At 62.4% G+C, this 54,722-nt stretch carries 58 protein-coding genes (2 of these 58 cut by a window edge); 30 read left to right on the plus strand and 28 right to left on the minus strand.

Going from position 1 to position 54,722, the window contains the following annotated elements:
* The 7 genes from AC1DYQ_RS17855 to AC1DYQ_RS17885 form a co-directional block, all read left to right on the plus strand.
* On the plus strand, positions 1 to 293 hold the 3' end of the coding sequence (locus tag AC1DYQ_RS17855; protein WP_477687897.1) for an ABC transporter permease. 625 nt of this gene lie to the left of the window's left edge; 293 of the gene's 918 nt are visible here — the last part of the coding sequence; its start codon lies beyond the left edge, outside the window; its stop codon occupies positions 291 to 293.
* A 116-nt stretch (positions 294 to 409) separates the two neighbouring features.
* On the plus strand, positions 410 to 1,387 hold the full coding sequence (locus AC1DYQ_RS17860; RefSeq protein WP_477687898.1) for an ABC transporter ATP-binding protein: 978 nt from the start codon (positions 410 to 412) through the stop codon (positions 1,385 to 1,387).
* Positions 1,384 to 2,484 (plus strand): ABC transporter ATP-binding protein, encoded by a 1,101-nt coding sequence (locus AC1DYQ_RS17865; protein WP_477687899.1) that lies wholly within the window; start codon positions 1,384 to 1,386, stop codon positions 2,482 to 2,484. The genes AC1DYQ_RS17860 and AC1DYQ_RS17865 overlap by 4 nt, the downstream gene beginning before the upstream one ends.
* 79 nt (positions 2,485 to 2,563) lie before the next feature.
* Entirely contained in the window at positions 2,564 to 3,778 is a 1,215-nt protein-coding gene (locus tag AC1DYQ_RS17870) for a M20 aminoacylase family protein (protein WP_477687900.1), read from the plus strand.
* Positions 3,779 to 3,794: 16 nt separating this feature from the next.
* The gene (locus AC1DYQ_RS17875) at positions 3,795 to 4,892 is read left to right on the plus strand and encodes a M14 family metallopeptidase (RefSeq protein WP_477687901.1); all 1,098 of its coding nucleotides are present in this window, start codon (positions 3,795 to 3,797) and stop codon (positions 4,890 to 4,892) included.
* Between the two features lie 74 nt (positions 4,893 to 4,966).
* Positions 4,967 to 6,730, plus strand: coding sequence for a sensor histidine kinase (locus AC1DYQ_RS17880; protein WP_477687902.1), 1,764 nt, complete (start codon positions 4,967 to 4,969; stop codon positions 6,728 to 6,730).
* Between the two features lie 165 nt (positions 6,731 to 6,895).
* Positions 6,896 to 7,261, plus strand: coding sequence for a response regulator transcription factor (locus AC1DYQ_RS17885; protein ID WP_477671428.1), 366 nt, complete (start codon positions 6,896 to 6,898; stop codon positions 7,259 to 7,261).
* 10 nt (positions 7,262 to 7,271) lie between these two features.
* On the opposite strand, the gene AC1DYQ_RS17890 is transcribed toward AC1DYQ_RS17885, so the two are convergent.
* Both AC1DYQ_RS17890 and ettA read right to left on the minus strand, forming a co-directional pair.
* Positions 7,272 to 7,808: a DUF1415 domain-containing protein gene (locus AC1DYQ_RS17890; RefSeq protein ID WP_477687903.1), complete on the minus strand. Its 537-nt coding sequence runs from the start codon at positions 7,806 to 7,808 to the stop codon at positions 7,272 to 7,274.
* A 142-nt stretch (positions 7,809 to 7,950) separates the two neighbouring features.
* Positions 7,951 to 9,612 carry an energy-dependent translational throttle protein EttA gene (ettA, locus tag AC1DYQ_RS17895; protein WP_457279253.1) on the minus strand — a complete coding sequence of 554 codons (1,662 nt, stop codon included), beginning with the start codon at positions 9,610 to 9,612 and terminating at the stop codon, positions 7,951 to 7,953.
* A gap of 381 nt (positions 9,613 to 9,993) precedes the next feature.
* Between ettA and AC1DYQ_RS17900 the strand changes: the two genes are divergently transcribed.
* Both AC1DYQ_RS17900 and AC1DYQ_RS17905 read left to right on the plus strand, forming a co-directional pair.
* A complete protein-coding gene (locus AC1DYQ_RS17900) occupies positions 9,994 to 11,739 on the plus strand; it encodes a DEAD/DEAH box helicase (RefSeq protein WP_477687904.1) in 1,746 nt (581 codons plus the stop codon).
* A complete protein-coding gene (locus AC1DYQ_RS17905) occupies positions 11,681 to 12,307 on the plus strand; it encodes a Rossmann-fold NAD(P)-binding domain-containing protein (protein ID WP_477687905.1) in 627 nt (208 codons plus the stop codon). The genes AC1DYQ_RS17900 and AC1DYQ_RS17905 overlap by 59 nt, the downstream gene beginning before the upstream one ends.
* Before the next feature lie 7 nt (positions 12,308 to 12,314).
* Here the strand turns inward: AC1DYQ_RS17905 and AC1DYQ_RS17910 are convergent, their stop codons facing one another.
* The 9 genes from AC1DYQ_RS17910 to AC1DYQ_RS17950 form a co-directional block, all read right to left on the minus strand.
* On the minus strand, positions 12,315 to 13,064 hold the full coding sequence (locus AC1DYQ_RS17910) for a FadR/GntR family transcriptional regulator (protein WP_457279256.1): 750 nt from the start codon (positions 13,062 to 13,064) through the stop codon (positions 12,315 to 12,317).
* Positions 13,065 to 13,073: 9 nt separating this feature from the next.
* Entirely contained in the window at positions 13,074 to 13,457 is a 384-nt protein-coding gene (locus tag AC1DYQ_RS17915) for a cupin domain-containing protein (RefSeq protein WP_457279257.1), read from the minus strand.
* 37 nt (positions 13,458 to 13,494) lie between these two features.
* Positions 13,495 to 14,541: an L-idonate 5-dehydrogenase gene (locus tag AC1DYQ_RS17920; protein WP_477687906.1), complete on the minus strand. Its 1,047-nt coding sequence runs from the start codon at positions 14,539 to 14,541 to the stop codon at positions 13,495 to 13,497.
* 36 nt (positions 14,542 to 14,577) lie between these two features.
* Positions 14,578 to 15,333 (minus strand): glucose 1-dehydrogenase, encoded by a 756-nt coding sequence (locus tag AC1DYQ_RS17925; protein ID WP_477687907.1) that lies wholly within the window; start codon positions 15,331 to 15,333, stop codon positions 14,578 to 14,580.
* An 18-nt stretch (positions 15,334 to 15,351) separates the two neighbouring features.
* The gene (locus tag AC1DYQ_RS17930) at positions 15,352 to 16,422 is read right to left on the minus strand and encodes an ABC transporter ATP-binding protein (protein WP_477687908.1); all 1,071 of its coding nucleotides are present in this window, start codon (positions 16,420 to 16,422) and stop codon (positions 15,352 to 15,354) included.
* 122 nt (positions 16,423 to 16,544) lie between these two features.
* A complete protein-coding gene (locus AC1DYQ_RS17935; protein ID WP_477687909.1) occupies positions 16,545 to 17,396 on the minus strand; it encodes a carbohydrate ABC transporter permease in 852 nt (283 codons plus the stop codon).
* On the minus strand, positions 17,393 to 18,265 hold the full coding sequence (locus AC1DYQ_RS17940) for a carbohydrate ABC transporter permease (protein ID WP_477687910.1): 873 nt from the start codon (positions 18,263 to 18,265) through the stop codon (positions 17,393 to 17,395). The genes AC1DYQ_RS17935 and AC1DYQ_RS17940 overlap by 4 nt, the downstream gene beginning before the upstream one ends.
* 72 nt (positions 18,266 to 18,337) lie before the next feature.
* Complete coding sequence (locus AC1DYQ_RS17945; RefSeq protein ID WP_477687911.1) at positions 18,338 to 19,714, minus strand: ABC transporter substrate-binding protein; 1,377 nt, start codon at positions 19,712 to 19,714, stop codon at positions 18,338 to 18,340.
* Between the two features lie 130 nt (positions 19,715 to 19,844).
* A complete protein-coding gene (locus AC1DYQ_RS17950) occupies positions 19,845 to 20,807 on the minus strand; it encodes a 2-hydroxyacid dehydrogenase (protein ID WP_477687912.1) in 963 nt (320 codons plus the stop codon).
* Positions 20,808 to 20,897: 90 nt separating this feature from the next.
* Between AC1DYQ_RS17950 and AC1DYQ_RS17955 the strand changes: the two genes are divergently transcribed.
* The 7 genes from AC1DYQ_RS17955 to AC1DYQ_RS17985 all read left to right on the plus strand — a co-directional run bounded on the left by AC1DYQ_RS17955 (position 20,898) and on the right by AC1DYQ_RS17985 (position 29,120).
* A complete protein-coding gene (locus AC1DYQ_RS17955) occupies positions 20,898 to 22,637 on the plus strand; it encodes an IlvD/Edd family dehydratase (RefSeq protein ID WP_477687913.1) in 1,740 nt (579 codons plus the stop codon).
* Positions 22,638 to 22,773: 136 nt separating this feature from the next.
* Complete coding sequence (locus tag AC1DYQ_RS17960) at positions 22,774 to 23,706, plus strand: sugar kinase (protein ID WP_477687914.1); 933 nt, start codon at positions 22,774 to 22,776, stop codon at positions 23,704 to 23,706.
* Positions 23,703 to 24,584 (plus strand): 2-dehydro-3-deoxygalactonokinase, encoded by an 882-nt coding sequence (locus AC1DYQ_RS17965; protein WP_477687915.1) that lies wholly within the window; start codon positions 23,703 to 23,705, stop codon positions 24,582 to 24,584. Before AC1DYQ_RS17960 ends, AC1DYQ_RS17965 begins: the two co-directional genes overlap by 4 nt.
* Before the next feature lie 35 nt (positions 24,585 to 24,619).
* A complete protein-coding gene (locus AC1DYQ_RS17970; RefSeq protein WP_477687916.1) occupies positions 24,620 to 25,261 on the plus strand; it encodes a 2-dehydro-3-deoxy-6-phosphogalactonate aldolase in 642 nt (213 codons plus the stop codon).
* On the plus strand, positions 25,258 to 26,052 hold the full coding sequence (locus AC1DYQ_RS17975) for an SDR family NAD(P)-dependent oxidoreductase (RefSeq protein WP_477687917.1): 795 nt from the start codon (positions 25,258 to 25,260) through the stop codon (positions 26,050 to 26,052). The genes AC1DYQ_RS17970 and AC1DYQ_RS17975 overlap by 4 nt, the downstream gene beginning before the upstream one ends.
* 206 nt (positions 26,053 to 26,258) lie before the next feature.
* A complete protein-coding gene (locus AC1DYQ_RS17980) occupies positions 26,259 to 28,628 on the plus strand; it encodes a heavy metal translocating P-type ATPase (RefSeq protein WP_477687918.1) in 2,370 nt (789 codons plus the stop codon).
* Between the two features lie 90 nt (positions 28,629 to 28,718).
* Positions 28,719 to 29,120: an SRPBCC family protein gene (locus AC1DYQ_RS17985; protein ID WP_477687919.1), complete on the plus strand. Its 402-nt coding sequence runs from the start codon at positions 28,719 to 28,721 to the stop codon at positions 29,118 to 29,120.
* 2 nt (positions 29,121 to 29,122) lie between these two features.
* Here the strand turns inward: AC1DYQ_RS17985 and AC1DYQ_RS17990 are convergent, their stop codons facing one another.
* On the minus strand, positions 29,123 to 29,749 hold the full coding sequence (locus AC1DYQ_RS17990) for a LysE family translocator (RefSeq protein ID WP_477687920.1): 627 nt from the start codon (positions 29,747 to 29,749) through the stop codon (positions 29,123 to 29,125).
* A gap of 119 nt (positions 29,750 to 29,868) precedes the next feature.
* On the opposite strand from AC1DYQ_RS17990, the gene AC1DYQ_RS17995 reads away from it, so the two are divergent.
* Positions 29,869 to 30,549: a DNA-3-methyladenine glycosylase I gene (locus AC1DYQ_RS17995; protein WP_477687921.1), complete on the plus strand. Its 681-nt coding sequence runs from the start codon at positions 29,869 to 29,871 to the stop codon at positions 30,547 to 30,549.
* Position 30,550: 1 nt separating this feature from the next.
* Here AC1DYQ_RS17995 and AC1DYQ_RS18000 read toward each other — a convergent pair whose 3' ends face one another.
* From AC1DYQ_RS18000 to AC1DYQ_RS18010, 3 genes are all read right to left on the minus strand, one after another.
* Complete coding sequence (locus tag AC1DYQ_RS18000; RefSeq protein ID WP_477687922.1) at positions 30,551 to 31,525, minus strand: magnesium and cobalt transport protein CorA; 975 nt, start codon at positions 31,523 to 31,525, stop codon at positions 30,551 to 30,553.
* An 84-nt stretch (positions 31,526 to 31,609) separates the two neighbouring features.
* Complete coding sequence (locus tag AC1DYQ_RS18005) at positions 31,610 to 32,890, minus strand: MFS transporter (protein WP_477687923.1); 1,281 nt, start codon at positions 32,888 to 32,890, stop codon at positions 31,610 to 31,612.
* Entirely contained in the window at positions 32,880 to 33,359 is a 480-nt protein-coding gene (locus AC1DYQ_RS18010; RefSeq protein WP_477687924.1) for a MarR family winged helix-turn-helix transcriptional regulator, read from the minus strand. The genes AC1DYQ_RS18005 and AC1DYQ_RS18010 overlap by 11 nt, the downstream gene beginning before the upstream one ends.
* A gap of 48 nt (positions 33,360 to 33,407) precedes the next feature.
* Here AC1DYQ_RS18010 and AC1DYQ_RS18015 point away from each other — a divergent pair, with 48 nt between their 5' ends.
* Positions 33,408 to 33,962: a PaaI family thioesterase gene (locus tag AC1DYQ_RS18015; protein ID WP_477687925.1), complete on the plus strand. Its 555-nt coding sequence runs from the start codon at positions 33,408 to 33,410 to the stop codon at positions 33,960 to 33,962.
* On the opposite strand, the gene AC1DYQ_RS18020 is transcribed toward AC1DYQ_RS18015, so the two are convergent.
* A complete protein-coding gene (locus AC1DYQ_RS18020) occupies positions 33,959 to 34,834 on the minus strand; it encodes an MBL fold metallo-hydrolase (protein WP_477687926.1) in 876 nt (291 codons plus the stop codon). The genes AC1DYQ_RS18015 and AC1DYQ_RS18020 overlap by 4 nt on opposite strands.
* A 78-nt stretch (positions 34,835 to 34,912) precedes the next feature.
* On the opposite strand from AC1DYQ_RS18020, the gene AC1DYQ_RS18025 reads away from it, so the two are divergent.
* The 7 genes from AC1DYQ_RS18025 to gloA all read left to right on the plus strand — a co-directional run bounded on the left by AC1DYQ_RS18025 (position 34,913) and on the right by gloA (position 39,460).
* The gene (locus AC1DYQ_RS18025; RefSeq protein WP_477687927.1) at positions 34,913 to 35,242 is read left to right on the plus strand and encodes an ArsR/SmtB family transcription factor; all 330 of its coding nucleotides are present in this window, start codon (positions 34,913 to 34,915) and stop codon (positions 35,240 to 35,242) included.
* Positions 35,239 to 35,673, plus strand: coding sequence for a YeeE/YedE family protein (locus AC1DYQ_RS18030; protein WP_477687928.1), 435 nt, complete (start codon positions 35,239 to 35,241; stop codon positions 35,671 to 35,673). Before AC1DYQ_RS18025 ends, AC1DYQ_RS18030 begins: the two co-directional genes overlap by 4 nt.
* Positions 35,674 to 35,683: 10 nt before the next feature.
* Entirely contained in the window at positions 35,684 to 36,100 is a 417-nt protein-coding gene (locus AC1DYQ_RS18035; protein ID WP_477687929.1) for a DUF6691 family protein, read from the plus strand.
* Positions 36,101 to 36,409: 309 nt separating this feature from the next.
* Positions 36,410 to 36,712: a hypothetical protein gene (locus tag AC1DYQ_RS18040; protein WP_477687930.1), complete on the plus strand. Its 303-nt coding sequence runs from the start codon at positions 36,410 to 36,412 to the stop codon at positions 36,710 to 36,712.
* A 23-nt stretch (positions 36,713 to 36,735) separates the two neighbouring features.
* Complete coding sequence (locus tag AC1DYQ_RS18045; RefSeq protein WP_477687931.1) at positions 36,736 to 37,083, plus strand: N-acetyltransferase; 348 nt, start codon at positions 36,736 to 36,738, stop codon at positions 37,081 to 37,083.
* 101 nt (positions 37,084 to 37,184) lie between these two features.
* A complete protein-coding gene (locus AC1DYQ_RS18050; RefSeq protein ID WP_477687932.1) occupies positions 37,185 to 38,900 on the plus strand; it encodes an ATP-binding response regulator in 1,716 nt (571 codons plus the stop codon).
* A gap of 149 nt (positions 38,901 to 39,049) precedes the next feature.
* A complete protein-coding gene (gloA, locus tag AC1DYQ_RS18055) occupies positions 39,050 to 39,460 on the plus strand; it encodes a lactoylglutathione lyase (protein ID WP_477687933.1) in 411 nt (136 codons plus the stop codon).
* A 100-nt stretch (positions 39,461 to 39,560) separates the two neighbouring features.
* Here gloA and eda read toward each other — a convergent pair whose 3' ends face one another.
* From eda to AC1DYQ_RS18070, 3 genes are all read right to left on the minus strand, one after another.
* On the minus strand, positions 39,561 to 40,223 hold the full coding sequence (gene eda / locus AC1DYQ_RS18060; protein ID WP_477687934.1) for a bifunctional 4-hydroxy-2-oxoglutarate aldolase/2-dehydro-3-deoxy-phosphogluconate aldolase: 663 nt from the start codon (positions 40,221 to 40,223) through the stop codon (positions 39,561 to 39,563).
* Complete coding sequence (gene edd, locus AC1DYQ_RS18065) at positions 40,214 to 42,031, minus strand: phosphogluconate dehydratase (protein WP_477687935.1); 1,818 nt, start codon at positions 42,029 to 42,031, stop codon at positions 40,214 to 40,216. Before edd ends, eda begins: the two co-directional genes overlap by 10 nt.
* A gap of 164 nt (positions 42,032 to 42,195) precedes the next feature.
* Complete coding sequence (locus tag AC1DYQ_RS18070) at positions 42,196 to 42,597, minus strand: OmpA family protein (protein WP_477687936.1); 402 nt, start codon at positions 42,595 to 42,597, stop codon at positions 42,196 to 42,198.
* Positions 42,598 to 42,897: 300 nt separating this feature from the next.
* On the opposite strand from AC1DYQ_RS18070, the gene AC1DYQ_RS18075 reads away from it, so the two are divergent.
* Together AC1DYQ_RS18075 and AC1DYQ_RS18080 are read left to right on the plus strand one after the other, a co-directional pair.
* Positions 42,898 to 43,443: a gamma-glutamylcyclotransferase gene (locus tag AC1DYQ_RS18075; RefSeq protein WP_477687973.1), complete on the plus strand. Its 546-nt coding sequence runs from the start codon at positions 42,898 to 42,900 to the stop codon at positions 43,441 to 43,443.
* An 87-nt stretch (positions 43,444 to 43,530) separates the two neighbouring features.
* Positions 43,531 to 44,055 carry a superoxide dismutase family protein gene (locus tag AC1DYQ_RS18080; RefSeq protein ID WP_477687937.1) on the plus strand — a complete coding sequence of 175 codons (525 nt, stop codon included), beginning with the start codon at positions 43,531 to 43,533 and terminating at the stop codon, positions 44,053 to 44,055.
* Between the two features lie 144 nt (positions 44,056 to 44,199).
* Here AC1DYQ_RS18080 and AC1DYQ_RS18085 read toward each other — a convergent pair whose 3' ends face one another.
* The 4 genes from AC1DYQ_RS18085 to AC1DYQ_RS18100 form a co-directional block, all read right to left on the minus strand.
* Positions 44,200 to 44,748 (minus strand): nucleotidyltransferase family protein, encoded by a 549-nt coding sequence (locus AC1DYQ_RS18085; RefSeq protein WP_477687938.1) that lies wholly within the window; start codon positions 44,746 to 44,748, stop codon positions 44,200 to 44,202.
* Positions 44,748 to 47,042, minus strand: coding sequence for a xanthine dehydrogenase family protein molybdopterin-binding subunit (locus tag AC1DYQ_RS18090; protein WP_477687939.1), 2,295 nt, complete (start codon positions 47,040 to 47,042; stop codon positions 44,748 to 44,750). Before AC1DYQ_RS18090 ends, AC1DYQ_RS18085 begins: the two co-directional genes overlap by 1 nt.
* Before the next feature lie 17 nt (positions 47,043 to 47,059).
* Entirely contained in the window at positions 47,060 to 47,527 is a 468-nt protein-coding gene (locus AC1DYQ_RS18095) for a (2Fe-2S)-binding protein (RefSeq protein ID WP_477687940.1), read from the minus strand.
* Between the two features lie 157 nt (positions 47,528 to 47,684).
* Positions 47,685 to 48,257 carry a TetR/AcrR family transcriptional regulator gene (locus AC1DYQ_RS18100; protein WP_477647368.1) on the minus strand — a complete coding sequence of 191 codons (573 nt, stop codon included), beginning with the start codon at positions 48,255 to 48,257 and terminating at the stop codon, positions 47,685 to 47,687.
* Between the two features lie 103 nt (positions 48,258 to 48,360).
* Here AC1DYQ_RS18100 and pdxH point away from each other — a divergent pair, with 103 nt between their 5' ends.
* Together pdxH and AC1DYQ_RS18110 are read left to right on the plus strand one after the other, a co-directional pair.
* Positions 48,361 to 49,011, plus strand: coding sequence for a pyridoxamine 5'-phosphate oxidase (pdxH, locus tag AC1DYQ_RS18105; protein WP_477687941.1), 651 nt, complete (start codon positions 48,361 to 48,363; stop codon positions 49,009 to 49,011).
* A gap of 7 nt (positions 49,012 to 49,018) precedes the next feature.
* The gene (locus AC1DYQ_RS18110) at positions 49,019 to 49,372 is read left to right on the plus strand and encodes a hypothetical protein (protein ID WP_477687942.1); all 354 of its coding nucleotides are present in this window, start codon (positions 49,019 to 49,021) and stop codon (positions 49,370 to 49,372) included.
* A 20-nt stretch (positions 49,373 to 49,392) separates the two neighbouring features.
* Here the strand turns inward: AC1DYQ_RS18110 and folK are convergent, their stop codons facing one another.
* Genes folK through AC1DYQ_RS18135 form a run of 5 tightly spaced genes read right to left on the minus strand, consistent with a single transcriptional unit; the run spans position 49,393 to position 54,025 of the window.
* Complete coding sequence (folK, locus tag AC1DYQ_RS18115) at positions 49,393 to 49,893, minus strand: 2-amino-4-hydroxy-6-hydroxymethyldihydropteridine diphosphokinase (RefSeq protein ID WP_477687943.1); 501 nt, start codon at positions 49,891 to 49,893, stop codon at positions 49,393 to 49,395.
* Between the two features lie 7 nt (positions 49,894 to 49,900).
* Positions 49,901 to 51,526 carry a polynucleotide adenylyltransferase PcnB gene (gene pcnB, locus AC1DYQ_RS18120; RefSeq protein ID WP_477687944.1) on the minus strand — a complete coding sequence of 542 codons (1,626 nt, stop codon included), beginning with the start codon at positions 51,524 to 51,526 and terminating at the stop codon, positions 49,901 to 49,903.
* A 6-nt stretch (positions 51,527 to 51,532) separates the two neighbouring features.
* On the minus strand, positions 51,533 to 52,210 hold the full coding sequence (locus AC1DYQ_RS18125; RefSeq protein ID WP_477687945.1) for an HAD family hydrolase: 678 nt from the start codon (positions 52,208 to 52,210) through the stop codon (positions 51,533 to 51,535).
* Positions 52,211 to 52,227: 17 nt separating this feature from the next.
* The gene (hda, locus tag AC1DYQ_RS18130; RefSeq protein ID WP_457279795.1) at positions 52,228 to 52,914 is read right to left on the minus strand and encodes a DnaA regulatory inactivator Hda; all 687 of its coding nucleotides are present in this window, start codon (positions 52,912 to 52,914) and stop codon (positions 52,228 to 52,230) included.
* Between the two features lie 34 nt (positions 52,915 to 52,948).
* Positions 52,949 to 54,025 (minus strand): AI-2E family transporter, encoded by a 1,077-nt coding sequence (locus AC1DYQ_RS18135; protein ID WP_477687946.1) that lies wholly within the window; start codon positions 54,023 to 54,025, stop codon positions 52,949 to 52,951.
* A 179-nt stretch (positions 54,026 to 54,204) separates the two neighbouring features.
* Between AC1DYQ_RS18135 and purM the strand changes: the two genes are divergently transcribed.
* Positions 54,205 to 54,722 carry the beginning of a phosphoribosylformylglycinamidine cyclo-ligase gene (gene purM, locus AC1DYQ_RS18140; protein ID WP_477671388.1) on the plus strand. Its footprint extends 523 nt past the window's final position, so 518 of the gene's 1,041 nt are visible here — the first part of the coding sequence; it begins with the start codon at positions 54,205 to 54,207; its stop codon lies off the right edge, out of view.

Genomic DNA, 54,722 nt, shown 5'->3' on the forward strand with positions numbered 1-54,722 from the left:
TGCGCATCATGCGGCGCCATGTGCTGCCCAATGTGATGGGGCCTGTACTGGTGCTTGCCACCATCCAGGTGGCGACTGCCATCATCACCGAAGCCACGCTGTCTTTCCTGGGCGTGGGCGCGCCGCCCACCTCACCCTCGCTGGGTACGTTGATCCGCGTCGGAAACGACTACCTGTTCTCGGGCGAGTGGTGGATCACCGTGTTCCCGGGCCTGATGCTGGTGTTGATTGCGCTGAGCGTGAACCTGCTCGGTGACTGGTTGCGTGATGCCCTCAATCCCCGTCTAAGGTAGGCCGAAAAATGAATGCCCCACGCTTGTCACTACGTGTACTACGGGAGCGCATTTTTCCTTGGGGCGGCCCGGCGGAAAAACCTTACTCATCGCTCACTTCGTGAGCTGAACCGTCAATGAGCCTTTTACAAATCAAGAATCTTGTGGTCGAGTTTCCCGGCCGGCGTGGCACGCTGCGTGCGCTGGACGACATCACATTTGACATCGCCCCCGGAGAAATCCTTGGCGTGGTCGGTGAATCGGGCGCGGGCAAGTCGCTGACCGGCGCAGCCATCATCGGCCTGCTGGAGCCGCCCGGGCGCGTAGCGGGCGGCCAGATCCTGCTCGAGGGCGAACGCATCGACAACCTGCCCCATGAGCGCATGCGCCACATCCGGGGGCGAAAGATAGGCGCGATCTTCCAGGATCCGCTGACCTCGCTGAATCCGCTCTACACCATAGGCCGGCAATTGGTGGAAACCATCCAGGCTCATTTGCCTGTCAGCACGCAGGAAGCCCGGGCGCGCGCCATCGAACTGCTGGATGACACCGGCATTCCCGCCGCCGCACAGCGCATAGACCACTACCCGCATCAGTTCTCGGGCGGTATGCGCCAGCGCGTGGTAATCGCCCTGGCGCTGGCGGCCGAGCCCAAGCTCATCGTGGCCGACGAACCGACCACCGCGCTTGACGTATCGATCCAGGCACAAATCATCACCCTGCTCAAAAACATCTGCCGGCAGCGCGGTGCCGCCGTCATGCTGATCACCCACGACATGGGCGTGATCGCCGAAACCTGCGACCGTGTGGCCGTGATGTATGCCGGGCGGATCGCCGAGATGGGCCCAGTGCACCAGGTGATCAACCACCCTTCGCATCCCTACACCGCGGGCCTGATGGCCGCGATCCCCGACATCACCGTGGAGCGTGAGCGCCTGTATCAGATCGACGGCGCCATGCCGCGCCTGAACGCCATCCCCCAGGGCTGTGCCTTCAACCCGCGCTGCCCCAAAGCATTCGACCGCTGCCGTCAGGAACGGCCCGACCTGATGCCGGCTGGTGCCACGCGGGCGGCCTGCTGGCTGCATGACACGCACGCAGGGGTGGCGGCATGAGCGACATTTTGAGCACGTCCCAAGTCAGCGGAGAATTTTCCGCCGGGCCGCCCCAAGGAAAATCGGCCCTCTCGGGGGGCAGCGAAGCACGCGAAGCGACAAGCGTGGGGGCGTTAGTCCAAGCCCACGACCTTGCGAAAACCTTCGATGTGTCGCCACCCTGGCTGAACCGGGTGCTCGAACGCAAACCCAGGCTGCTGCTAAAGGCCGTCGACGGCGTGAGCTTCGACATCGAGAGAGGCAAGACGCTGGCACTGGTCGGCGAATCGGGCTGCGGCAAAAGCACCGTCGCCCGCCTGCTGGTGGGTCTCTATGAGCCGACGCGCGGTGGATTGACCTTTGACGGCCAGGATGCGCATTCCGCTTTCAAGACACCCCAGGGCCGGCAATTGCGCAGGCGCATCCAGATGATTTTTCAGGACCCCTATGCCAGCCTGAACCCGCGCTGGACGGTGGAAGACATCATCGCCGAACCGTTGCACGAGCACGGCATCCTGAGTGACAGTGCAGCACTCAAGGAACGCGTGGACGAACTGCTGAGATCGGTGGGCCTGTCTGCGCTGGACAAGCCCAAGTATCCACATCAATTCTCGGGTGGGCAGCGCCAGCGCATATCGATCGCACGCGCGCTGGCCACGGAGCCCGAGTTCCTGGTCTGCGACGAACCGACCTCGGCGCTGGATGTGAGCGTGCAGGCACAGGTGCTCAACATCATGAAAGACCTGCAACGAAAGCGCGGCCTGACTTACCTCTTCATCTCGCACAACCTCGCGGTGGTGCGCCACGTCAGTGACCAGGTCGGCGTGATGTACCTGGGCCGCCTGGTCGAGATGGCCGACAAGCACAGCCTGTTCGACACACCGCGCCATCCCTACACACGCATGCTGCTGGATGCCATCCCCAAGATGCACGACACCGGCCGGGCCCGCACGCCAGTGTCGGGTGAAGTGCCCAACCCGCTGAACCCGCCCAGCGGCTGCACCTTCCACCCACGCTGCCCGCATGCCAACGAGCGTTGCCGCAGCGAAAGGCCGGAGTTCCTTCAGCTTGAAGGCGTTCGTGTGGCCTGCCACGCAGTTGAAGAGGGCCGGATTTAGGGAACAAATACCAGGACCCAGGCACGGTCATGCAAAGCGGAACCGGCTTGGTTACTATGTACTTTTAGGGGACATCGCCATGAAAATCATTGAATCCATCCTGGCCGGAGCGGCCGACATCGCCGCCGTGCGCCGCGACATCCACGCCCACCCTGAACTGTGTTTCCAGGAAGTACGCACTGCCGACGTTGTCGCGCAAAAGCTCGAATCCTGGGGCATCCCGATTCACCGCGGCATGGGCACCACCGGCGTGGTCGGTATCGTGCACGGGCGTGACGGCGGCGCCTGCGGCCGTGCAGTGGGCCTTCGCGCCGACATGGACGCGCTTCCAATGCAGGAATTCAACAAGTTTTCCCATGCCAGCAAACACGTCGGAAAAATGCACGCCTGCGGACATGACGGCCATACCGCAATGTTGCTGGCCGCTGCACATCACCTCGCCCAAAACCGGAACTTCGAAGGCACGGTCTACCTGATCTTCCAGCCGGCTGAAGAAGGCGGCGGCGGCGCACGCGAGATGATCAAGGACGGCCTCTTTGAAAAATTCCCCGTCGAAGCGGTCTTCGGCATGCACAACTGGCCGGGCGCGGCTGTCGGCACTTTCGCGGTCAGCGCGGGGCCAGTGATGGCATCAAGCAACGAGTTCAAGATCACCATACGCGGCAAGGGCAGCCACGCCGCGATGCCGCACTTCGGCATCGACCCTGTGCCTATCGCCTGCCAGATGGTGCAGGGCTTCCAGACCATCATCAGCCGCAACAAAAAACCGGTTGATGCGGGCGTCATCTCGGTGACCATGATTCACGCCGGAGAAGCGACCAACGTGGTGCCGGACTTCTGCGAGTTGCAGGGCACAGTGCGCACGTTCAGCATTGAAGTGCTGGACATGATTGAAAAGCGCATGAAGGAAGTGGCCGAACACACCTGTGCCGCGTTTGAAGCACGCTGCGAATTCGAGTTCACGCGCAACTACCCGCCCACGGTCAACAGCGCCGCCGAGGCCGACTTCGCACGCCGGGTGATGAGCGACATCGTGGGGCCGGCCAACGTGCTGCCGCAGGAGCCCACCATGGGCGCCGAAGACTTCGCCTACATGCTGCAAGCCAAACCCGGCGCCTACTGTTTCATTTCCAACGGTGACGGCGCGCACCGCGACATGGGCCACGGCGAAGGACCCTGCACGCTGCACAACCCGAGCTACGACTTCAACGACGACCTGATCCCCCTGGGCGGCACCTACTGGGTCCAGCTGGCTACGCGCTGGCTGGGCACGGTTCCTGAGGCGCGCCCCTGACAACGCCAACAACACCATGAACACACACGCGGCTTTTTCAGCCAGTTATGCGGCTGCGCGCGCCAAATTCCTCGAGGCGGCTCGCGCTGCCGGCATGGCGCTTCGCGCCTATGAACACCCGCTGAAGGGCCGCGAGGGCGAAACCCTGGCCATGGACGTCGCCCTGGACGGCTCACCTGACGCAAACAAGCTCTTCATCATCAGCAGCGCTTGTCATGGGGTGGAAGGCTACTGCGGCTCAGGCGTGCAGGTGTATGCCGCACACGATGCCGAGTGGCGCGCCAAGGCCCGCGCGGGCGGTGTGGCGGTGCTCTACATTCACGCGATCAATCCCCACGGCTTTTCCCATGCACGGCGCACCACGCACGAAAACGTGGACTTGAACCGCAACTTCCATGACTTCGGCCAGCCCTTGCCTGTCAATGAGGCTTACCGCGAGCTCCACGATTTGCTGCTACCCGCGCGGTGGCCCCCTACAAGCGAAAACCAGGCCGCCATTGCGGCCTACATTGACACCCGTGGTGTGGCACGCTACCAGGCGGCCGTGTCGCAAGGCCAGCATGAATACGCCGATGGCATGTTTTTCGGAGGGACGGAGCCCACGTGGAGCAATCGCACCTTGCGCGAAGTGCTGCAAACCTTCGGGCAACGGGCTAAACGCATCGCCTGGATGGACCTGCACACAGGGCTGGGCCCCAGCGGGATTGGTGAGCGCATTTTTGCCTGCGACAACGACCCCATAGCCCTGGCACGTGCGCGTGCCTGGTGGGACGGCGGCGGCGCCACCCCCGTCACCTCGTTCTACGACGGCTCCTCCAGCTCGGCGCACCTGACGGGTTTGATGTGGGCGTCGGTTCCCGACGAATGCCCGCAGGCCGAATACACCGGCATGGCCATGGAATACGGTACGGTGCCCATTCTGGACGTCATTGCCGCCCTGCGCGCCGACCACTGGCTGCACAATCATCCTGAGATGCCCGCGGAGCAACAGGCGACGATCAAGCGGCAGATGATGAACGCGTTTTATGTCGACACGGACGAATGGCGCTCACAAATCGTGGCTCAGGCGCGCCAGGCCATGTTCCAGACCGTGGGCGGACTGAACACCCCCTGAACCAGGGCCGCATAATGACTCGGGTGCAGCCATTGCAGCAGCCCTCTTTTCAACCCGAGCACGAAAGCCGCGCCATGCCGTCCGACGCCGACCTGCAACTTCAGCTCAAGCAGCTGCAACAGCAATACCAGGCGTTAGAGGCCGACTACCGGAATTTGCAGCTTGAAAAGCAGAAGCAGGAGACATCCGCCAACCTGTGGCTGGAACAGCGAACCCGCGAACTTCAGGTCGAAGCACTGGAGCAAAAAAAAGCCGAAGCCCTGCAACGGGTTTTTTACCGCATTGCCGAGCGTGCAGCAGCAGACCTCTCTTTCTACGATTTCCTGCAGTCGGTTCACGGCTTGCTGGGAGAGCTGCTGTATGCCAAAAATTGCTATGTGTGCCTGTACGACGCGCAGAAACACCGAAAGGATTTCCCCTATTACGTGGACGAGCGCGATGGCGATGCGCTGCAACTGAGCAATGTGCCGTACCGCAGGGGTCTGACCGAATTCGTCCTGAGTACCGGCAAGCCGCAAATTATTGACGCCATGCGCCTCAAGGTACTGGAAGCCGCCGGTGATGTGACGGAAGGCAGTGGCGACATGACTTTCAGTTCCTGGCTGGGCGTGCCCATGCACATACGCGGCACCATAGGCGGCGTGCTCGCGGTGCAGGGCTATGAACCGGGCGTGGCCTACAGCGACACCGATGCCGACATCCTGTCCTTTGTCGCCAACCACGTCAGCAGTGCGATTGAACGCTATCAGGCGCTGGATGAATTGCGTAAATCGGAAGAGCGCTACCGCACGGTGATTGAAAACGTCGGTGTCGGCGTGGTGGTGGTGCAGGACGGCCGCATGGTATTTGCCAACCCCAGCCTGGAGCGCATCGTGGGCCACCCGCGGGAGTACCTGCTGTCCCAACCCTACACTGCGACCGTCCACCCCGACGACCTGCCGCTCATGCGCGATCGCCACGAACGCCGGTTGCGCGGCGACGAGGTGGATTCGATGTACGGATTTCGCGTGATCACCCAGGCCGGCGAAGTACGCTCGCTGGAGCTCTCCGCCGTGCAGATCGAATGGGGCAAGCGCGAGGCGACCCTGATCTTCGTGGTAGATGCGACGGCCCGCTTGCAGGCCGAACTGACGCAGCGCCAGACCCTGCAGCGGCAAACCGAGCTCAATGACATGAAGTCGCGCTTCATCTCGGTGGCTTCCCACGAATTCCGCACGCCGCTGGCCTTTATCCTGTCGTCCGCCGAACTCCTCAAGCACTACGGCGACCGCCTGCCCGAACCCGAAAAAGCCGACGTCATCGCCACCATAGAAACCGGCGTACAACGCATGACCCAGATGCTGGACCGCGTGCTGCTGCTGGGCAAGGTGGAGGCCCAAATGCTGGCGTTCCAGCCGGCGGAGATCAATCTGCAACTGCTTTGCCAGAACCTTGTGGAGGATGCGCGCATCCAGCATTCAGAGGCGGGCTGCGAGCTGGCCCTGGAATTCGGGGCCCGGCCGGAGACCGGAATTTTTGATGAAAAGCTGCTGCGCCATATCTTCGGCAACCTGCTGTCTAACGCCATCAAGTATTCGCCGCAAGGCGGAAAAGTCTCTTTTCGCGTGTTTTCGTCGGAAGGACGTGTGGCCTTTGAGGTGGCGGACCAGGGCATAGGCATTCCGGCCGAAGAGCTTCCCCACCTCTTCGAATGGTTCCACCGGGCCAGCAATGTCGGCGAAATCCAGGGCACGGGCCTGGGCCTGGCCATCGTCAAAAATTCGGTCGACCTGCACGGCGGCCACATCAACGTAACCAGCGTCGTGGGCCAGGGCACGCGCTTTACCGTCACGATTTGAGTCGCGGAACCTGGTCGAACCAACCGGTGCACCAGGCAGATTGGGGAAACCGGGGTAAGGCTATAAGATGGACACCAGCCCGGCACGGCGGCAGAGCCCGCCGGGTGGTTCAGGGAAATCAGCCCCGTCGACGGTGAAACGCGGGGCCTTCAATGCGAAAGAAAAATGGCGCGCATTCTGGTGATTGAAGATGAATCCCATATCCGGGACAACCTGCTGCGCTTTGTCCGGCTGGAGGGCCACGAAGGCCTGGCAGCGGCAGACGGCCATGCCGGCCTGCAAGTGGCCAGGGAGCAGCAACCGGACCTGATTTTTTGCGATGTGATGATGCCGCTGATGAACGGCATGGAGGTTCTGGCCGCGCTGCAATCGGAACCTGCCCTCAAGCAGGTGCCCTTTGTGTTCCTGTCGGCCAGCGCGGAGTCAGAGCGGCTGGAGGAAGCCTTGCGCCTGGGTGCCAGCGGCTACGTGACCAAGCCCTTTAATTTCGCGCAGCTGCACGCGGTGCTCAAGCAGCACTTGCCCAAATAAGGCCTCAGCGTTACAGGCCCAGCGCCTTCCAGCCCGCGTGGCCCAGCTTTTCGAGCGTCTGGATGTTCTGCTCAAAGATAGCCTCAGCCTCGGGAAACGCCTCCACGGCCCGTTCCACGCTTTCCTCGCGCAGCAAATGCAGGATGGCAAAGGGTGCGCGGTTCGTGTAGTTGCCAATGTCGTCGGGCTCGGTGCCATCGAACTGGAACTGCGGATGAAAGCTGGCCAGCTGGATCACGCCTTCGAGGCCATGCTCATCCACCACGCCTTCGGCGATTTCCAGGAAATCGTTGAAGTCCAGGAAGTCGTCAAATAGCGTGGGATGAATCAGCAGCGTGGTGTCAACCTCTTCAGCCGGCGTCGCCGCCAGCAAATCCAGTTCGCGGTCCAGTTCTTCGAGCAGGCCGTCCGCGTGTTTCGCATGGCTCACCACCAGCCGCACCTGGTTCTTGACGTAGACGGCCTTGGCGAACGGGCACAGGTTAAGCCCGATCACGGCTTTTTCGAGCCAGTGACGGGTTCGGGTCAGGACTTCATCATCGGTCATAGCCGTCTCCAGGGAACTACACGCAATGAGCAACGCGAGGGCTCTTCATTTCAGCAGGGGCCGCGGAACCGGCTTTGCCGGGCCGCAGGCGCAGCGGCCCCTCGGGGGGCAGCGCATTACACGAAGTGAAAAGCGTGGGGGTCTAATGCAGTGCTTTGAAACGCACACGCTTCGGTTTGGCGCCCTCTTCACCCAAGCGCTTCTTCTTGTCGGCTTCGTACTCCTGGTAGTTGCCGTTGAAGAAGGTCCACTGGCTGTCGCCTTCGGCGGCCAGGATGTGGGTGGCGATGCGGTCCAGGAACCAGCGGTCATGGCTGATCACCAGCACGGAGCCGGCGAATTCCAGCAACGCGTCTTCGAGCGCGCGCAGGGTTTCCACGTCCAAATCGTTCGAGGGTTCATCAAGCATCAGCACGTTGCCGCCCGCGATCAGGGTCTTGGCCAGGTGCAGGCGCCCGCGCTCTCCGCCCGACAGCATGCCGACGCGTTTTTGCTGGTCGGCGCCGTTGAAGTTGAAGCGGCCGGCATAGGCGCGGCTGGGCATGGTGAACTTGCCGACGGTCAGCATGTCCAGGCCGCCCGAGATGTCTTCCCAGACGGTTTTTTCATTGGCCAAATCATCGCGGTGCTGGTCGACGAAAGCCATGCGCGCGGTCTTGCCGATGGCGACTTCGCCGCTGTCCGGCGTTTCCTTGCCGGCGATCAGCTTGAACAGCGTGGATTTACCCGCGCCGTTGGGGCCGATGATGCCGACGATGGCACCGGCCGGCACCTGGAAGCTCAGGTTGTCGATCAGCAGGCGGTCGCCGAAGGATTTGCTGACATTCTTGAATTCGATGACTTCATTGCCCAGGCGCTCGGCCACAGGGATGAAAATTTCCTGGGTTTCGTTGCGCTGCTGGTATTCGAAGTCGGAGAGTTCCTCGAAACGGGCCAGGCGCGACTTGCTCTTGGCCTGGCGTGCCTTGGGATTCTGGCGCGACCATTCGAGTTCTTTCTTCAGGGCCTTGGCGCGGGCTTCCTCGCCCTTTTGCTCCTGTGCCAGGCGCTCGCCCTTCTGGTCCAGCCAGCTGCTGTAGTTGCCCTTCCATGGGATTCCGTGGCCGCGGTCCAGCTCCAGGATCCACTCGGCGGCGTTGTCCAGGAAATAGCGGTCATGGGTGATGGCCACCACAGTGCCTGAAAAGCGCTGCAGGAACTGCTCCAGCCAGTCCACCGATTCGGCGTCCAGGTGATTGGTGGGTTCGTCAAGCAGCAGCATGTCGGGCCGGGACAGCAGCAGGCTGCACAGGGCCACGCGGCGTTTTTCGCCGCCCGAGAGCACGCCGATCTTGGCGTCCCAGGGCGGCAGGCGCAGCGCGTCGGCGGCGATTTCAAGCTGGTGCTCGGAATCGGTGCCGGCAGTGGCGATGATGGCTTCCAGGCGGGCCTGCTCGGCGGCCAGCGCATCGAAGTCGGCATCAGGCTCTCCGTAGGCGGTGTACACAGCTTCGAGCTGGGCCTTGGCGGCGAATACCGCGCCCATACCGGCTTCCACGCTTTCGCGCACCGTGTGCTCGGGGTCCAACTTGGGTTCCTGCGGCAGGTAGCCGATGTTCAGCCCCGGCATGGGAGTGGCTTCGCCCTCGATTTCCGTGTCCAGGCCGGCCATGATCTTGAGCAGCGTGGACTTGCCGGAACCGTTGGTGCCCAGCACGCCGATCTTGGCGCCCGGGAAGAAACTGAGCGACACCTCTTTAAGGATATGGCGCTTGGGCGGCACGATTTTGCCGACCTTGTTCATAGTAAATACGTACTGAGCCATCAGAATTAACTTTGGTAAAAATGAAAAACAATGCAGGAAAACGGGCTGCTTGCCGCCTGTACATGCTATTTCTACAGGCTATCAGCAGGCTTTCTTGCGGGCTGGAACGACACGCCGCGCCTGGGCGCAAACGCCTTTTGGCAAAGCGTGTTTTATGCGTGAATGCCTCCATTATCGTTGCTGTGCGACAATACAGGCGTTGCTGGCTCCAGTTGCCTTCAACATTTGGGCACATCCGGGTACCGCTTCAAGTGGCTGCTTACGATGTAAAACGTAATGTTTAGGGCCCACTTTCTGACCCCATCTGCCTTTGACTGGCGGGTTTGCCTTTCAACAAGGCGCCCAACAGGCCGATCTAAAGCGCCACACAGGCGCAACATCATGACATTTGAAGAATTGAATCTGGCTCCGGCCATTCTGAAGGCCGTGCTCGAGCAGGGCTACGACACCCCCACCCCCATCCAGGCCCAGGCGATCCCCGCCGTGCTCAAGGGCGTCGACCTGCTGGGCGGCGCCCAGACCGGCACCGGCAAGACCGCTGCCTTTACGCTGCCCTTGCTGCAGCGCCTGTCCACCGAAGCGCGCCTGACCAACCGCCGCGGCGTCAATGCCGTACGTGCCCTCATCATGACCCCGACCCGCGAACTCGCGGCCCAGGTCGAAGAAAGCGTACGCACCTACGGCAAATACACCGACCTCACCTCCATGGTGATGTTCGGCGGCGTTGGCATGGGCGCTCAGATTGAAAAACTGCGCCGCGGCGTCGACATCCTGGTCGCCACCCCCGGCCGCCTGCTGGACCACGCGAGCCAAGGCACGCTGGACCTGAGCCAAGTACAGATCCTGGTGCTGGACGAAGCCGACCGCATGCTGGACATGGGCTTCATCCACGACATCAAGAAGGTGCTGGCCCTGGTGCCCAAGCAAAAGCAGTCGCTGCTGTTCAGCGCGACCTTCAGCGATGAAATCCGCGAGCTGGCCAACGGCCTGCTGAAGAACCCCGAATCCATCCAGGTCACACCACGCAACACCACGGTGCAGCGCATCACGCAGACCATCCACCCCGTGGGCCGCAGCAAAAAGAAAGCGCTGCTGACCCACATCATCAACGAACACAACTGGAGCCAGGTGCTGGTGTTCACCCGGACCAAATTTGGCGCCAACAACGTGGCCGAGCACCTGACCAAAAACGGCATCCCTGCTATGGCGCTGCACGGCAACAAGAGCCAGACCGCCCGCACCCAGGCCTTGGCCGATTTCAAGAGCGGAACGATTCGCGCCCTGGTGGCCACCGACATCGCCGCCCGCGGCATCGACATCGACGAGCTGCCGCACGTGGTGAACTACGAAATCCCGAATGTCAGCGAAGACTACGTGCACCGCATCGGCCGCACCGGCCGCGCCGGGAACAGCGGCGAAGCCGTCAGCCTGGTCTGCCTCGATGAAGAAGGCTTCATGCAGGACATCGAGCGCTTCACCAAGCAGAATATCGAAAAAGTCATCGTCCCCGGCTTTGAAGCGGAACCCGGTGAACGCGCCGAGCCGCTGGCCATGGGTCGCCAGACCATCTGGGGTGGCCTGGGCAAGCCGCCTAGCCGCGACGTGATGCAGGCTGCCGCCAAAGCGGCCCGTACTGAAATGATGCAGCGCATCCGCGATACCAAGGGGGCACAGCCCGCGCGCGGCGCAGGCGGTGGCAACGGGGGCGGCAACGGCGGCGGCAACGGCGGCGCCCGTGGACGCGGCCCCGCCGGCGGTGGCAATGGTGGAGGAAATGGCGGCGGCCGCGGCCCGCGCACCCCCAACCCCGGCCAGCCGCGCCAGGCTTCCGGTTATTCGCAGAACGGTCAGCCGCCACGGCAGGCCCAGGCGCCGCGCCATCGCGACGACCAGCAGCCGCGCGCGCCCCGCAACGAGTCAAGGGAGCCACGCAATGACTTCGACAACCAGCAACCTGCCAGCCACGCCTCCTCCGGCTTCCCATCCTCCGGCCAGCCCACAGGCGGCAACCGCGGCAACTACCGGGGCGGCAACCGCTCCGGCGGTGGCGGCGGTTCGGGTGGCGCTGGTGGCCGGGGCAACGGGCCTCGTCGGCCAGGCGGTCCTGGCTCGTTTACTGGCCGATAAGCGCTATTCGGCGGTTCACTGTGTAGGCCGCCGTGCGCCTGTGCAGCACGACGCACGGCTGGCCGTGCACCTGACCGATTCATTCGCGGACTTCACGGCGCCGCCAGTCGATGATGTCTTCATTGCACTGGGCACCACGATCAAAACGGCCGGCAGCCAGGCAGCTTTCAGGGCCGTGGATTTCGACGCCGTGCTGGCCGTAGCCCGCGCTGGCCGCATTGCCGGCGCTACACGGCTGGGTGTGGTCAGTGCCATGGGCGCTGATTCGCACTCCGCCCTCTTCTACACGCGCGTTAAAGGCGAAGCGGAAGAAGCACTCGCACTACTGGGCTTTTCCACTCTGGTGGTGGTGCGGCCCTCATTCCTGGCGGGTGAGCGCGAGTCTTTGGGCCAGGCGCCGCGCGCCGGTGAAAAAATCGCACTCGGCCTGAGCCGGCTCCTAAGCAGGGTGATCCCTGCCAACTACCAGTCCGTTTCAGCGGAAAGCGTCGCACGTACGCTGGTTGAAGAAGTGGCCGTTCGCCGGGGCCAACACGTGGTGCTGTCGGGCGAGATGCAGCAACGCTAGGGTCTGTTCAGGCAGCTTTCAGTTGCTTGGCCGGGTCGCTCAGCTTGGGCAAACGGCGCCGCGAGCCGAGCACCAGTTCGATATCCTCGCGCGCACCGTCAATCAACACCAGAATCGCTTTTTCAGCTTTGGCCGGGTTGCGTGCAATCACGGCGTCCAGCACGGCACGATGCAGCGGGAGTGAAAGCTTGGGCCCGTCCTTGCGGCTCGTGGAAATCTCAAAGCTGGTACGCAGCAGCGCACTCAAGGCTTTGCTCATCTGGACGAGCATGCGGTTATGGGCGGCCCGCAATAGTCCCTGATGAAAGCGCAGATCATAGGTGACATAGTCGCCGCCGCCTTCAATGGCACGCTTCATGCCTGCATAGGCATCCTCGATTTCAGCGACTTCTGCGGCTGTTGCCCGCTCGGCTGCCATGCGTACGGCAGCAGGCTCCACCAGGCGCCGCAACTCAAGCAGGTCACGCAAAAATTCGGGTGTGATGCCGGCCTTGGCCTTCCAGGCGATGACGTCGGGATCGAACCAATTCCAGTGCTCCTCGGTCAGCACGCGGGTACCCACTTTGGGCCCAGTGGTGACAAGGCCCTTGGCGATCAGCGACTTGACCGCTTCGCGCACCACCGTGCGGCTCACGCCAAGCTCCTCACAAAGAATAGGCTCCGGTGGCATAGACATGCCTGCGGCATAACGCCCCGCGACAATGGCTTCCCCGATGTGGTCAACCGTGTTGCCGTGGACGTTTTTCATGGTGGCCATGGTGTTGCCTTAACCCCGCACAAACAGCGTGACCAGCGGGTCCGGCCCGACCTGGCGACTCCAGTGGCCGTGCAGGGCCGGGTCAAAGGTGGCGCCGGTCGGTAACACGTCGGCCGAGTAGAAATGCTGGCCCGGCTTGAAGATGCGGGAAACGCCGCCCTGCAGGCCGATTTCCATCTCGCCACCCAGGATGAACACCCACTGCGGGTTCGGCGTGCAATGGAACTGACTGCGAAACCCCGGCGGGCTGTGGCGCAACTGGTAACCGCCCGAAGCAAACAACGTGGACAGCATGGCCTGCGGCGAGCCTTCGCCAAGCGGGATCGTCTCATCCCGGAATTTGGCCCGACCGTCGGTATCGGTGTAGAGAATGACTTTGGGGAAAACGGTCACAAGGGACTCCGGTGAATGGATATGAAAAGCAGGCGCCTCATGAAGTTTCGCCGCCGAAGGCGATTTGCACTTTCATGGATTGGCGCTTGTCGCCGGCGAGTGTAAAGGCATGCGTGGCCTGATCGAAGGCGACGATGTCAGTGATGACGGGCCGCCCGTCGATGAGCCGCCGGTTCAGGAAGGCCACCGCCACAGCGAATTCAGGATGGAAGCGGAAGGTGCCGCGCAACTCCAGTTCCTTGGCGACCAGGGTGTTGAGCGGCAGGGAGATATTGCCACCCAGACCCACCGTCACGATGACGCCGCGCGGCGCCACCACATCCAGACCGGCGACCAGGGCTTTCTCATTGCCCGAGGCCTCGAACATCACATCGAACTGCCCCTTGCCGGCGGCAAAGGCCGCCAGGGCGTCGGGTTCCTGGGCCAGGTTGATGGTCTGGTCAGCGCCCATTTTTTTGGCGCAGGCAAGGGGAAGCTCGGCAATGTCGGCCGCGACGATGCGGGCCGCACCCGCGCGGCGCAGGCCGGCAATCAGCAAGGCGCCTATGGGTCCGCAACCGGTGACCAGCACCTGCTTGCCGAACACCGAGCCGGCCCTCGAAATGGCGTGCAAGCCTACCGACAGGGGCTCGGCCAGCGCGGCCTCGGACAAGGGAAGGTCATCAGCCACCGGATGCGCCTGGGCGGCCTCTATGACCAGGGTTTCGCGGAAAGCGCCCTGGATGTGCGGAAAGCGCATTGCGCTGCCGTAAAAGCGCATGTCCATGCAGTGGTTGTGCAGGCCTTGCTGGCAGAAACGGCAGACGCCGCAAGGCCGGGACGGTGAAATTGCGATGCGCTGGCCGGCGCGCAGGCCGTTAACCTCACTGCCCACGGCCTCGATCACGCCCGACACCTCGTGGCCCAGCACCATGGGCTCCTTGATGCGCACCGTGCCGAAACCGCCGTGCTGGAAGTAATGCAGGTCGGAGCCGCAGATTCCGCCGAAAGCCACCCGTACCCGCAACTGCTTCGGACCCAGGTGTTCGGTATCCAGCGCGTCAAGACGCAGGTCTAGGGGTGCATGACAGACAAGTCCACGCATGATGTTTCTCCCTGGTTGCGCGGGCTGGCGGCGGCTTCACAGCGTCGCCGTCACCCCGCCGTCGACATACAAAACATGGCCATTGACAAAGCTGGAGGCATCGCTGGCCAGGAACACGGCAGCGCCGGCCAGTTCTGCCACTTCTCCCCAGCGCCTGCTGGGCGTCCGCGCGGTAAGCCAGGCGCTGAACTGCTCGTCGGCCACGAGCTTTTCCGTCAATTCGGTCTTGAAGTAGCCGGGGCCTAAGCCATTGACCTGGATGCCATAGGGGCCCCAGTCAATCGCCATACCCTTGGTCAGCATCTTGACCGCACCCTTGCTAGCCATATAGGGCGCGATGTTGGGCCGCCCCAGCTCGCTCTGCACCGAACAGATATTGATGATCTTGCCGCTGCGGCGTTCAATCATTTTTCGGGCTACAGCCTGCCCGACAAAAAAGACACTGTCGACGTTGGTGCGCATCAACTCATGCCAATCTTCAGCCGGAAAATCCTGCAGGGCCATGCGTCGCTGCATGCCGGCGTTGTTCACCAGAATATGGACAGGGCCTATTGACGATTCAATGTCATCCACTGCGGCCTGCGCGGCCGATGCCTGGGTCACGTCAAATGCGCGCGTGTGAATAATCAACCCTTCGTTTCGCAGCGTGCTTGCAGCTCGCTCCAGCTTGAGGCTATCGCGGCCGTTAAGCACCACGGCAGCGCCGGCCTGAGCCAAACCACGTGCCAGCGCAAAACCAATGCCGCCGGAAGACCCTGTCACCAGCGCCAGTCGACCATCAAGACTGAACATGCCTGCAGCCATTGCGCCTCAATCCAGACGGGCACCGCTGGCGTCGTCAAAGACATGGCTCTTGCCGGTCGCGATTTCGAGATGAACGATATCGTCTGGCCGCACCGCTGTTCGGCCGTGCATCACCAGTATGACGTTGGCGCCACCGACATCGAGCAAAAGTTCAGTTTCAGCACCGGTGGGCTCCACCACAATCACCTTTGCAGGAATGCCCTGCCCGCTTGTCGATAGCGAGATGTCACCGGGCCGTACGCCATAGTGCACCGGCTGGCCGTCGCGCGCCTGCGAAATCGTGCCAATGGGCCACCGGTGTCCTTGCGCCTCTACCCAGGCTTGTCCACCCGATTGGCGCAAAACGCCCTTCAACACATTCATGGACGGGGAACCAATAAATTGCGCAACGAACAAATTACCGGGCCGGTCGAACAGCTCCAGCGGCGTACCTATCTGCTCGATGATGCCGTCGTGCATTACCACGATGCGGTCGGCCATGGTCATGGCCTCGATCTGGTCGTGGGTGACATAGACAGTCGTGGTCTTCAGGCGCTGGTGGAGCGCCTTGATCTCGGCACGCATGGCCACACGCAGCTTGGCATCCAGGTTGGAAAGCGGCTCGTCGAACAGGAAAACCTTGGGGTCGCGCACGATGGCCCGGCCCATGGCCACGCGCTGGCGCTGCCCGCCCGACAATTCGCGCGGGAAGCGATCCAGCAGCGGGTCCAGGTTAAGGATACGGGCGGCGTCGCCGACGCGCTTGTTGGTGAGCTCGGTATCAGCCTTGCGCAGCTTCAGACTGAAAGCCATGTTGTCGCGCACCGTCATGTGCGGGTACAGGGCGTAGCTCTGGAACACCATCGCGATGTCGCGGTCCTTGGAATCCAGCTCGTTGATGACTTTGCCGTCAATCGACATTTCACCGCCGCTGATTTCCTCGAGTCCGGCCAGCATGCGCAGCAGCGTGGACTTGCCGCAGCCCGACGGCCCCACCAGTACGACGAATTCGCCGTCGGAGATGTCGAAGCTGATGCCGTGAATGATCTTGACCTTGCCGAAGGCCTTCTCGATATTGCGAAACGATACAGATGCCATGAGATTCCCGTTATTTCCTGATAAAGACCGAGCCCCAACCGGCGCCGGGCCGCCCCAAGCCGGCTGCGGCGCCCTCGGAGGGCGGCGCAGTACACGAAGTGACAAGCATGGAGGCCATATTTTTAGCTTTTCACGGCGCCGGCCGTCAGGCCGGACACCATGTAGCGCTTGAATGTGTAATAGATAGCCGCCGGAGGCAGCGCGTAAATCAGGCCGGTGGCCATCAGCAGCTCCCAGGGTGAATCGTCGGCCGCCAGGAAATTACCCAACGCCACCGCCAGCGTCACGCTGGTGTCCCTGGACAGCAGCAGGAAGGCGTAGAGATACTCGTTCCAGGCCAGCAGCAGCGCATAGGTGCCAACCGCCACCAGCGACGGCACCATGAGCGGCAGGTAAACCAGCCGAAACAGCTGCATCGCGGTAGCGCCGTCCATCTTGGCCGCCTCGTCGAGTTCGTAAGGTAGTTTGTCGGAGGCCTGCTTGAGCACCCAGATGCAATACGGCGAGGCGATGGTCACCATGGCCAGAATCAGCGACCACTGGTGGTTGAGCATGCCGTAGTTACCCATGGTCTTGTACATGGGAACGGCCAGGAAGGCGGCCGGAATGAAGTAGGTGAAGAGCGCCATGTTCATCACCGTGCGGCCGCCGCGCACTTTGAGACGGCTGATGGCAAATGCCGCAGTGGTGGAAATCACCAGCGTCAGCACGCCCACAGACAGCGCGATCACCAGCGAGTTGCCCAGTTGCACCCAGAAGTGGTCGAGGTAGAAATGCTTTTGCCAGAACACCGTCTCGAAATTGCTCAATGTAGGATTTTTAGGCCAGAGCCGCCCCGTCGTGGCTTCGTTTCTTGGTGAAATTGCAAACAGCACCATGTGGTAAATCGGAATCAGCGTCCACAGCAGCACCGGAATGCCAATCAACAGCAATCTGGCCTCGCGGCTCACCTTGCGAAGTGTGATGCGGCTCATTTGGACAACCTTTTCATCATGAAATACACCAGCGGCAAGACGAGGGGAAGGGCCACGACAATGGACGCCAGCGACAGATCCACCTGGTCCAGGCGCAAATAGCGGATGCCGAGCGTAGCCAGCACATGGGTCAGATCGGCGGGCCCGCCGCCCGTGAGCAGGTAAACGCTGTTGAAGTCGCCCAGCGTCCAGATCATCGACAGGATGGTCGACGTCAGGTAGAGCGAGCGCATCGACGGCCAGGTGATGAACCGGAACTTCTGCCAGATGGTGGCACCGTCTACCGACGCCGCTTCATACTGTTCGGCCGGAATGGCCATGCGGCCGGCAAGCAAAATCAGCGTCCAGAACGGCAACGACTTCCAGATGTGGGCCAACATCGAAAAACACAGCGCCAGCGTCGGATCATTAAGCCAGTTGGGCCCGTCAACGCCGGTCATCTTGTAAATGAGCGTATTGATGACACCCCACTCAGGATTGAGCATGAAGCGCATGGACAGGATGGTCGGAATCGACGGCACCGCCCAAGGCAGGATAAATACGACCGACAGGCTCTTGACCCACCAGCGCGTGTTCAGGAAAAAACCCGACAGGAATAACGCGACCACCATCTTGACGTTGACCGCCACGACGATAAACACCACGGTATTGACCAGCGAGCGGAAGAATATCGGGTCGGCAAAAAGCCGGACATAGCTCTCGGGATGGCGTGCGAGCCACAAACCATACCCTACCGGGTAAATAACAAAAACCAGAAATATCAGCAGGTAAGGAATAACCAAAACCAGCCCCCACTTCTCCCATGAAGTCATGGCTCCGCGCTCTGCGCGCAAAGAGGGGCCGGCCTGGTCGATGATTGCAGTGCTCATGCTTTTGGTACGCGCGCCACCCGTCTGGGCGATCCAGTCCGGGCAGCGCGGCTTTCTTCAGTCAGCGAAAGGTCAGTTGGCCACGGTTTTGATGCGGGCAATCATTTCATCAACAGCCTTGTCCACCGGCACTTTTTCATTGATGACGCGGTTGGCCGCCTTGGCCCAGACGTTCTCATTGTTCAGGATGGTGAACTTGTAGTTCTTGGTGAACTCAAAATTGACCGTGCCGTTCATGAACTGGTTGTAGACCGACTGGCGGTGCGCGTCAGCCTTCCAGAACGGTCGCTGCTGCGCAGTCTTGGTCACAGGGAACCAGCGGCCCAGCGAGCCCTCCACGTAAGGCGTCAGGTTTTCCTCCTGCATCAGGAAAGAAACGAACTCTTTGGCGCGGGCCTTGTTCTTGGCCTGATTGAAGACTACACCGACTTTGACGGCGGCACGGTAAACCATCTTGCTGCCATCCGGCTTGTTAGGGAATCCTGCCGTGCGAATCCGCTCGGTGTAATTCTTTTTCGCAAGCTCACGCTCCTCCGGTTTCAGGGAAGCGTTGTTCATGTCGTCCAGCCATTTCGCGGCGATGGAGATCGTGGCGTTATGGGTCAGGATGGTGGTCTTGTTGTGGAAAGCGACATTGTTGTCCGGGTCTTTCCAGCTGGTGGACGACGGTGGCGTACAGCCCTTGGCATATGGCTGCGTGTAGTCGGTCAACGCACTGATCAGGCCGGCACGGACTTTCGGGTCATCAACCAGCAGCTTGCCGCTGTCGCTGACCAGGCTCACGTTATAGGCGTCCATAAAGGTCAGGAACGAATAAAAGGAATCGCTCGAATCCACGCCCAGCGGCTGGCCGATACCGAAGGTGCGATTGCCGCTCTTCTGACGATAAGCCGGCTGCACCTTGTCGCACCAGAATGACCAATAGTCCTTCCAGCCGGTAGGAATGTCGGACTCCTTGAAGCCGGCTTCGTTGAGCATGTCCACCCAGTACTCGATGTGCATGGTCTGCTGCTTCATCGGAAAGGCGTAATAGGCCCGATTCTTGGCGACGTCGTTATAGAGAAATGCGGTTTCAACCGTGTTGGGTGCAAAACGCGCACGCATAGGGTTGATCACGCTGCTGATGTCTTCGAGCTTGCCGTCAAAGGCCCACTTGCCTGCAACCTGGAAGTCATAGACGTCGGCATAAGCCACGTCGGGCGGACTGCCGGAATCGAGGGCCGCGACGGTTTTCGGGATCATGTCCTGCACCGGGTACTGCGACAGCTCGATCTTGACGCCTTTGTGCTTGTCTTCATACTTCTTGATGGCAGCAAACAGGGCGTCGTCTTCGGCCTTGTAAAAGCCTTTGACCCACCAGACGGTGAGCTTTTCCTGGGCGGCAGCCTGCCCCGCCGTGATGAGGCCAGCCGCGACCATCGCGGCGGCCAGAATTGTCTTGAGTCTCATTGGGTTTGTCTCCTCTGCGGGTGGGTTGTTGAACGGCAAAAAACTCAAAAGGGTTCGTTGACGCATTGTTATCATATGATGATTAAACCCCGATTCTTCTATGGAAAACCCGAAGCATCCCGCCCCTGATTCAATGCCATTCCGGCACAGGGGTAAAGAGGGCTTGCCCGGAAAAATGGGCATGCAGGTTGTTCACGGCCAGGTTGGCCATGGCATGGCGCGTCTGCACTGTTGCGCTGGCCATGTGCGGCGTCAGCACCACGTTGTCCATGGACCAGAGCGCCTCCGTGGGATGCGGCTCCTTCTCGAACACATCAAGCGCCGCACCGGCGATTACGCCTTGCTGCAATGCGGCAACCAGGGCCGCCTCATCGACCACCGAACCGCGCGCCACGTTGATCAGGTAGCCCTCGGGCCCGAGGGCCTTGAGCACCTCCGCATTGATCATGTGGTGCGTTCCGGCACCGCCCGGCGTAATCACGATCAGGAAATCCACTTGCGCGGCCAGTGCGTGCGCAGTGGGGTAAAAGGTGTAAGCGAGTTCCGCCTTCGCGCCGCGCCCGGTGTAGGCGATCGACATGCCGAAGGCCTCCGCCCGGCTCGCGATGGCCTGGCCTATGCGGCCCAGGCCGACGATGCCCAGGCGCGCGCCCGAGACCTTGCGCGCCAGCGGCATGGGCCCTTCCTTTGCCCAGCGCCCGGCCCGCACATAACGGTCCGCCAGCGGTATGCGGCGCGCCACCGACAGCATGAGGCCTATGGCCAGGTCAGCCACCTCGTCGTTGAGCACGCCGGGCGTGTGGGTAACCGGAATGCGTTTTTCCAGCGCGGCGGCGACGTCCACACCGTCGTAACCCACGCCCATGATGGAAACAATTTCCAGCGCGGGCAGTTGCTCCATCAGGGAACGCGGTACCTTGGACTCCCCGCCTCCGGCGATTCCCCGAATCAGCGACGCCACCCTGGCGAAAGCCGAAGGATCGCTTTCATGCAGCCTGTCATGGACTTCATAAACCGCCTGCAGCGGCTCCATCAGGAAGGGCGGGAGCTTGGCGACGGTGAGGATGTGCGGACGGGTGGACGGGGCGGACAAGGGGCGAGCTCCTGTGGTCATGGTTTTCACTAAGATAGCCCGGCCAATGGTATGACGATAATATGTTTGACGATTTAAGGACTTTCCCGCATGAGCACACCACCCAAGAAAAAACCCGCCCACGAACTCCGCAGCCAGCAATGGTTCGGCCGCCAGGACCGCGACGGCTTTGCCTACCGCAGCTGGGTCAAGGGCAAGGGCGTTCCGCACGACCAGTTCGACGGCAGGCCGGTCATCGGCATCTGCAACACCTTCAGCGAGCTGACGCCCTGCAACTCGCATTTCCGCACCATCGCCGAGCAGGTCAAGATCGGCGTCTATGAGGCCGGCGGCTTCCCGCTGGAATTCCCGGTGATGTCGCTGGGCGAAACCCTGCTGCGTCCCACCGCCATGCTCTACCGCAACCTGGCCAGCATGGACGTGGAAGAAAGCATTCGCGGCAATCCGATCGACGGCGTGGTGCTGCTGATGGGCTGCGACAAGACCACACCCTCACTGGTGATGGGCGCCTCCAGCGTCGATCTGCCTACGGTGGGTGTCAGCGGCGGGCCTATGCTCAGCGGTAAATGGCGCGGCCAGGAGCTGGGCTCGGGCACCGGCGTCTGGAGCATGAGCGAGCAGGTGCGGGCCGGCACGCTCAAACTCGCCGAGTTTTTTGAGGCCGAAAGCTGTATGCACCGCAGCCACGGCCACTGCATGACCATGGGCACGGCATCAACGATGGCCAGCATGGTCGAGGCGCTGGGCATAGGCCTGCCCGGCAACGCAGCGTATCCGGCAGTGGACGGCCGGCGCAATGTACTGGCCCGCATGGCCGGTCGACGTGCTGTCGAGATGGTGCACGAAGACCTCACACTCTCGAAGATTCTCACGCGCGAGGCGTTCGAAAATGCCATCAAGACCCTGGCTGCCATTGGTGGCTCCACCAACGCAGTCATTCACCTGATCGCCATCGCCGGGCGCATCGGGGTCAAGCTGACGGTCGATGACTTTGACCGCCTGGCCAGCGAGCTGCCCTGCCTCGTCAACCTGCAGCCTTCCGGCAAATACCTGATGGAAGACTTCTGCTACGCCGGCGGCCTGCCGGTCGTGATGAAGGAAATAGCGCAGCATCTGCACACCAGCGCCATCACAGCCAACGGCAAGACCATCGGCGAGAACATTGCTGATGCGGAAAACTACAACACTGATGTCATCATGCCGCTCTCCACACCCTTCAAGGACAAGGCCGGCATCGCCGTGCTGCGCGGCAACCTGTCGCCGCGCGGCGCGGTCATCAAGCCCAGCGCGGCCACACCCGCACTCATGGTGCACAAGGGCCGTGCCGTGGTCTTTGAAACCATTGAAGATTTCCATGCGCGCATCGACGATGAAAACCTGGACATCGACGAGAACTGCGTGATGGTGCTGAAGAACTGCGGGCCCAAGGGCTACCCCGGCATGGCCGAAGTCGGCAACATGCCGCTGCCGCCCAAGGTGCTGCGCAAAGGCATCACCGACATGGTCCGCATCAGCGACGCCCGCATGAGCGGAACAGCGTATGGCACCGTGATATTGCACACAGCGCCCGAAGCCGCGGCAGGCGGACCACTGGCCCTGGTGCAAAACGGCGACATCATCGAACTGGATGTGCCCAACCGCAGGCTGCACCTGCATGTCAGTGACGAAGAGCTCGCCAGGCGCATGACCAGCTGGAAAGCACCCGAGCCACCGCTGTCTTCAGGCTACTGGAAGCTGTACATCGATCACGTGCTGCAGGCCGATGAAGGCGTAGACCTGGATTTCCTGGTGGGCAAGCGCGGTTCGTTCGTGCCGCGCGACAACCACTGAACCGGGTACAGCGCGGGTACGGGGCCGCCCCGGCCCGCGGGTACCATCGGGGGTTTGAAGCGCGACGTGCTTTCAGGTTTTTCTTCCCTGAAAAGCCCCGCGCCGGGATGCCGGAAGAAGCCAGGAAACCCAATCAATGCAAGCCAGAAAATTCGATGTCGTCGCGCTCGGCGAAGCCATGGTGGAATTCAACCAGACCACTGCCGGCCAGCCTAACTACCTGCAGGGTTTTGGCGGCGACACCAGCAACGCCGTGATCGCGGCGGCGCGCGCCGGCGCCAACACCGCCTATCTCACCCGCCTGGGCTGCGACACTTTCGGCCACTCGCTAATGGCCTTGTGGACCGCGGAGAAGGTTTCCACGGAAGCGGTCCAGCAGGACAGCGAGGCCAGCACCGGCCTGTACTTCGTCACCCATGGCCCCAAAGGCCATGAATTCAGCTACCTGCGCGCGGGCTCCGCGGCCAGCCGCATGACACCGGCCTGGCTGCAGCAGGCCGGCGCGGCCGATGCCGTGCGCCAAGCCAAAGTCCTGCACGTCTCGGGCATATCGCTGGCAATTTCCGCGGGTGCCTGCGATACGGCTTTTGCCGCCATGAAGCTGGCCAAGGAAGCCGGCACGCTGGTGTCTTTTGATTCCAATCTTCGGCTCAAACTCTGGCCGCTGGACCGGGCGCTTGCCTGCACCCGCCACGCCGTTTCACTGTGCGACATTTTCCTGCCGAGCCTGGAAGACATCACCACCCTCAACGGCATGACAGACCCCGACGCGGTGATGGACTGGGGCCATGCCCTGGGCGCCAAAACCGTGGTGCTCAAGCTCGGCGGCGACGGCGCGCTGGTCAGCGACGGCACGCGGCGCGAGCGCGTGCCCGTGCACAACGTGAAGCTGGTGGATGCCACCGGTGCAGGCGACTGCTTTTGCGGCAACCTGCTGGCGCGCATTGCGGCGGGCGACAACGTCTTTGATGCGGCCCGCTATGCCAATGCAGCGGCCGCCCTCACGGTGCAGGGCTACGGCGCGGTCGCTCCGCTGCCGCGTCCCGAACAGGTCAGGGCCCTGCTGTGAACCGCCTTCTGGCAGTCGACTGGGGCAGCTCTTCACTGCGCGGCGCGTTGATCGACGGCGCCGGCACAGCCCTGGACGAGCGTTCCTTCGCACGCGGCATCCTGACTGTCGCTCCCGGTACCTTTCCGGAGGTTTTTGCAAGCTGCTTTGCCGACTGGATGACGCCTGGCACGCTGTGCCTGATCTCCGGCATGGCCGGCAGCAAACAGGGCTGGCGCGAAGCGCCCTACTGCGCCTGCCCCGCCGGCTTTGACGCGATCGCCGCCGCACTGGAATGGGTGGAGCCCGGCCGCATCGCCATCGTGCCCGGCCTGAGCATAGACAAGGGCGGCGTGCCCGACGTCATGCGCGGCGAGGAAACGCAGATCTTTGGCGCCTTGCAACTGTTGGGTCTGACCCATGCCCGGCTGGTGCTACCCGGCACGCACAGCAAATGGGTCACCGTCGAAAACCGGCAGGTCACAGATTTTTCGACCTGGATGACCGGCGAGTTCTATGCGCTGCTGCGCCGCCAATCCATCCTCGCACGCATGCTGCCCGACGACGAACCCGCGCTGGACGCCGCCGCCTTCGATCAGGGCGTGGCCCATGCGCTGGCCGGCCCCGGCCTGCTGAACACCGCCTTCAGCACACGCACCCTGTCGCTCTTCCAGCGGATGACCACCGAGTCCCTGCCCAGCTACCTGTCAGGCCTGGTCATCGGCGAGGAACTCAAATCCCAGGCACTGCCGCGCGGCGAGCCTGTGGTGGTGATGGGCGCGGAAGTCCTCACGGCCCGCTACGAACAGGCACTGGCCCAGATCAATGTGTCCGTGAAGCGCGTGGGCGCGGGCGCCACCTGGCGCGGCCTGCGCGCCATCGCCGATACCCTGGCCTGACCGGCGCAGTATTGCGCCTCAACCCACAGAACACCATGAACAACGCACACCAAAAATTTTCCCAGGCCCTCAACGCCCTGCCCCTGGTGGCCATCCTGCGCGGACTGACGCCGGCGGAGGCCCAGCCTGTCGGCCAGGCACTCGTTGCCACGGGCTGGACGCTGATCGAAATTCCGCTCAATTCACCCCAGCCGCTGGACAGCATTGCCGCCATGGCCAGCGCCTTTCCGCAGGCCCTGGTCGGTGCCGGCACGGTGCTGACTCCTGAGGCGGTGCGTGACGTGCACGCAGCGGGTGGCCAGCTCATCGTTTCGCCCAATTTCAACCCGGCGGTGGTGCGTGAAGCTGTCCGCCTCGGCCTGGTGTGCCTGCCCGGCATCATGACTGCCAGCGAGGCATTTGCTGCGCTCGAAGCGGGTGCGACAGGGCTGAAGATTTTCCCGGCCGAAATGATCACCCCGGCGGTCGTGAAAGCCCTTCGCGCGGTACTGCCCGCGCAAGCCGCAGTGCTACCGGTCGGCGGCATCACGCCCGCCAATATGGCGCCCTACCTGGCCGCGGGTGCCAACGGTTTCGGTATCGGATCGGCACTCTACAAACCAGGTTCTTCCGCCGCCCAGGTCTCCGAATCTGCTATGGAATTCATAGCTGCTTGCGCTGGTACCATAAGGGCATGAGCATTATTTCATCTACAGATACTGCCCAGGTATCGTTCGGGCTGGCGGGCCGCGTCTGCATCGTCACCGGCGGTGCCCAAGGCATCGGCGAGGCCTGCGCACGGCGTTTTTCGCGCGAGAAAGCCGCGGTCGTCATCGCCGACATCGACGACGCGCGCGGCGCTGCGCTGGCCACCGAACTCGGCGGCCTCTACGTTCATTGCGACGTGGGCGACAAGGCCCAGGTCGATGCGCTGGTGGCTCGCACCGTGGCCGCGCACGGCCGCATCGACGTGCTGGTGAACAATGCCGGCATATTCAAGGCTGCGGAGTTTCTGGACGTGACGGAAGCCGATTTCGACGCCGTACTGCGCATCAACCTCAAGGGATCCTTCCTGGTCGGGCAGGCCGTGGCGCGCGTGATGGCGGCCGCCGGCAAGGGCAGCATCGTCAACATGAGTTCGGTCAACGGCGTGCTCGCCATTCCCACCATTGCCAGCTACAACGTCAGCAAAGGCGGCATTAACCAGCTCACGCGCGTGATGGCGCTGTCGCTGGCCAGCCAGGGCGTGCGCGTCAACGCGGTTGCCCCCGGCACCATCGCCACCGAACTGGCCGCCAGGGCCGTGCTCACCAGCGACGAGGCCAAGGCCAAAATCATGAGCCGCACTCCCATGAAGCGCCTGGGCGAGCCTTCGGAGATCGCCGACACGGTGGCCTACCTCGCCAGCGACGCCGCCAGCTACATCACGGGCGAAATCGTCGTGGTCGATGGTGGGCGCATGACGCTGAACTACACCGTGCCGGTGTAGCCTGGCATGCACGCGAAAGCGTGCCGGTTTTCCGCTTTCAGTTGACGTGGATCATGCAATCCACCGCGGAAGGCGCTGAAGATCACCAGAGCCTTGCAGGGGAAACTCTCCTCCAATCCAGAGGGACTTGACCTTCCCACAGGGGGAAGGTCTACCCTTGTTCATGGGCCTGGTCCAGGTCTGCAGAACACCAAAGGAAGCCCTCCATGAACCACACCTCCCACGCCACACCGGGAACCACACAGGTAAATGCTCACCTGCCGCCCACCACCCCGGACGGACTGAAAGACCCGGTCTGCGGTATGGACGTCACCACGGCATCCGCGCACCATCTTGAGCACGAGGGAAGGCCTTACTACTTCTGCAGCGCCGGCTGCCTGAAAAAATTCTCCGCCGACCCGACGGCCTACGTCAACGGGCTCAAGGCAGCGCCCGCCACCGAAGCAACGCGCGAACCCGATGCCGGCCAGACCGGTGAAACCCTTTACACCTGCCCCATGCACCCGGAAATCCGGCAGGACCATCCCGGCAACTGCCCAATCTGCGGCATGACACTGGAGCCCGTCATGCCCAGCCTTGACGAGGACGAAAACCCGGAACTCGTCTCCTTCACCCGCCGCTTCTGGTGGACGCTGCCGCTCACTGTGGTGGTGACGGTGCTGGCCATGTTCGGCCACCAGCTCGGCTGGTTCGACATGGCCGTCCAGAGCTGGATCGAGCTGTTGCTGAGCCTGCCGGTCGTATTGTGGGCAGGCTGGCCCTTCTTCGTGCGCGGTGCGCAATCGCTCGTCCACCGCAGTCCGAACATGTGGACCCTCATCAGCCTGGGGACGGGCGCCGCCTTTGTCTACAGCGTGGTCGCTACCCTCGCGCCCGGTGTATTCCCCGACTCGTTTATCTCCATGGGCCGTGTAGCGGTGTATTTTGAAGCGGCGGCCGTGATCATTTCCCTGACGCTGCTCGGCCAGATGCTGGAGCTGAAGGCGCGTTCGCAAACTTCCGCCGCAATCAAGTCATTGCTGGGGCTGGCGCCCAAAACCGCACGGCGCATCAAGGCCGACGGCACCGAGGAAGACGTTCCGCTGACCCACGTGCACGTGGGCGACAGCCTGCGCGTGCGCCCCGGCGAAAAAGTGCCCGTCGACGGCGTCGTTACCGAGGGTGGCAGCGCCGTCGATGAATCGATGCTGACCGGAGAACCCCTGCCCGTGAGCAAGCGTCCGGGCGACAAGCTGATAGGCGCCACGCTCAACACCAGCGGCGCGCTGGTCATGCGCTCCGAGCGCGTCGGCGCGCAAACCATGCTGTCGCAAATCGTGCAGATGGTCGCGCTGGCCCAACGCTCGAAGGCACCCCTGCAGCGTATGGCTGACCAGGTGGCTGGATGGTTTGTCATGGCCGTGGTGGCCGTGGCCGTGCTGACCTTTCTGGGATGGGGATTTTTCGGCCCGCAACCGAGCTGGGTTTACGGCCTGATCAACGCGGTAGCAGTGCTGATCATCGCCTGCCCCTGCGCGCTGGGCCTGGCCACGCCGATGTCCATCATGGTCGCCACCGGCAAGGCGGCTGGCCAGGGCATTCTTTTCCGCGATGCGGCGGCGATTGAACACCTGCGCACCGTCGACGTACTGATCGTCGACAAGACCGGCACGCTGACGGCCGGCAAGCCGGCGTTCGACCGCGCGATTCCCGCCGACGGCTTCCGTGCTGATGAGGTGTTGCAGCTGGCCGCCAGCCTGGACCAGGGCAGCGAACACCCGCTGGCCGAGGCCATAGTAGCCGCAGCGCGCGCTCGCAGCCTGCCGCTGGACACGCCAGAGAACTTCGAGTCCGCCAGCGGCATCGGCGTCAGCGGGCATGTGGCTGGTCGGCTGCTCGCGCTAGGCAATACGGCGTTGATGGCGCAGGCTGGTGTTTCAGTGGATTCGCTGCTGGCCCAGGCGGAAACCCTGCGTGCCGAGGGCGCCAGCGTGATGCACCTGGCGGTCGACGGCCGGCTTGCGGGCCTGCTCGCTGTGGCCGATCCGGTGAAAGCCAGCACGCCCGAGGCGCTGGCGGCGCTCAAAGCCGCCGGCCTGCGCGTGATCATGGCCACAGGCGACGGCCTGACCACAGCCAAAGCCATCGCCGGGCGCCTGGGCATTGACGAAGTGCACGGTGGCGTGCAGCCGGCAGACAAGCTGGCACTGGTCAAGCGCCTGCAAGATGAAGGCCATATCGTTGCCATGGCCGGCGACGGCATCAATGACGCCCCGGCCCTGGCCCAGGCCAACGTGGGCATTGCCATGGGCACGGGTACCGATGTGGCCATGAACAGCGCCCAGATCACGCTGGTCAAAGGTGATTTGCGCGGCATTGCACAAGCCCGGAAAATCTCGGAAGCGACGATCGCCAACATGAAGCAGAACCTCGGCTTCGCCTTCGTCTACAACTCGCTGGGGGTGCCGCTGGCCGCGGGCTTGCTCTTTCCCTTCACCGGCTGGTTGTTGTCGCCCATGATTGCGGCCCTGGCGATGAGCCTGAGTTCGGTGTCGGTGATCAGCAATGCGCTGAGGCTGCGCGGAAAGCGTTTGTAACCGGCGCTTATCAGGGCTGACTTCGCCCGGTTTGATTGCTATGCTGCAATGACAAGGCGCCACCCCGGCGCCAGCCAGACTGGGGTCACCATGGCCACGATCTACAAGGAATTCACGGTCGACGCGGGCATAGGCAGCGTCTGGGACGCGCTGTGCGACTTCAACGCGGTGCACCGGCGCCTTGCGCCGGGCTTCGTGGTCGACTGCAAGCCCGGCGAAGGCGGCCGGACCGTAACCTTTGCCAACGGGATGGTTGCGCACGAAGTGCTGGTGGGCATCCATGAAGGGATGCACCGCCTCAGCTACACCGTGGTCGGCGGCAAGGCCACCCATCACATGGCTTCGGCGCAGTTGTTTTCCGAGGGCGAAAACCGCACCCGCTTTACCTGGGTTACCGACGCGCTCCCCGATGCGCTGGAGGAATACATCGACGCGATGATGACCCAGGGCGCGGCGGTGATGCAGCAGGCACTCGGCAGGCCGGCCGCCTGAATTCAGGCCGGCCGCTTGGCCAACAAGGCCCAGACGCCCGCCATGGACAGCAGCGAGCCGCCCGCGAAATTAAAACGCCGCTGGGCGCGCGGCGAGGCCAGCAGCGTGCGGGCCGACGCAGCAAACACCGCGTACAGCGTGGCGTTCAGGCTGGCCATCACCACAAAGGTCACCGCCAGCACCCAGAGCTGCCGCGTCACGTCGGCGCCGGGGTTGATGAACTGGGGCAGGAAAGCCACGAAAAACACAATGCCCTTGGGGTTGAGTGCGGTGACCAGGTAGGTATTACCGAACAGCTTCCACAAGGAGCCCGGCGCCTCGGGCGCTGCCGCCTGCATAGGCGAAATTCCGGCGCGCAGGAGCTTGATGCCCAGGTAAAGCAAATACAGGCCGCCCGCCCACTTGACTACCGTGAACCAGAAGGCCGATGCCGCGAGCAAGGCGCCCAGGCCGAACAGCGAGACTACCAGGGCCGTCGAGTCACCCAGCGCCACGGCGGCCACCAACGGAATGTTGGCACGCTTGCCGTGCGCCATCGAGTAGCTGATGACCGTCAGGATGGTCGGGCCCGGGATGATGAGCAGGACGGTGGTTGCGGCGACGAAAGCTAGCCAAAGCTGGATGGACATGGTGCGTTGTTCCGAAGTTGTGGATCGATGAGAGGGAGCGTGCTTCATGATACTGCCGGGCGGCAAAAGATGAGTCACCTCACCCGCACAGCCCTGCCCGCATTTGCCTAAAATTGCCCATGCCTTCCGCCATCCCGCCCAAGCGCCTCAAAGTTGCACCCTCGCCGGCTACCAGCCTTTTTATCGATGACACCCACACCGCGCGCTGCGCCTGGTGCCAGGCAACGCCCCTTTACCGCAACTACCACGACAGCGAGTGGGGCTTTCCGGTGGACGATGAACGCCAGCTCTTCGAAAAAATCTGCCTTGAAGGTTTTCAGGCTGGCCTCAGCTGGCTGACCATCCTGAACAAACGCGAATCCTTTCGCAACGCGTTCGCCAACTTCGATGCCGAGCAGGTGGCCCGCTTTGGCGAGCGTGACATCAAACGCCTGGTCAATGACGCGGGCATTGTGCGACACGCGGGAAAGATCGCCTCGACCATCAACAATGCAAAGCGCGTCATCGAGCTGCGAAAAGAATTTGGCTCACTGGGCGCTTTTGTCTGGCGGCTGGAGCCCGAGGCCAAGAGCCGGCCCGCACGCATCACGCACGAGGCCGTGAAAGCCATGCCGACTTCTCCGGCCTCCATCGCACTGTCCAAGGATTTGAAGAAACGCGGTTGGAGCTTTGTGGGCCCAACCACGATGTATGCCTTCATGCAGGCCATGGGCCTGGTCAATGACCACATCGAAGGTTGCGCCAGCCGCAAGCCCGCGCTGGCAGCGCGCACGGCGTTTACCCCGCCTCGCGTGTCGTAACTTAAAGCCAGCGTGCGCGCTTGAAACGCCAATAGAGTAATGAGCACGCCACCACAATCATGCTGATGGCCATGAGGTAGCCGTAGCGCCATTTGAGTTCGGGCATGGCTTCGAAGTTCATGCCCCATATGCCGGCAAACGCCGTGCAGACCGCAAAGATACTGGCCCAGGCTGCGAGTTTCTTGGTGACTTCACTCTCTTCAATCGTCACCATCGCCAGGTTCACCTGGATGGCCGTGCCTATGGTGTCGCGCATGTTTTCGATCAGCGCGTTGATGCGCGACAAATGGTCGACCACATCGCGAAAATAGTCCTGTACGCCGCTGCAGATCTGGGGAACCCGGCCGCCGTAGAGCTTGCTCGCGCCTTCCAGCAGCGGTGCTACTGCGTGCTTGAGCACCATCACGCTGCCCTTGAGTTCGTAGAGCCGTTCGATGTTCTTTCGCGCAGCACCGGGCGTGAAGATTTCCTTCTCGATCAGCTCCAGCTCGGTTTCAAGCGCATCAAGAATGGGAAAGTAGCGGTCGACCACCGCGTCCATCAGGGCGTACAGCACAAACCCCGAACCGTTGCGCAGCAGCTCGGGTTCGCGTTCGCAGCGTTCGCGCACACCCAGAAAACCTTTTTGACTGCGGTTGCGCACGGAGAGCACATAGTTCTTGCCGGTAAATACATCCACCTCGCCAACGTTGAGCTCGCCCGGCTTGTCGGCGGAAGGCTCGATCAGGTGCAGCACCGAGAACAGCGAAGCGCCGTATTCCTCGATCTTGGGCCGCTGGTGGCCGTGCCGGGCATCTTCTACCGCCAGTTCATGCAGGCCGAATTCCTCCCGCATTTCCTCGAGCTCTTCTGGTGTGGCGTCTTGCAGCGCCACCCAGACGAACGCGTCAGGCCGGCAAATGTACTCGCTGATCTCGGTGACCGGGATATCGGCGAGCTTGGTGCCGTTCTGGTAGACCACACAATTGATGAGCATCTGATGTTTCCCCGCAAGTTGCTTGCAAGGATTCTGTCACAGCGACTCTCAAGTGCAATAGCGGGGACACCTCGTCAAGCGCCTTCAGGCCGCCGCTTTGGCGGCCATTTGCCGCGGCAACAAGGCTTCACGGATAGGCAGATTCACCAGCGCGGCGCCGACAGCCAGAACAATGTCGATGTACCAGACCCAGTCGTAGCTGCCGGTGGCCTGGAATATATAGCCGCCCAGGTAGGCCCCCAGAAAGCCACCCACCTGGTGCGACAGCATGACCACACCGAACAGCATGGCCATGTTGGCCGTACCGAACATCTTGGCGACCAGGCCCACCGTGGGGGGAACGGTCGAGAGGAAGGTCACGCCCATGACGGCGGCGAAGATCAGCATCACGGCCGGCGTTTTGGGCGCGAGCAGGAAGATGAGCACAGCCAGGCCGCGCGTCGCGTACAGCAGGGCTAGCAAGGACTTCATGCGCCATTTCCCCACGGCCCAGCCCATGGCCAGGCTGCCGACGATATTGAAGAGGCCGATCATCGCAAGCGACCAGCCGCCGATTTCAGGCGGCAAACCGCAGGCCGCTATCACGCCGGGGAGGTGAGTCGCCAGAAATGCCACATGAAAGCCGCAGACCAGGAAACCCGCAGCCAGGTAACGATAGCTGGGCGTGCCTATTGCCTGACTGATAGCCTGGCGCGCGCTGAGTGCTTTCGTGCCTGAAGCTGCTGCGGCCTGCGCCGCCAACGCTTTCGAATTGCCCTTGAGCACCAGCGCCGCAGGCACCGCCAGCAGGATCAGCGCGCCCAGCCATTGCATGGCGCTGGCCCATCCGACAGCGGCGGTGAGGCCGATGGCAATCGGCGCCATCGCAAACTGTCCAAACGAGCCGCCCGCATTCACGATGCCGGTCGCCAGGCCGCGCTTTTCCGGTGGTACCAGACGCGTGCTGGCCGCCATCAGCACTGAGGGGCCCGCCATGCCGGCGCCGCCCGCGGCCAGCACACCGATGGCAAAGATCAGGCCGGCCGTGCTGGTCATCAACGGAGTGATGATCGTGCCAATCGCCACCAGCACCACACCCAAAAAGATCACACGGCCTGTGCCGATGCGGTCAGCCACCGCGCCGGCAAAGGGCTGCGTCAGCCCCCACCAGAGCTGGCCGAAAGCAAAGGCCAGGCTGATGCTGCCGATGCCCAGTGCGGTAGAGGTGTTCAGCGCCGACAGGAACAGGCCCATGGTCTGGCGAACGCCCATCGTCAGGGCGAAAGTGCCGCCGGCTGCCAGCAGCACCAGCCACATCGCGATGCGGCGCGCGGGCAGGACAGCGGAAGACGCGGCGGGATTGGAAGGCTCGGGATTACTCATCATCAACTCCGGATTCGATGGGGGACAAAAGCTCTAAAGATTCATTGATCAGGTTGTGCAAGGCCAGCACACGCCCGGTGCCCAACAGCGCGTTGAGCTGCTCCTGCGCCGCCCTCCACCGCGAGCGGGCTTCTTCACGCTTGGCGCGGCCTGCGTCAGTCAGCACCACGGTTCGGCTGCGCGCATCGGTGCCTGCTGCGAGTTCAATCCAGCCGGCGTCGATCAGCGGCTTGAGGTTGCGCGTGAGGGTGGAGGCACTCATCTTCATGCCACGCGCCAGCTCGCCCGGTCGCATGGGGCCCAGCTTCAGCACATAAGTCAGCAGGGAATACTGCGTTGTCTTCAGGCCCGCCTTGATCATTTCAAGGTCGTAGTGGTGCGCGACGCGGCGCATCAGCTGGCGCAGCTTGACATTGGTGCAGCCCTGCACTTTGAGTTCGGCCTGGGTTGACAGGCGGGTTTTCTCGCTCATAATTTAATTGTAGCTACAATCATTGTATATGCAACATTTATAAATACCATGACCCTGCAAGACACATTGACTCAATGGATGGAACAAAGCGCCGCGGTGCGCGCCCGCATGGTCGGCGGTGGCGGCAAGCCGGGCCTGGCACGGCCGGAAGACGTGACGGGCAAGACCGGCATGGAAGTGATGCAGGCAATGCTGGCCGGTGAGCTGCCCTACCCCCACATTGCCGAAACACTGGACTTTGCGCTGATTGAAATCGAGCCCGGTAAAGCCACCTTTCAGGGCACACCGCAGCTCAAGCACTACAACCCGCTGGGCACCGTGCACGGCGGCTGGTACGCCACGCTGCTCGACTCCGCCGTAGGCTGCGCCGTGCACACCATGATGCCGGTGGGCCGGGCCTACACCACGGCCGAGCTGAGCATCAACATCGTGCGCGCCGCCTCACACAAGACCGGGCCGCTGCGCGCCATTGGCACCGTCATCCACTGCGGCCGCCAGCTGGCCACCGCCGAGGGCCGCATCGTGGGGCCGGACGGCAAACTGTATGCACATGCGACGACGACTTGCCTGGTGTTTGAGGTGCCGGCACCGATGGTCGGCTAAGCGACACCCAAGGCGTTGACAGGAATCTTGAGATAGCTCACGCCATTGCCTTCAGGCGGCGGCAAGCTGCCCGCCCGGATATTCACCTGGATGGAAGGAATGATCAGCGTGGGCATGCCCAGCGTCGCATCCCGGGCCGCGCGCATGGCGACAAAAGCCTCTTCGGAGATGCCGTCATGCACATGGATATTGGCGCGGCGCTGCTCACCCACAGTGGTTTCCCACTGAGGCGCACGTTCTCCAGGCGGGTAGTCGTGGCAGACGAAGATCCGGGTTTCTGCCGGCAGTAATAGCAGCTTGCGGATAGAGCGGTACAACTGGTGGGCATCGCCGCCCGGGAAATCCGCGCGGGCGGTGCCTACGTCGGGCATGAAGAGCGTGTCGCCCACAAACACGGCGTCACCCGCAAGGTAGGCCATGTCCGCGGGCGTATGGCCGGGTACATGCAGGGCGCTCATCTCCAGGTTGCCCAGCCTGAATATCTCGCCGTCCCTGAACAGGTGGTCGAACTGGCTGCCATCCGGCGCAAACGAATGCTCCAGGTTAAAAATCGATTTGAAGGTGGCCTGCACGGCGCGTATATGTTCGCCAATGGCAGTCCTGCCGCCGGCCTGCGCCTTCAGGTAGTGCGCGCCCGAGAGATGGTCAGCGTGCGCGTGGGTTTCCAGGATCCACTCGACCTGAAGGCCCTGCCGCGCCACATGGGCCAGCACCTGGTCGGCCAGTTCCGTGCTGGTGCGCCCCGATTTGAAGTCATACCCCAGCACCGGGTCGATGATGGCCGCCTGCCCTGTGCCGCTGTCCGCCACGACATAGGTGACGGTCCCGGTCACGGGATCAAAAAATGCCTGGGGATCCAACGGGCTTGGCATGGACTGTTCTTTCATCGGAGAGGCTTTTCTCCACATTATATGTTTTCATATAATATCAAGAAGCCCCAACGTACGGCCATGAAATCATCCCCTCCCGTTTTGGACCCCGGACTGCTTCGCGACGCGGCTGCGCAAGCCGTGGGTGTGCTCAAGGCACTGGCCAATGAAGACCGGTTGCTGCTGCTCTGCCAGCTCTCGCAGGGCGAGCGCTGCGTGAGCGAGCTCGAGCAGGACCTGGGCATACGCCAACCCACGCTCTCGCAGCAGCTCGGTGTGCTGCGCAATGAAGGCGTGATCATCCCGCGCCGGGACGGCAAGAACATTTATTACCGCGTGGCCGAACCCGGGACGCTGGAAATCCTGGCGCTGCTCTACCGCCTGTATTGCCCTGAAGGACGCAAGCAATGACCCTGGACTGGAACGCTTTCACACCCTGGTCCGCACTGGCGGGCGGCCTGCTCATAGGCCTGGCCGCCGCGATGTTCGTGCTGCTCAACGGGCGCATCGCCGGCATCAGCGGAATTCTGGGTGGATTGCTCAAACCGGTACGCGGCGACGTCGGCTGGCGGATAGCCTTTATCGCCGGGCTCGTCGGCGCTCCATGGGCTTATGCCGCATTCTTGGCCTTGCCCCCCATGCGGGTGGATGCCGGTTATGGCCTGCTGGTCACCGCCGGCTTGCTGGTGGGCATCGGCACGCGCTATGGCGCGGGCTGCACCAGCGGCCATGGCGTGTGCGGGCTTTCAAGGCTGTCGCCGCGTTCGCTGGTGGCCACGGTGACCTTCATGGGCGCCGGTTTTGCTGTGGTGTTTCTGGCGCGCCATCTGTTCAAACTTTAGGAGAAAGACCATGCTACTGCTGTCTTCCCTGCTGGCGGGCCTGGTGTTCGGCCTGGGCCTGATCGTCTCGGGCATGGCCAATCCCGCCAAGGTCCTCGGCTTCCTGGATCTTGCCGGCCCCTGGGACCCGTCGCTGGCCTTTGTCATGGCCGGCGCCATTGCCGTGGGCCTCTTCGCTTTCCTGCTGGCTAAAAAAAGGCGCCGTTCCCTGTTGGGCGCCGATATGAAACTGCCGGCTGCGGGCCCTGTGGATCACAGGCTGGTGGCCGGCAGCGCCCTCTTCGGGGTGGGGTGGGGGCTCGCCGGTTTTTGCCCCGGCCCGGGCCTGGTGGCCCTTGGCATGGGTGAACCCAAAGCCGCCGTGTTTGTGCTTGCCATGCTGGCCGGGATGGCGGTCTTCGAGTTGCTCGAAAGACGGCGGCTCTAGCCCCCACGCAACTACGCCACTTGGCCGGCATGGCCCTCCAAAAAGCCGGTTCGATGACCTGACCGAAAGATATCCTTGAAGAAGGGCTCGCACCAGGACCAAAGATCCCGGCCGACTGTCCGCATGCAGACAATTTATGTTCTTTTTTCGATTCGACCCGCTATTCAAGCGGAATATGCGGGGAAGCCCCTGTTATATCTGACAGGGTAAGGCTTGATTCAGCCTTGCACGGCGCATAGACTGCGCGAACATCAAAAGAAGAATAAGAGCATTTGGCAAGACAAGCACTCAACCTGGAAATGCAACGCAATGATTACCTCCCCGAACGACCATGCGCCAACCCCCTTTCAGGTTCTGCACCAGCCGATGGATGCTCCAGGCGCCATTTTCCTCACCGGGGGAACACCCTTCATTTCGGCATCTCCCCGGGGAAACTTCGTCGAGGAAATCACGCTCTGCCATCTGGATACTCCGTTAAAGATGGAAAAGGTCCAGAGCCTGCGCGGCCACATCAACCTGCCGTCCGGATGCCGTGACGCGCGGTTTTTTGAACAAGAAAAAAAAGAGACGAATTGGGCTTTGTGTTTGCGTTTGAGTTCCAACGCGTGGTGATTGGCACCTTGAGGCTGGTTCCCATGCACAAGGGGCTGACCTCACTTGAAAAGCTGTTGGCGGAAAAACAATTGATTGAGCCAGAGACCTGCCGAAACAGCTGGGAAATCGGGCGCCTTGTGCTCAATCCCGATTACAGAAGCGGCCCCGATCTTGTGAAGCGATGCATATTTTTGGGTGTTTCGTATCTTGCGCGGCATACTGATGGGCAAGACCTCTTTGCCTCCTGCACGCCGGTGCTGAGCCGCTTGTACAGGCGTTTCGGGTTTTCCACCATCGCCAACAATATACGGGTGGATGGGGCGGACGAATCGTTTGCCTTGATACATGGACAGGTACCGGACATTCTCAAATCGTCTGACTGTCAGTAAGTCATGCACGGGAATATTTCATATTGCAGCCGCATCCTCCACCAGAGACCGGAAGAGGCTGCTGTTGATGGTTTTCCCGCGCCAACAGAATTGAAATATATATGGGCTGGTTAAAAAGACTCTTTGGCCACTACGAGGCTTACCACGCACATGGAAGGCCGTTGCTCAAATACATTGGCATCGTAGGCGCCCTGACCTATGTGGTGTTTTACCTGATACGGTTCACGAAACCCAATCCTCGTCCCTACGATGACCTGGGAATGCGGGTGCTGGTCGTAATTCTCTTTACCGTGCTGGCCATGAAAAATCACTGGCCACAGAAACTTAAAAAATACTACTTTTCCTACTCCTATTGGGCATTGATTTATTGCCTGCCATTTTTCAATGTCTTTCTTTCGCTGAAACGGCACGGAGGCATCCCCGCGATCTCCAACTGTTTTATCGCGCTCAGTTTTCTGGTCATGATCGCCGACTGGCGCAACACAATTGCCATGTTGGTGATCGGTTGCGGCAGCGCGGCGTTGCTGTACGTCGCCATCACGCCCAACCCTTCAATACCCATGGACATGGTGGCCCAGCTTCCGGCCTACCTGCTGATTCTTATCGGTGGCGCCGCATTCAAGCTTTCGGAAAAGCAGATAGATGCCGAAAAATTGCGCATCGCAAACTCCCTTGCCGGCTCGATCGCCCATGAAATGCGCAACCCGCTCGCACAGGCCAAGATGAGCCTGGAGAGTATCGGGGAAATGCTGCCCGCGAACGGTATCGCGGTCTCCGCCGAACACACTTCCCGCATGCGCCAGTTTGTCAACATGGGGGAGATCGCTGTACACAGGGGTAACCAGGTGATTGACCTGATCCTGGGCTCCTTCAAGTCCAGCGCGGTGGACCGAAGCAAATTTGAGTATTTATCCGCCGCAAAAATAACTCAGAAGGCGGTGGACGAATACAGTTTTTCCGATCGGCACCTGCGGGGTGATGGTGGCAACTTACGTGACAGTGTCACGGTGAATGTCGTGAAGGACTTCACCTTTTACGGAGACGAAACTCCTTATGTTTTTGTGCTCTTCAATCTGATCAAGAACGCGCTCTATTACCTCGACCAAAAGTCCGGCGCAACAATCGTACTGACGATAGACGATCACAAGGTGACCGTCAGAGACACGGGCCCAGGCATCGACAAGGAGGTGTTGGCACACCTGTTTGAATCCTTCATGACCTCCGGAAAAGCCGAGGGGACAGGCCTTGGGCTGTCGTACTGCAAACGCACCATGCAAAGCTTTGGTGGTGACATTCATTGCGACTCCGTGGTCGGTGAATTTACACAGTTCACGCTGACCTTCCCCCCAATACCGCAAACCGGGATGGGCAAGGCCGCCATAGCGCCGGAAGTGCCTCGGCAGGCAGCCAGCCCGGCCATCCCCGGCAATGTGCTGGAAGGCAGAACCGTCATATTGGCCGAAGACGACGAACTTAACCGCATCATGGTGGGCGAGCGCTTGAAAAGCTGGGGCTTGACAGTACTGGAAGCGGAAGGGGGGCGCCAGGTTCTGGCCCACCTGGACAGCACACCATACGTCGATTTGATCTTGATGGATATGAACATGCCCGGTTTGAACGGCGTGCAGACGACTCAGGCGATTCGCTCGCGGGATTGGGAGCATCAGGGTATTTTTATCCTCGCACTTTCCGGGAACTCCGATGAGCTTGATGTCAGGACAGCCTTGAACGCCGGCATGAATGGCTACATCCTGAAAAATGGCGACATGAAGTTGCTGCAAGGAAAAATGCTGGAGGCTTTGGCGGCAACAAGGTAGCCCCGGGGAGAAATCCAACCCCGCGAAGCCCCCCATCGGTCATTGCGCAGCATGCATCGCCATCGCCTTTGCATCCCTACGCAAGCGGCCTGCACAGGGAGCGAAGATTGGCGACAATGGGCAGTCCGCCACTCCCCACCTTCATCACCATGCGACTCCTACACACCATGCTGCGCGTTGGCAGTCTCCAGCGCTCCATCGACTTCTACACGCAGGTTCTTGGCATGAAGCTGCTGCGCACCTCGGAAAATCCCGAGTACAAATACAGTCTGGCCTTTGTCGGCTATGAAGGCAACCCGGCGCAGGCCGAAATCGAGCTGACCTACAACTGGGGCACCGAAAGCTACGACATAGGCACGGCTTTTGGCCATATCGCGCTGGGCGTGCCAGACGCCTATGCGGCCTGCGAGAAGATCAAGACGGCGGGCGGCAACGTCACGCGCGAGGCCGGCCCGGTCAAGGGCGGGACCACGGTGATTGCCTTTGTGACGGACCCGGACGGCTACAAGATTGAGCTGATCCAGCGTGATGAAAGCGCTGCGGGCGCTGGCCTGCGTTAGTTCATTGCGCTCCGCTGCTATTCTTTTAATAGCTGCTTGCGCTCATCCAGAAAGGCTGGCAGCGCCATTTTCCTCATAAATAGCGGGTGGGCTGCCTAGCTCAGGCAGCATTGCGTGCCAGCTGGCAGGCCTGAAAAGCCAGCGCGGTCACGTGTGACCAGTTGCCGCGAGCCAGCGTGTCCGCAGGGGTCAACCAGGAACCGCCCACACACACCACATTGGGCAGCGCCAGAAACTCAGGTGCATTGGCCACCGTGACGCCACCCGTGGGGCAAAACCGCACGTCGCCGAACGGTCCGTTCCAGGCCTTCAACATGGCCGGGCCGCCCGCCTGCATGGCCGGGAAAAACTTGAGTTCCGTCAGACCGTCCTCCTGCGCCATCATGATCTCGCTTCCGGTAGCCACCCCTGGCAGCAGCGGCAGGCCGGCATCCTTGCAGGCCTGTCCCATCGCACGGGTGTAACCGGGGCTCACCGCAAAGCGTGCACCGGCCATGGCGCAGGCCTGGGCATCGGCGGCGCTGCGCACAGTGCCGGCACCCACCACGGCTTCCGGCACATCGCGCGCAATGGCCTCAATGCAGGCCAGCGCTTGCGGCGTGCGCAAGGTGACTTCGAGCATCCGGATGCCGCCGGCCACCAGCGCACGTGCCAGCGGCACCGCCTGGCTCACGTCGGTCAGCACAATCACGGGTATCACCGGGGCATCCTGCATGATCTGCAGGGGGCTCAGTTTTCCGCTGACGTTCAGGTTCACATCCACGATAAAGCTCCTTCTTCAGCCGTCAGCGCGTGACGGCGCATACCGGCAAACAGCTCCCGTCCCATACCGATGCCGTTGGCCGCGCGCAAATCGGCAGGCATGGTGTCGACCGGCCTGGCGGTCCATTCTGCATCGTTTACCAGTACCTTCAATTCGCCGGTGATGGCATCCACACGAATTACATCACCGTCGCGCACTTTCGCCAACGGGCCGCCGGCAGCGGCTTCGGGCGCCACATGGATGGCGGCCGGCACCTTGCCCGAGGCGCCGCTCATGCGGCCGTCGGTGACCAGCGCAACCTTGAATCCCTTGCCCTGCAGCACGGCCAGCGGCGGCGTCAGTTTGTGCAGCTCGGGCATGCCGTTGGCTTGCGGGCCTTGCCAGCGCACCACGCAAATCACGTCACGCTCCAGTTCGCCGGCACTAAAAGCCAGATGAAGGGCTTCCTGCGAATCAAACACCCGGGCTGGTGCCTCGATGACATGGCGGTCGTCGGGCACGGCGGAGACCTTGATCACGCTGCGGCCCAGGTTGCCCTGCAGCAGCTTGAGTCCCCCTGTAGCGCTGAAAGGTTTGGCTGGCGTGCGCACGATGGCCTCGTCTTTGGAAGCGCCCACGTCGTGCCAGGCAAGCGCCGCGCCGGCCAGCGCCGGCTCGCGTGTGTATTCGCGGATGCCGCCTTCACGCACCGTGAGCACGTCTTCATGCATGAAGCCCGCGTCCAGCAATTCGCGAATGATGAAGCCGGGGCCGCCTGCGGCCTGGAACTGGTTCACGTCGGCGCTGCCGTTGGGGTAGACGTGGGCCAGCGTCGGCACTACGTCGGAGAGGTCGGAAAAATCATTCCAGTCAATCACGATGCCGGCCGAATGCGCGACGGCTACCCAATGGATCAGGTGATTGGTGGAGCCCCCGGTGGCGAGCAGGGCCACCATGGCATTGACAATGGCTTTTTCATCGACGATCTGGCCGATGGGCGCAAAGCGCTTCGCCTTGACGATGCCCAGCACGGTGCGTGCCGCCTCGCGCGTGAGCTCCTCACGCAGCGCGTTGCCGGGGTTCACAAACGCGGTGCCCGGCACGTGCAGGCCCATGGCTTCAAGCAGCAGCTGGTTGCTGTTGGCGGTGCCGTAGAAGGTGCAGGTGCCGGGGCTGTGATAGGACTTGAATTCGGAATCAAGCAAGGCCTCACGGCCGACCAGGCCTTGCGCGGCCTGCTCGCGCACATGGGCTTTTTCCTTGTTCGGAATGCCCGACGTCATGGGACCGGCCGGCACAAACACTGTGGGCAGGTGGCCGAAATGCAGCGCGCCTATCAGCAGGCCCGGCACGATCTTGTCGCATACACCCAGCATCAGCGCGGCGTCGAACATGTCGTGCGACAACGCAACGGCCGTGCCCATCGCAATCACGTCGCGGCTGAAAAGGCTGAGTTCCATGCCGCTGGTGCCTTGCGTCACGCCGTCGCACATCGCGGGCACGCCGCCCGCAACCTGCGCCGTGGCACCCAGCTTGCGCGCCTCGTCCTTGATGAAGGCCGGGTAGGCCTGGAGCGGGGTATGCGCCGACAACATGTCGTTGTAGGCAGTGACGATGCCAATGTTGGGCTTGCGCTCGGTCACCACCTTGAAGCGGTCGTCCAGCGGCATGCCGGCAAAGGCATGCGCGACATTGGCGCAACCCATGCGGTCCAGGCCGGGTTCGCGGCTGGCGGCAGCGAGCAGGTGCGCAAGGTAGGCGCTGCGCGTGGGAAGGCTGCGCTCTGCGATGCGGGCGGTGATTTTTGAAACTGCGGGGTGAAGGGCCATGTTGTAACTCCGGTCATGGTCAAGTCACTGGGTATGTAACTTTATTACTGACTCTATGGTAACGGGTTACCGGCCTGTTTACCGCCGCACGGTTACCAGGTGGTTACGAAACGCAGCCGCAAAAGCTGTTCTGCAAAGTTCTGAAACAACCCGTGGGTGCGGCTTTACTGGAGGGTAATTTCCACACGCCGCGCTTCGGCGTCGCTGCCGCCACCCACAAGCTGCTCGGGTTTTTTCAGCACGATCTGGCGATCGGAAACACCGGCCTGCTTCAGTGCCTCGCGCACGGCAAGGGCCCGCTGCCGGGCAAGCGCTGCATTTTTCTGGGCGTCCCCTGTGGCATCGTGAAAACCGGTGATCACCAGCGTGCGGCCAGCCTTGGCGGCCTTGACCACTTCACCCAGGGCAGCACCCGCACCGTCCGCAAGGTCTGCATCGCCCGAGGCAAAATAAAACCGCACCGCGCCCTGCTCCACCTTCACGCTGGCGGCGTCGGCCGCAGCCTGCGAAGCCTGGCCGGCAATGCTCGCGGCACCGTCCACGGTGCTGGCTGGCAGGGCAGGCATCGGCGCCACCTCCGGCGCTGGCATAGGCTGGGGTATTTGGGCAGGGGCAACAGCGGCGGAAGGCGCCCGGCTGAGCCGATGCATGCAAAGCCCCACCACCAGCGCGATTACGAAAGCCACGAGGCCGAGAACGACCGCCAACACCAAGCCTTGCTGGCCCTCATCGTCCTGAGAAAACATTGCCCACTCCCGTCACTAAATCCGTCACAAAAACTCAACGCATTGTAAAGTGCGGCTGTGGAAAATTCAGCCAAACAAGCCGCCAGCCCAGGCATCAGCGTTTCCCGCAACCCGGACCACATGCTTGAGACCGTCATCCGCGAATGGGGCGGTAAAAGCGATCTCTGGATCTTCGCCTATGCCTCGCTCATCTGGCGTCCGGAGTTTGAACATGCCGAGGAACGTTTTGCGACCATCCACGGCTACCACCGCGCCCTGAAGATGTGGAGCCGCCTGAACCGCGGCACGCCGGAGTGCCCGGGCCTGGTGTTTGGCCTCCTGCACGGCGGCAGCTGCAAGGGGATGGTGTTTCGGATACCGCAGGCGCAGGTTGCCGGCGCCCTGCCCGCGCTGTGGGAACGCGAAATGCCCAACGGCGTGTACGACCCCAAGTGGCTGCGTTGCCAGACTGCAGAGGGCAATGTGCGGGCGCTGGCCTTCACCTTGTCCAAGCGCAGCCCCAACCATACGGGCGTGCTCAGCGCAGACGTTTACCGGCAGATTTTTTCGGACTCGTGCGGGCGCTACGGCACCACGCGCGAATATGCGCAACTCACCTACGACAAACTTAAAACCCTGGGAATTCACGACCACGCACTGGGCAAGCTGCTGGAGCTGGCCAAATAGGTCCAGACAGCGGAGGCCCCGGCCTTGTCAGCAGGGGCAAGGCGCCCTACAGTCAGCCATTGAATCAACCATCAGGAGACCTGCATCATGAAATACCACCCGGCACCGCTCGCCACCGCCCTTGCCGCCGCCTTTGTACTGGCCGCTTGCGCCTCATCCATGAACGGCCCGCGCGCCGTGGCCCAACTGCAAAGCACTACCGGCAATACCGCCTCCGGCACCGTCAGCTTCGTGCAGAGCGGGGACAAGGTACTGGTTTCGGGTGAGATACGCGGGCTCAAACCCAATGCCGAGCATGGCTTTCATGTGCATGAAAAAGGCGATTGCTCCAGCGGCGACGGCATGAGCGCGGGCGGGCACTTCAACCCCACGGGCCAGCAGCACGGCAGCCATGCCGACATGGCCCACCACACCGGCGACCTGCCCAGCCTGAAAGCCGATGCCAGCGGCGTCGCGAAATTCAGCTTTGAATCAAAGACCCTTTCGGTTGGCAACGGCACGACCGACATCGTCGGCAAGGGCCTGATCGTTCACCGCGACCCCGACGACTACAAAACCCAGCCCACCGGTAACTCCGGGCCACGGCTGGCTTGCGCGGTGATTAGAAGCTAGCCCCCACGTTCGCTCGCTTCGCGTAGCTCTCTGTCCCCCGAGGGGGCGCTGCGCCTGCGGCCCGGCGAAGCCGGTTCCGCGGCCCCGGCTTGGATGAGCCCGCCACGCGGTTCGCCGTCTCTCGGGCTGGCGTTTACTTCGCAATCAGCGCGTGGAGAATCGTTCCCCAGCGCGGCGCAGGTCGTCCAGCGTGTCGATATCGGTGACTGCACCTTCATCGGCCACGTCAATGAATGCTACAGAATTGATAGCTGCTTGCGCCCGTACAACGGGCGCCGCACCCTGATTTCCCTTTAAATCCAGCAACGCATCGCGGCACGCGGCCGAAAACCCGACCGGGTGGCCGCGCGTCCCCTTGAACATCGGCACCACCACCGCATGCTGCGCCAGTGCGTCGGCCACCGCCTGCAGCGTGGCGCTCTGCACCAGCGGCAAATCACCCGGCAAAATCAACCAGCCCGCAGCTTCGGGCGTGGCCCGCACGGCGGCCGCGATGCAGTCACCCATGCCCGGGTGGCCGGCATCTTCCAGGTGCCAGGGCAAGCCGCTGGCAGCCACGGCGTCCAGCGTGTGCTGCAGCACCGGCTTGCCGGCCAGCAGCGCCTGCAGCTTGTGCGTGCCGCCGCCCGACGCGGCAAAGCGCTCACCCCGGCCCGAGGCCAGCACCAGCACCGTGGGCTTGCCGCCTGCCATCACGCCAGCTTGAAAGGCAGCTCGCGCGGCGCCGGTTTACCGGTGAGCTTGGCGATCGCATTGGCAAAGGCGGGGGCCAACGGCGGCAGGCCGGGCTCGCCCAGACCCGTGGGCGCATCGGCGCTAGGCACGATGAAGACGGCAACCGTCGGCATGTCGGTGATACGCGGCACGGGAAAGTCGCCGAAGTTGCTTTGCTCGACCACACCGTCCTTGAGCGTGATGGCCGCACCCGGCAGGCACATCGACAAGCCCATCAGCGCCGCGCCCTGCACCTGCGCTTCAATGCTGGTCGGGTTGATGGCGAGGTTGCAATGCACGCCTGCGGTGATGCCGTGCAGCACCGGTACGTTGTCCTTGACGGATGCCTCGACCACATAAGCCACCACGGTGTTGAACGACTCATGCACCGCCACACCCCAGGCGCGCCCGGCGGGCAAAGTGCGTTCGCCGTAACCGGATTTGTCGACCGCCAGCTGCAGCGCGGCCGCGTGGCGCGGGTGCTTGCTGCCGAACTGCTTCATGCGCCAGGCCACTGGGTCTTGCCCGCTGCTGCGCGCGACTTCGTCAATCAACGTTTCCATGACATACGCCGTGTGGGTAGAGCCCACACTGCGCCACCAGAGCACCGGCACATTGAGCTTGGGGTGGTGCACCGACAGCCGCATCGGGATGTCGTAAGGCTCTTTCATGCCCTCAACCATGGTACCGTCCACGCCGTCCTTGACCATAAAGGCTTCAAACGGCGTGCCGCCGACGATGGACTGGCCGACGATGACGTGGTCCCAACCCAGGATCTCGCCTTTGTCGTTAAAGCCGATCTCGGCGCGGTGCACATGCATGGGACGGTAGTAACCGCCCTTGATGTCGTCTTCGCGGCTCCACAGCGTGCGCACCGCAGCCGTCAACCCTGCGCCGCGCGCCGCCTTCGCCACATTGCAAGCCTCCACCACGTAATCGCTGGTGGCAATCGCGCGCCGGCCAAAGCCGCCACCGGCCATCTGCACATTCATCTTGACGTTTTGCGGCGCCACGCCCAGCGCCTTGGAAGCGGCCATCGTGTCCAGGCCTGGCATCTGCGTGCCCAGCCAGAGTTCGGCCTTGGCGCCTGCGCCCTCGCCGCTCAGTTGCACCGTGCAATTGAGCGGCTCCATGGGTGCGTGAGCCAGGTAAGGAAAGACAAACTCGGCGCTGATCTTCCTGGGTGCAGACACCAGCTTGCTGATGTCATCCTTGTACTTGAGTGCGCCGGTTTTCTGCGCCAGCGCGCGGTAGCTGGCCAGTTGCTGCATGCTGTCGACCTTCTCGACGCCGCTGGTGTCCCACTCGACCTTGAGCGCATCACGGCCCTGCTTGGCGGCCCAGTAGCCTTCGGCCACTACCGCCACGCCTTCGCCGCCGCGGTCCAGCGGCACGCGCAGCACGGCCTTCACGCCGGGAATGGCTTTGGCCGCGGTGTCGTCCAGTGACTTGAGCTTGCCGGCAAACACCGGCGGGTGCGCCACCACTGCCGTCAGCATGCCGGGCAGGCGCACGTCGATGCCGTAGCTTTGGTTGCCGGTGGATTTGGCGCGTGCATCCAAGCGCCCTGTAGGCTTGCCGATGATGCGGAACTGTTTCGGGTCCTTGAGCGTGACGGCCTCCGGCACCGGCAGCTTCATGGCCGCTTCGGCCAGCTCGCCGTATGTCAGGCGCTTGCCGCCGGGGCCAATCACCACGCCTTGTTGGGTGCGCAGGCTGCCGGCATCAACGCCCCACTGCGCCGCGGCTGCCGAGACCAGCATGGCGCGGGTGCGCGCGCCCAGCTCGCGGTACTGCGTGTACGAGTTTTTGATCGAGCCCGAGCCACCCGTGAGGTGCATGCCGAAAGCCGGATCCACATACGCCGGGTCGGCATTGCCATGCTGGCTTTTGACCAAAGCCCAATCTGCATCCAGCTCTTCCGCCAGGATCATCGGCAAGCCGGTCTGAACGCCCTGCCCGAAGTCGAGCCGGTTGATGGTGACGGTCACCGTACCGTCCTTGTCGATGCGCACAAAGGCCGAGGGCTGCTGGGTCGGCTTCAGGCTGGACGCCGCCGGTGCACCCGCTGTGGCCATGGTTTGCGCTTGCGTCAGCATCGGAAAAGCACCGAGTGCAAAGCCACCGGCGGTCGCAACCTTGAGGAAGCTGCGGCGCGGCAGCTCAGCATCTGCTATTGTTTTGGTAGCTGCTTGCGCCCGATTCATAAGGGCCTGAAGACCTTTTGGCAGTTGAGAAGCGATATCAAAGGTGTCTGGGGAATTGGAATACATGATGTTGTTCTCCTTCTTTAAACCAGGTAAGCCAGTGCCTGGGCGGCGTCTTTGATGGCGGCGCGAATGCGTACATAGGTGCCGCAGCGGCAGATGTTGCCGGCCATGGCGCCGTCGATGTCGGCATCGCTCGGTTTGGCATTGGACTTGAGCAAGGCGGTGGCGCTCATCACCTGGCCGCTCTGGCAATAGCCGCACTGCGCCACGTCATGTTTGACCCAGGCGTCCTGCACGGCTTTGCCGACGCGGTCGGTGGCAACCGCTTCGATGGTGGTGATCTTCTGGCCAGCAGCGGCAGAAATCGGCGTGATGCACGAGCGTATGGCCGCGCCGTTGAGATGCACGGTACACGCGCCGCACAGCGCCGCACCGCAGCCGAACTTGGTGCCGGTCATGCCCAGCGTGTCACGCAGGGCCCAGAGAATGGGGGTCGATTGGTCGGCGTTGACGGATACGTCCTTGCCGTTGATGTTGAGGGTGGGCATCGTGGAACTCCTTGCGGTTTTTGTTAGGGGGAAATCAAAAGGGAGAAAAAGGGAGCGCTACTTGTCGAATTTATATTCGCTTAAATCAGGGTTTTATCCGTAAAAACTTGGGCATGCAGAAATGAGGGGTATTGCCTTTCAGAGGCGTTTCAAAGATTCAGGCCTTGATGGCATCCCAGCACAGGGTAAAAGCCGCCTGGTGCACCGCCTCGTCATCGGGCAGCACCTGGGTGCGTATCAGGTTGGCAGTTTCCCGCACCGAGCCCACCAGGGTAGCCGTTAACAACGGCAAGGGCACAGGCTTGAAAATCTCCTGCTTCTGGCCCTCCTCGATCAATGCAAAGAAGCTCGCCGCCAGCCGGGTCGACAACTCGCGGTTTCCCTGCGTGAACCAGGGAGAGTTGTAGTACTGCTCCTGGAACACCACCTCCGCATAACGCTCCAGCCGGTGCCGCAGCAGGTTGCCCCAGAGTCGGCGTACCCGGCTGCGCAAGGGGGTCCCGGGCACCACACCATCCATCAGGCGCAGCATGGTCGCGGTTTTGGCTTCTTCATAGAGCTGGCTGATCAGCTCGTCCTTGGACGGGTAATAGACGTACAGCGTGCTGGTGGCGATGCCGGCCGTGCGGGCAATGTCGGCCATGGTCAGGCCGCTCAGGCCGGTCTGGGCCACCAGGTTGAAGGTGGCCTCGGCAATGGCGCGCTGCTTTTCGTCGTCTTTGGGCTTCATGGAAGGGTGTGAATATAAACGAATATTAATTCGCTATCAAGCTACCCGGCGACGCGAACCTGCCGCAGACAAGGAATTGGCCTGTGCGGGCACAATCAGAGCCATGAGCCAGCCCACCCTCTCCATTGCCGACCTGCGCAAAAGCTATGAACGCGCCGAACTCAACGAAGACGCATCAGCCGCAGACCCGCTCCAGCAATTCGACCAGTGGCTGAAAGAAGCCATCGCCGCCGAAGTGCCCGAGCCCAACGCCATGACACTGGCCACCGTGGCCAGCAACCTGCGCCCCTCCACCCGCATCGTGCTGATCAAGGGCTATGACGAGCACGGCATCAGCTGGTTTACCAACTACGACAGCCGCAAGGGCCAGGAACTGGCCGGCAACCCGTATGCGGCATTGCAATTTCACTGGGTAGAGCTTGAACGCGTGGTTCGCATTGAAGGCGTGGTCGAAAAAGTCTCTGCCGAAGAAAGCGACGCTTACTTCAGCACCCGCCCGCTGGATTCGCGCATAGGCGCCTGGGCCAGCCCGCAAAGCGAAGTGATCGCCGGACGCAGCGTGCTGGTGGCCAATGCGGCCAAATACGGCGCCAAATTTTTGCTGCAACCCCCGCGCCCGCCGCACTGGGGCGGCTACCGCCTGAAACCCGACAACTGGCAGTTCTGGCAAGGCCGCAAAAGCCGGCTGCATGACCGGCTGCGGTATACGCTCCAGGATGACGCGAACTGGCTGCGCGAACGGCTGGCGCCCTAAGGCTGAAATGAAGTGGATCGCAAAGGGGTTTCTTGTTGCGGCCGTCGGAGCTGGAGTGTTTGCTCTGCATACCCTCCTGCAGACTTTTCTTCACGGCGGCCCCTTCAGTGGCCTGCTCATGTGGATTGCAACTTCCGGGTGTTTTGGGTTTCTCGTGGGCGGCATTCTTGCATTCGACCCTGAGTCCCCATGCAAGGTCAAAGAGAATTCATTCGCGCGCACTCTTATCGGCGCTGCCTCAGGCGCAGCCTTAGCCTTCCTCTGGAACTGGTCTGGCGATGCGCTAATGTTGGCCACTCTGCTCGGCGCCATTCTTGGATGTATGGGAATGATTTGGGCCAAGTATCTCCAGCATCTGTAAATGTCAAACCATCTACCTGCTTAGGTGCGGTCAATTAGGTGGTCCAGCCGCGTTATGGACTGATGCGCCACTCCCGCCAACTGCTCTGCGCTGACCCATTCAGGCGCGATCTCCGCCAATGGCACCAGTACAAAAGCCCGCTGCCTCATGCGCGGGTGCGGCAGCGTAAGGTGCTCTGACTCCATACGGGCGCTGCCGTAGAGCAGCAGATCCAGATCCAGTGTGCGGGGTGCGTTGCGGTACGGTCTTTCCCGGCCGGCCTCCTGCTCGATGTGTTGCAAGTGATCCAGCAATGCGGGGGCGGTCAAACCAGTTTCGAGTTCGACTACGGCGTTGAGGTAATCGTTGCCGGGGGCCGCAGATTCCTCGTCCGCATCGGTATCCAGCGGCGCTGTTTGATAGAGGCTGGAAGATTGGCGGACCTGCGTGAGCGGCAGCTGGCCTATCGCCTGAACGGCTTGCCTCAAGGCCGCCGCAGCATCACCGAGGTTGGCGCCCAGGGCAACGTAGGCGCGAACCATGCGGCTATCAGGCGTTGGGAGTGCTGTCCGATGAAGGCGAAGCAGCAGCATCGCCGCCTGCACCTCCGGCCCCGCCTGCTCCACCACGGTTGGCTGGCTTGCGGCGGCGGCGGCGCTTTTTGGCGGGGGCGGCGTCGCCCTGCTCGCCAGAGACATCCGCCGCATCGGGCGTGGTGCGTTCGGCTTGCGCTGAGCCAGGCTCGGCATCCGGGCGCTTGACACGCACACGCGGTGCCTGCGGCTTGTTCTGCTGCGCCTGGCGCGCCTCTTCAATCATGGCGTGGCGCTCGTCGTCGTAGGCGGTGCTGAATTTTTCCCACCACTCGGCGAGCTCCATTTCGATCTCGCCGGTCTGCGCGCGCAGGCGCAAAAAGTCAAAGCCGGCGCGAAAGCGGGGTTGGTCCAGCAGCGAATACGGCGCGCTGCCGGTGCGCTTTTCAAAGCGGGGCTGCATGGTCCAGATCTCGCGCATGTCGGTGCCCAGCTTGCCGCGGCCCGACACGTCGCCGATCTTGGCGTTGAAGGCATCGTCAATCGCGTCTTGCAAAGCCGGCATGAGGTGTTCGCCGCGCTTTTTGCGCCGCTCCCAGCCTTCGCGCACGTCAAACCACAGCACGCACGACAACAGGAAGCTGGGCGCCACCGGCTTGCCTTCGCCGACGCGGCGGTCGGTGTCTTGCAGGGCGAGCTTCAGAAAAGGTTCGTCAGCGTTTTCCACCACCACGTCGAGTAACGGATAAATGCCGGTGCCCAGCCCGAGGAATTTGAGCTGCGCGATGCTGGCCAGTGAATGGCCGGTCTGCAGCAGCTTGAGCATTTCGTCAAAAAGGCGTGACTGCGGCACATCAGCCAGCAGGCCCTTCATCTCGCGCAGAGGGGCCACCGTCTTGTCTTCAAACTTGAAACCCAGCGCGCTGAGCTTGGCGGCAAAGCGCACAGCCCGGATGATGCGCACCGGGTCTTCGCGGTAACGCACGGCCGGGTTGCCGATCATGCGGATGATCTTTTTCTTCGCGTCCTTGATGCCGTTGTGATAGTCGACCACCACCTGCGTCTCGGGGTCGTAGTACATCGCATTGATGGTGAAGTCGCGGCGCGCGGCGTCTTGCTCGATCGGGCCCCAGACGTTGTCGCGCAGCACGCGGCCGGAGGCGTCAACCGCATGCTTCATGCCGGCGAGCTCGCTCTTGCTGGTGCGCTCGTTGCCGCCAACCTGCTCGGCCAGGCTGCTGTCAAGGTGCGCGCGGAAGGTCGAGACCTCGATCACTTCATGCTCTCGTCCGCGGCCGTAGATGACGTGCACGATGCGAAAGCGCCGCCCGATGATGAAGGCGCGGCGAAACAGCGACTTGACCTGCTCGGGCGTGGCGTCTGTGGCAACGTCAAAGTCCTTGGGGCGCAGGCCGACCAGCAAATCACGCACCGCACCGCCCACGATGTAGGCCTCGTAGCCGGCGTCTTTCAGCGTGCGCACCACGTCCATGGCGCGGTCGTCCACCAGCGAGACGTCAATGCCGTGTTCCTTGACGGTGACATCCTGGCGCTGACCGAAAGGTGATTTTTTGACCCGCTTGGTGCCGGACTCTGTGCCGTCTGATTTGCCAAACAGCTTGTCGATAAATTTTTTGATCATGGATAACTAGATAAACAGGTCAAGTATGCGCCATCCGCGCTCTGCCGCCAGGGCCCGCAGGCGGGCGTCCGGGTTGGTGGCGACGGGGTGGGTGGCCTTCTCCAGCAGGGCAATATCGTTCAGGGAGTCGGTGTAAAACGTGGTTTCCACGTCGTTCCAGCCGAGGTCTCGGGCCGCCAGCCATTGTTCCACGCGGGTGACCTTGCCTTCGCGCGCCGAGGGCGTGCCGCTGATCTCGCCGGTCACCCAGCCGTCGGCGTCGCGCTCCAGCTCGACCGCGATCAGCTCTTTCACCCCGAAAGCGTCGGCGATGGGCCGCGTGACGAACTCGTTGGTGGCAGTGACGATGACCAGTTCATCGCCCGCGGCCCTGTGGCCATCTACCAGCGCCAGCGCCTGTTTTGTGATGGCTTTTTGCACCACGTCCCGCATGAATCGGGCGTGACCAGCTCCTGAATTGATAGCGCCCTGCTTGCGGATGGCTTCAGTGGCAAAGCGCACGTATTCGTGGATGTCGAGCGTGCCGGCGCGGTAGTGCTCAAAAAATTCATTGTTACGGCGCTTGAACTCGGTGCTGTCGCACCAGCCCAGCGCAATGGTGAATTCGCCCCATTCGTAGTCGGAATCGATGGGGATCAGCGTGTGATCCAGGTCAAATAAAGCAATCTTGCGGGAAGCAGTCATTTCGCAGTCACAGTCACTTATTCACTCTCCAGCATCGATTTGATCAGGGGAATCGTGATAGCCCGTTTGGTTTGCAGGGCGTATGCATCCAGTTGGTCAAGCAGCTGCATCAGGCTGCCCAGGTCGCGCGAAAAGCGGGTCAGCATGAAATCCATGGCCTCGTCGCTCAGGAACACGCCGCGCGCATCGGCCTCGCGCCGCAGCACGGCGCGCCGCTCGGGTTCGGTCAGGGCTTGCAGGGCAAACACATGGCCCCAGCCCAGGCGGGTGCGCAGGTCTTCGCGCAGCGCCAGGTCGGCCGGCGGCATCTGGCCGGCGGCCAGCACCCAGCGCGGACGTCCGTCGGGCGCGCTCAGCGCATTCACAAACCAGTTGAAGGCCGCCTGCTGCTGCACCGCGGTGTAGAGATGGCAGTCGTCCAGGATGACGGCCGCCCAGGATTCGTTGAACTCGGGCGGCTCCAGCATGGAGGCGTCCATCCAGCCGCTGGCGGCGCCCTGCTCGCGCAGCGCTTCGCGCACGGCTTTCAGTAAATGGGTTTTCCCGCTGGCGGCTTCACCCCAGAGGTAGGTAGGCACCGGCGAGCGCAGCGTGTTGCCGGCCCACAGTTCCAGATGCCGGAGCGCGGCTTCGTTCGGCCCGCCAAAAAAATTGGCGAACGACGGGGCTGAAGCCAGCCCGATGTCCAGCGCAATCTGTTTCATGCCCGCCATGCGTTCATCCTGACCCTGTTCAGCCTTAGCCGGCCTTGTTGTAAAGCCGGCTGGCCATATAGCTGGCTTTAATGCGGCGTATGCCCACCAGCAGCACCGCACTGGCCGGCAGCGCCACCAGCACACCGACAAAGCCGAACATCTGGCCGAAAGCCAGCAAGGCAAAAATCACCGCCAGCGGGTGCAGGCCGATGCGCTCGCCCACCAGCCGCGGCGTGAGGTACAGGCTTTCCACCAGTTGCCCGATGCCGTAGACCACGGCGACCATGACGAGCGCCTTGAGCGAAGCGAACTCCAGCAGGCCGGCCAGCACCGCGAGCATCAGGCCCAGGCCAAAGCCCAGGTAAGGAATGAACATCGCCAGGCCGGTAAAAACACCGATGGGCAGGGCCAGGTCCAGGCCGAACAGCGCCAACCCCACGGCATAGAACACCGCCATGATCAGCATGACCAGCAACTGGCCGCGCAGGTACTGGCCCAGCACCGAGTCGGCTTCGTCAGTGAAGCTGTCAAAACCCGCGCGCAGGTGCGGCGGCACCAGTTCGAGCACGCGAGCGACAAACTTGTCCCAGTCCATCAGCAGGTAAAACAGCGCCACGGGAATCAGCACCGCATTGCCGATGATGGCCAGCGCCACGCTGCCGCCCAGCTTGAGTGACGACATCAGCGAGCCGAACAGGTCTTCAAAATTGGCATTGAGGTACTTGAGTACAAAGGCCTTGATGCTGCCCACGTCCAGCGCGACATGGATGCCGAACTGCGCCAGCCACGGCGCCAGGCTGGTGTTGAGCCTGTCGGCCAGCAGCGGCACCTGCTCGCGCAGCACGGGCAGCTCCTTGGCCATGATGGGCACAATCAGCAAAAAGAGGCCGAGCAGCGCCACGATGAAGAGGAACTCCACCAGCACCACCGCCACCACGCGCGGCAGGCGGCCCTTGCCCATGTCGTCCAGCCGGTTCACGAGCGGCGTCAACGCATAGGCCAGCACGGCTGCAATGACAAAGGGAGCCAGCACCGGCCCCAGCAGCCACAGCGCCAGGATGACCAGCGCGGCGATGGCGCACCAGGCGGTGGCGCGTTTTTGGGTGGTGGTGAATTGCATACAGCCTTGGGTTGAGCTTGCCGGAAGGAACCTTGGAAAATGTCCCTGGAAAGGCCCGAAAGGCGCCTGATGGGCAGCCTTTAGAATCTCAGGCTGAATTCTATCGGGCTTGCAGGCCGCTTCCGGGCTGCAAATCCGCCTTCTGACCGCCTGCCCTCCCACTGCATCAAAGCCGACACATGACCACCTCCTCCACTTCCCCCCTGAGCTACAAAGACGCAGGCGTCGACATCGACGCAGGTGACGCGCTGGTCGAACGCATCAAGCCGCTGGCCAAAAAAACCATGCGGGAGGGCGTATTGGCAGGTATTGGCGGCTTTGGCGCCTTGTTTGAGGTGCCCAAGCGCTACAAGGAGCCCGTCCTGGTCAGCGGCACGGACGGCGTGGGCACCAAGCTCAAGCTGGCCTTTGAATGGCAGATGCACGACACCGTGGGCATTGACCTCGTGGCCATGAGCGTCAACGACGTGCTGGTACAAGGCGCCGAGCCGCTGTTTTTCCTCGATTACTTCGCCTGCGGCAAGCTGGATGTGGACACGGCCGCGGCTGTGGTGGGCGGCATCGCCAAGGGCTGTGAGCTGAGCGGCTGCGCCCTGATTGGCGGCGAGACCGCCGAAATGCCCGGCATGTACCCCGCGGGCGAATACGACCTGGCCGGCTTTGCCGTGGGCGCGGTCGAAAAGTCCAAGATTTTGAC

This window comes from Polaromonas sp. P1_F4 (assembly GCF_056405675.1).

Bases quoted from the DNA above. Each gene is read 5' to 3' on its own strand.
- AC1DYQ_RS17860 (WP_477687898.1), top strand. From the start codon at position 410: ATGAGCCTTTTACAAATCAAGAATCTTGTGGTCGAGTTTCCCGGCCGG.
- AC1DYQ_RS17865 (WP_477687899.1), top strand. From the start codon at position 1,384: ATGAGCGACATTTTGAGCACGTCCCAAGTCAGCGGAGAATTTTCCGCC.
- AC1DYQ_RS17870 (WP_477687900.1), top strand. From the start codon at position 2,564: ATGAAAATCATTGAATCCATCCTGGCCGGAGCGGCCGACATCGCCGCC.
- AC1DYQ_RS17875 (WP_477687901.1), top strand. From the start codon at position 3,795: ATGAACACACACGCGGCTTTTTCAGCCAGTTATGCGGCTGCGCGCGCC.
- AC1DYQ_RS17880 (WP_477687902.1), top strand. From the start codon at position 4,967: ATGCCGTCCGACGCCGACCTGCAACTTCAGCTCAAGCAGCTGCAACAG.
- AC1DYQ_RS17885 (WP_477671428.1), top strand. From the start codon at position 6,896: ATGGCGCGCATTCTGGTGATTGAAGATGAATCCCATATCCGGGACAAC.
- AC1DYQ_RS17890 (WP_477687903.1), bottom strand. From the start codon at position 7,808: ATGACCGATGATGAAGTCCTGACCCGAACCCGTCACTGGCTCGAAAAA.
- ettA (WP_457279253.1), bottom strand. From the start codon at position 9,612: ATGGCTCAGTACGTATTTACTATGAACAAGGTCGGCAAAATCGTGCCG.
- AC1DYQ_RS17900 (WP_477687904.1), top strand. From the start codon at position 9,994: ATGACATTTGAAGAATTGAATCTGGCTCCGGCCATTCTGAAGGCCGTG.
- AC1DYQ_RS17910 (WP_457279256.1), bottom strand. From the start codon at position 13,064: ATGGCCACCATGAAAAACGTCCACGGCAACACGGTTGACCACATCGGG.
- AC1DYQ_RS17920 (WP_477687906.1), bottom strand. From the start codon at position 14,541: ATGCGTGGACTTGTCTGTCATGCACCCCTAGACCTGCGTCTTGACGCG.
- AC1DYQ_RS17925 (WP_477687907.1), bottom strand. From the start codon at position 15,333: ATGTTCAGTCTTGATGGTCGACTGGCGCTGGTGACAGGGTCTTCCGGC.
- AC1DYQ_RS17930 (WP_477687908.1), bottom strand. From the start codon at position 16,422: ATGGCATCTGTATCGTTTCGCAATATCGAGAAGGCCTTCGGCAAGGTC.
- AC1DYQ_RS17935 (WP_477687909.1), bottom strand. From the start codon at position 17,396: ATGAGCCGCATCACACTTCGCAAGGTGAGCCGCGAGGCCAGATTGCTG.
- AC1DYQ_RS17940 (WP_477687910.1), bottom strand. From the start codon at position 18,265: ATGAGCACTGCAATCATCGACCAGGCCGGCCCCTCTTTGCGCGCAGAG.
- AC1DYQ_RS17945 (WP_477687911.1), bottom strand. From the start codon at position 19,714: ATGAGACTCAAGACAATTCTGGCCGCCGCGATGGTCGCGGCTGGCCTC.
- AC1DYQ_RS17955 (WP_477687913.1), top strand. From the start codon at position 20,898: ATGAGCACACCACCCAAGAAAAAACCCGCCCACGAACTCCGCAGCCAG.
- AC1DYQ_RS17960 (WP_477687914.1), top strand. From the start codon at position 22,774: ATGCAAGCCAGAAAATTCGATGTCGTCGCGCTCGGCGAAGCCATGGTG.
- AC1DYQ_RS17970 (WP_477687916.1), top strand. From the start codon at position 24,620: ATGAACAACGCACACCAAAAATTTTCCCAGGCCCTCAACGCCCTGCCC.
- AC1DYQ_RS17975 (WP_477687917.1), top strand. From the start codon at position 25,258: ATGAGCATTATTTCATCTACAGATACTGCCCAGGTATCGTTCGGGCTG.
- AC1DYQ_RS17980 (WP_477687918.1), top strand. From the start codon at position 26,259: ATGAACCACACCTCCCACGCCACACCGGGAACCACACAGGTAAATGCT.
- AC1DYQ_RS17985 (WP_477687919.1), top strand. From the start codon at position 28,719: ATGGCCACGATCTACAAGGAATTCACGGTCGACGCGGGCATAGGCAGC.
- AC1DYQ_RS17990 (WP_477687920.1), bottom strand. From the start codon at position 29,749: ATGTCCATCCAGCTTTGGCTAGCTTTCGTCGCCGCAACCACCGTCCTG.
- AC1DYQ_RS17995 (WP_477687921.1), top strand. From the start codon at position 29,869: ATGCCTTCCGCCATCCCGCCCAAGCGCCTCAAAGTTGCACCCTCGCCG.
- AC1DYQ_RS18000 (WP_477687922.1), bottom strand. From the start codon at position 31,525: ATGCTCATCAATTGTGTGGTCTACCAGAACGGCACCAAGCTCGCCGAT.
- AC1DYQ_RS18005 (WP_477687923.1), bottom strand. From the start codon at position 32,890: ATGATGAGTAATCCCGAGCCTTCCAATCCCGCCGCGTCTTCCGCTGTC.
- AC1DYQ_RS18010 (WP_477687924.1), bottom strand. From the start codon at position 33,359: ATGAGCGAGAAAACCCGCCTGTCAACCCAGGCCGAACTCAAAGTGCAG.
- AC1DYQ_RS18015 (WP_477687925.1), top strand. From the start codon at position 33,408: ATGACCCTGCAAGACACATTGACTCAATGGATGGAACAAAGCGCCGCG.
- AC1DYQ_RS18020 (WP_477687926.1), bottom strand. From the start codon at position 34,834: ATGCCAAGCCCGTTGGATCCCCAGGCATTTTTTGATCCCGTGACCGGG.
- AC1DYQ_RS18025 (WP_477687927.1), top strand. From the start codon at position 34,913: ATGAAATCATCCCCTCCCGTTTTGGACCCCGGACTGCTTCGCGACGCG.
- AC1DYQ_RS18030 (WP_477687928.1), top strand. From the start codon at position 35,239: ATGACCCTGGACTGGAACGCTTTCACACCCTGGTCCGCACTGGCGGGC.
- AC1DYQ_RS18035 (WP_477687929.1), top strand. From the start codon at position 35,684: ATGCTACTGCTGTCTTCCCTGCTGGCGGGCCTGGTGTTCGGCCTGGGC.
- AC1DYQ_RS18040 (WP_477687930.1), top strand. From the start codon at position 36,410: ATGATTACCTCCCCGAACGACCATGCGCCAACCCCCTTTCAGGTTCTG.
- AC1DYQ_RS18045 (WP_477687931.1), top strand. From the start codon at position 36,736: ATGCACAAGGGGCTGACCTCACTTGAAAAGCTGTTGGCGGAAAAACAA.
- AC1DYQ_RS18050 (WP_477687932.1), top strand. From the start codon at position 37,185: ATGGGCTGGTTAAAAAGACTCTTTGGCCACTACGAGGCTTACCACGCA.
- gloA (WP_477687933.1), top strand. From the start codon at position 39,050: ATGCGACTCCTACACACCATGCTGCGCGTTGGCAGTCTCCAGCGCTCC.
- edd (WP_477687935.1), bottom strand. From the start codon at position 42,031: ATGGCCCTTCACCCCGCAGTTTCAAAAATCACCGCCCGCATCGCAGAG.
- AC1DYQ_RS18070 (WP_477687936.1), bottom strand. From the start codon at position 42,597: ATGCCTGCCCTGCCAGCCAGCACCGTGGACGGTGCCGCGAGCATTGCC.
- AC1DYQ_RS18075 (WP_477687973.1), top strand. From the start codon at position 42,898: ATGCTTGAGACCGTCATCCGCGAATGGGGCGGTAAAAGCGATCTCTGG.
- AC1DYQ_RS18080 (WP_477687937.1), top strand. From the start codon at position 43,531: ATGAAATACCACCCGGCACCGCTCGCCACCGCCCTTGCCGCCGCCTTT.
- AC1DYQ_RS18085 (WP_477687938.1), bottom strand. From the start codon at position 44,748: ATGGCAGGCGGCAAGCCCACGGTGCTGGTGCTGGCCTCGGGCCGGGGT.
- AC1DYQ_RS18090 (WP_477687939.1), bottom strand. From the start codon at position 47,042: ATGTATTCCAATTCCCCAGACACCTTTGATATCGCTTCTCAACTGCCA.
- AC1DYQ_RS18095 (WP_477687940.1), bottom strand. From the start codon at position 47,527: ATGCCCACCCTCAACATCAACGGCAAGGACGTATCCGTCAACGCCGAC.
- AC1DYQ_RS18100 (WP_477647368.1), bottom strand. From the start codon at position 48,257: ATGAAGCCCAAAGACGACGAAAAGCAGCGCGCCATTGCCGAGGCCACC.
- pdxH (WP_477687941.1), top strand. From the start codon at position 48,361: ATGAGCCAGCCCACCCTCTCCATTGCCGACCTGCGCAAAAGCTATGAA.
- AC1DYQ_RS18110 (WP_477687942.1), top strand. From the start codon at position 49,019: ATGAAGTGGATCGCAAAGGGGTTTCTTGTTGCGGCCGTCGGAGCTGGA.
- folK (WP_477687943.1), bottom strand. From the start codon at position 49,893: ATGGTTCGCGCCTACGTTGCCCTGGGCGCCAACCTCGGTGATGCTGCG.
- pcnB (WP_477687944.1), bottom strand. From the start codon at position 51,526: ATGATCAAAAAATTTATCGACAAGCTGTTTGGCAAATCAGACGGCACA.
- AC1DYQ_RS18125 (WP_477687945.1), bottom strand. From the start codon at position 52,210: ATGACTGCTTCCCGCAAGATTGCTTTATTTGACCTGGATCACACGCTG.
- hda (WP_457279795.1), bottom strand. From the start codon at position 52,914: ATGAAACAGATTGCGCTGGACATCGGGCTGGCTTCAGCCCCGTCGTTC.
- AC1DYQ_RS18135 (WP_477687946.1), bottom strand. From the start codon at position 54,025: ATGCAATTCACCACCACCCAAAAACGCGCCACCGCCTGGTGCGCCATC.